Consider the following 57671-nt stretch of genomic DNA (forward strand, 5'->3'; position numbering starts at 1 on the left):
CAGGCAGCTGAGTTTCAAATCCGGGACGGGCAATTGCTCGGGGTACGCCAGATCCCTTCTCCAAATTTTAATCAGCGGCCTGAACATACCGACATCCAGTTACTGGTGATCCATAACATCAGTCTGCCGCCGTCACAGTTTGGTGGTGGTTATATTGAACAGTTTTTTCAGAATCAGCTGGACTGGTCCGTGCATCCGTATTTTCAGACTATTGAAGGCATGCAGGTGTCTGCACATCTGCTGATTTTGCGTTCTGGTGAAGTGCTACAGTTTGTGAATTTTAATGACCGGGCCTGGCATGCCGGTCGTTCCAGCTATCTGGCCAAAAAAGAATGTAATGATTATTCCATCGGGATTGAACTGGAAGGCAGTGATGACCTGCCGTTTGAACAGGCACAATATGATGCCTTGGTCAAAGTCACCGCCTGTTTGCAAGACTATTATCCCAAACTGCAGCAGCATATTGCTGGACATTCAGATATTGCACCGGGACGTAAAACCGATCCGGGACCATATTTTGACTGGTGTGCTTTTCGTGCTCAGTTACAACATTATAAGAACCCATGACCCTTCAGGAAGTCATGTGATTAAGCAATGAACTTCTTTTGCAAGTTTCATTACAATAGGCCCAAATTAATTATTAGGTGAATAGGATGGCCCTTTGGCGTTCGACCGTAATTGTCAGTGCGATGACCATGTTGTCGCGGGTTCTGGGATTGGTCCGGGATGTGGTTTTACTGAATGTATTCGGTGCCGGTAAAGATTTCGATACCTTCGTGGTGGCATTTCGTATTCCAAACTTTTTCAGACGGCTGTTTGCAGAAGGGGCATTCTCCCAAGCCTTTATTCCGGTACTGACAGAATATAAAACCAGTCGTACCCATGCAGAAGTGCAGATCCTGATCAGCCGGGTATTTGGCTGTCTGGCTACTTTCATGACCACCCTGACCATGATTGCCATCATTGCCGCACCGGTGATCATGTATATCTATGCGCCAGGGTTCCATGGCGATGAAGCAAAGTTTGCGCTGGCTACAGACATGTTCCGCTTGACCATTCCATACCTGCTATTTATGTCACTAACGGCTTTTGCCAGCAGTATTCTGAACAGTTATGGCTCTTTCAGTACGCCAGCCTTTGCTCCGGTCTTATTGAATATTGCCATGATTGCCGGTGCGCTCTGGCTCACCCCTTTTATGGCAGAGCCGATTATGGCGCTAGGCTGGGCAGTCGTAATTGCCGGGATTTTGCAGCTGGCAATCCAGATTCCAGAATTATGGCGTAAAAACCTGTTGATTCCACCGAAAGTAGACTTCAAGCATGAAGGGGTGGATCGCATCATGAAACTGATGCTACCCGCTTTGTTTGGTGTATCGGTCACCCAGATCAACCTGTTACTGAATACGGTTTGGGCTTCTTTCATGCAGGACGGTTCAGTGTCCTGGCTATATAGTGCTGAACGCATGACTGAGTTGCCATTGGGTCTGATTGGTGTGGCAATCGGTACCGTGATTCTGCCGTCTTTATCCACACAGCATACGGAAAAGAATCCGGAAAAATTCCGCGGCATGATGGACTGGGCAGCGAAAGTCATCGTACTGGTTGGTCTACCAGCCAGTATTGCCTTGTTCATGCTGTCAACACCGATTATTCAGGCATTATTTGAACGTGGACAGTTTACCTTTGAAGATACCCAGATGACGGCGCTGGCATTGCAATGTATGAGTGGCGGTGTAATTGCCTTTATGCTGATTAAAGTCTTTGCTCCCGGCTTCTATGCCCAGCAGGATACCCGTACACCGGTACGCGTCGGTTTAATGGCCGTGGCAGCCAATGCGATTCTGAACGTGATCTTTATTGGTTTCTTTAAGCTGATTCATTGGGAAGCGGAGCATATGGCACTGGCACTGGCTTCAACCGGTTCAGCCATGGTCAATGCAGGTCTACTGTATTTTTATCTGCATCAACGCAATATTTTCCGTTTTGGTGCCCACTGGAAAAAAATCTTTATGCAATTCATGTTTGCCAATGTGGTGATGATTGCAGCCTTGGCCTATGCACTGAGATGGTACAATGGTGATGTATCACAGTGGATGCGTGTACTGGAAGTGCTGATTTTATGTGTGGTCGGGGTAGTGGCATATTTGGCCGCGCTGGTCGCTGCTGGTTTCAGACCACGTCATATCAAACCGTAATCCATTTTGGGCGCATAAAAAAACAAGAGCCAAATGGCTCTTGTTTTTTCTGTAGGAAACTTTTCCTTAAGCAAAACTCAGTCGCTAGACCTTGCCGCGAGAAAGGAAACCAACAATGGCAAGAATAACGGCAATCACCAATAAGATAATCGCGAAATCCTTAGATAAACCTGCTACTCCACCGAAACCAAGTAGACTGGCAATTAAGGCAATCACAGCAAAAATAATAGCCCAGCGAAACATATCAATTCTCCATGTGTTTTTATTCTCAAATCCAGTATAGGAATATTCGATTTTGGGCACTGTTAGTGTTTTGTTGATGTACTGTCTCTGATTTAACAATAGTTTACGTGATATTAATAAGATTCACGTCCCTACATTTCCTTTGTTGAGACTTGGTATAATAAGCTGATTTTTACCATAGCCGTTTTGATTATGTCTGATGCCTTACGTCCATACTTCTGGAAAAAATATAGTCTCACTGAGCTGATGCCAGAAGAATGGGAAGCGCTTTGTGACGGTTGTGGACTTTGCTGCCTGATCAAGCTAGAAGATGAAGACAATCACGAAGTCGCCTATACCAAAGTGGCTTGCAAATTACTGGACTGCAAAACTGCCCGCTGTTCGGATTATCCGAACCGGCTGCAATATGTGCCGGATTGTATCCAGCTGACACCTGAGAAACTGGACACTATTCACTGGTTACCCTCAAGCTGTGCTTATCGCCGAGTTGCTGAAGGGAAAAGCCTGCCATCCTGGCATTATCTGAAGACGGGTTCACGACAAAGCGTAATTCAGGCCAAAAAGTCTGCTGCTGGTCGCTGCTTAAGTGAAGTCGATATTGATGAAGATGAAATTGATGAATATATCGTGCGCTGGGTGCGCTAATGATTAGCGCAATCCAGCCCCGTCAAATGATTAAATAAAAAAATTAAGCTGCCTGTTGTAGCAGTTGCTGTGCTGAGGACCCGGACATAGGACGATAAAAATAAAAGCCTTGTCCGATCTGGCAATCACAATTGATCAGCGTGTCCAGTTGTTCAGTATTTTCAATACCCTCGACCAATACATCCAGAGAAATACTGGAACCAATCTGGGTAATGGCTTTGACAATGGCCAGCGCAGACGGATCATTGTTCATGCGTTCTACAAAGTTGCGATCAATCTTGATGCAGTCGACCGGATATTCCTGCAAACGGGTCAGGGAAGAATGACCGGTACCGAAGTCATCCAGAGAAATATGAATTCCATGTTTTTTCAGCAGGTTCAGTGCCCGGATCACATAATTGGCTCCGCCTTCAGACAAGCTCTGCTCGGTAATTTCCAGCTCAACCTTATGCGCAGGAATATCGAATCGGGACAGACGAGCCAGAAATTTCTCAGCATAATCATCACGTAGGAATTCAACCGGAGCTGCATTGATTGAAATTGGTAAGATATCCAGACCTTCAGCCTGCCAGCGGCTCATATCTTCAAAGACTTTCAGCTGCATGGTTTCACTGATGCGCGAAGCTAGGTCATAGTCTTGGAAAGCTGAAAAAATATGAGAGGGTAACTGGATCTGATGCTGTTGATCCTGCCAGCGCAGTAAGGCCTCAAAACCAATCACCTCACCATCGGAGAGACGGACCTTAGGCTGATAATAAGGAATGATCTGATCCGCATGAATAATCTTGCGTGCCAGCGTCAGTTGTTTGGTCATGTTTTCCAGTGACCTGAACATCTCCTGATTAAACATGCGAATCCCGCCACGCCCACTATTTTTCAGATCATTCAGGGCAATATCGGCGCATTTCAGCAGGTTGGAACTATTCTGGGCATCACGCGGATAAACGGTACAACCAATACTCATGCCAATACTCATGCGATGGCCGACATAACTTACTGGTTGTTCTAGTTGAGCATAGGCCAGTTGTGCGGTATTAATCAGCTGGGCTTCGTTTTCCAAGTTTTTGACCAGAATGGCAAACTCATCTCCACCCAGACGGGCAACGACTATATTGTTGGAGCCAAAACAGGCCTGAAAACGCTTGCCCAAGACATGCAACAAATGATCTCCGGCAATATGACTCAGGGTGTCATTGATATGCCGGAAATAGTCCAGATCGATCAGGAGCAGGCCAACCATCATTTGCTGCTGCTTGGCTTTTAGCAGTACTTGTTTAAAGGTCTTATAAAAGGCATTACGGTTATATAGGCCGGTCAGCTCATCACGCTGAATGACAGCTTTTAAACGGCTTTCGGCTATTTTTTGCTGACTGATATTGCGCGAAACACACAAGATATTTTGAGGAATATTATTTTCGTCCAATACCGGAGTCAGTAAATGATCCCAATATTCTGGGTTCTCATTATCCGTCTGAGCTTTTTCTACAAAACGGCTATTTAAGCCTTGAGCAGCCTGTTTTAAAGCACGTTGTCCAGTTTTCTTAACTTCAGCGGGTAACAGATTTAACCATGAATGCAGGGCAGGCTGCTGTTCAGGATCAATCCCTAACTTATGGCAGGCAGACTGATTGATATGACGGATCTCGCCTTGTGGAGACATCACTTTAATACAGTCGACACTGGCATCCAGCATATTTTTCTGAGTAGAAATCACCTGAGACAGTTGTTGCTGAATCTCGAAATATTCATGAATATCGGTCAGGGATACCGACCATTGCAGCAGATGTTCCGCTGTATGCTGAAACTTAATCGCCAAGGCACACATACGATAGCTGGAATCAGCCGATTTAATCCGGCACTGAGTATTAAAACCTTGTTGCTGATTCAGGGCAGCATGCCATTGCTCAGAAAACGCTGGCTGATCATCTGGATGAATCAGGCTTTGCCATTCTTTAGGACCATATTCACTTAAATTGGTGCCTAAATAATCCGAAAGTGCCTGATTAAAATATTCAATATTATCTTTGCCCAGCACCCAGAGTGGATGTGGCACATCATTGATTAGGTCCTGTAATAATCTGAATTTTGCCTGTTGCTCATTAGAAGATTGTATCGAGGTTGAAATAAGCGACTCAGCGCATTCTGCAGTTGTTCGTCTAGATTTATTATGCTTCATGCATCCCCACCGATACCACCCAAAGAGCATCCAATCAGTTACTCAAGTCCATTCTAATTAATATGAGACAATGTGAAATTTACAAGGTTATTCACCTGTAATTAATCATGTTCTATTTATCTACTTTTCATAAGATTAATCCATTCATTGTAAAAAAAATAGAGCTTTCTTACATAAATTAAATTTTTCTCATAAATGTTTGAAATATTGGAATCAAAACTACCGGTGTTAGAATGAAAGCAGAATTTAATTTGAGCCAATAATAAGATGTCAGACAGTCATATCCCGCTTCCAGAACGCTTGCGGCCTCGCGACCTTACAGAAATTATCGGGCAGGATCACTTGCTTGGAGAGAATGCACCTCTACGTCAAATGATTGACCAAGGGCATTTACCATCGATTATCTTCTGGGGTCCACCTGGAGTAGGTAAAACCACAATTGCCTTGCTACTTGCCCAAGCGGTAGACCGGCCATTTATCAGCCTGTCTGCACTCAATACTGGTGTGAAGGAGTTGCGTGAAGTCATTGCAGAAAGTGGTGATCTGCTGACGCCCGTGGTGTTTATTGACGAGATTCACCGTTTTAATAAATCCCAGCAGGATGCACTGCTGAATGCCGTCGAAAAAGGCAAAATTACCTTGATTGGTGCGACGACGGAAAATCCATCCTTTGAAGTCAATAGTGCCTTGCTGTCACGTTGTCAGGTCTATACCTTAAATGCGCTGAGTGATGAAGCGATTCAGACTTTACTGACTCAGGCGATTCAGACTGACAAATTTCTGCAGGAACGCTATATCCAGATTGAAGAATTTGACGCCTTACTGCAGTTTGCCGCTGGGGATGCGCGTAAGGCGCTCAATCTGCTGGATCTGATTGCCAGTACCTTTGAGGCTGACCAGGAAAATATCATTACCAATGCGATTGTGGTCAAAGTCGCACAGCAGAATATTGCCCGTTATGACAAGTCTGGCGAGCAGCACTATGATCTGGTCTCGGCCTTCATCAAGTCGATTCGTGGCAGTGATCCGGATGCTGCCCTGTACTGGATGGCACGTATGCTCAAAGGTGGTGAAGATCCGGTCTTTATTGCCCGCCGTATGCTAATTGCAGCATCAGAAGATATTGGCAATTCCAATCCGAATGCCTTGTTGCTGGCGGGCGAATGCTTTCGCTCAGTTCAAGCGATTGGCATGCCGGAATGCCGGATTATTCTGGGACAATGTGCGGTTTACCTGGCGACCAGTGCCAAAAGTAACAGTACCTATCTGGCAATTAATAAGGCGATGGATCTGGCTGAAAAAACGGCCAATTTGCCAGTGCCTTTACATCTGCGTAATGCACCGACCAAAATGATGAAAGAGCAGGGTTATGGAGTGAATTATCTATATCCGCATAACTATCCGGAACATTTTGTTTTGCAAGATTACCTGCCGCCTGAGCTGAAAGGCACTAAACTGTACGAATCGGCACGTAATAAGCGTGAAGTAGAAGGCGAACGTCTGCAACAACGTCGCTGGCAGCAGGAACAACAGCAGCAGTAAACAAAAAAAAGCCCAATTCAAGGAGAATTGGGCTGAAATAGGATGTCTTGGGGGAGATACATCCTAGAGGGTAAGGGTATAAATCTGGTCAGCAACATCAGATGGATTGCATCTGCTGAGGATGTTGCCGGAATGCAGTAATATTAAGACATGCATTGAATAATGTAAAAACGATCATTTTTATTAATAAAATTCATTTTTTCGATCATAAGATTAGACAATAAAAAACCGGGTTATTAACCCGGTTCTTTGAAGCATTACTAGTGCTTAGATATCTTCAAGATTGATACCTAAACGTGCTGCAACTTCTTCGTACGCTTCAACCACGCCGCCTAGGCCTTGACGGAAACGGTCTTTATCCAGTTTTTTCTTGGTGTCTTTATCCCATAGACGGCAACCGTCTGGAGAGAATTCGTCACCCAGTACAATACGGTCGTGGAACACACCAAATTCAAGTTTAAAGTCAACCAGAAGCATATTACCCGCTTCGAATAATGCCTTAAGCACATCGTTCACTTGGTAAGTCAGTTCTTTCATTTTTGCCAGTTGTTCAGCAGTCGCCCAACCTAAAGCAATCGCTTGAGATTCGTTCACCATTGGATCGCCTAGCGCGTCATCCTTGAAGAACAATTCGAATGTTGGAGGCGTTAACTCTTTACCTTCTTCTACACCCAGACGACGGCATAAAGAACCCGCAGCATAGTTACGTACCACACATTCTACTGGAATCATTTTAAGTTTTTTCACCAGCACTTCAGTCGGTGTCAGCAGTTTCTCAAAATGAGTTTCAATACCAGCAGCAGCCAGCTTTTCCATGATGAAGGCGTTAAAACGGTTATTCACCTTACCTTTACGATCCAGTTGTTCGATTTTTTCGCCATTGAATGCGGACGCATCGTCACGGAAAACTAAAATCAGGTGGTCTTCACTGTCCGTGGTATAGACAGATTTCGCTTTACCAGTATAGAGCAAGGTTTGTTTTAACATGAGGGAACCTTCTACAAAAAAAAATGCCTAGAAAATGTCTAGGCTGGCCAATTTTGGTAAATCTGGTTTAACAGTTCTGCTGCTTTTTCGCGGTCGGCAAAACTGTTATCGGGATTAAACACAGCCAGGGTGTTACTCGAACCTGCGGGAGAGAGTCTTAAAACATAGGTTTGCTGATCGACCTGAATCGTTACTTCATAACGATCTTTATTTTGACCAACGATAGAATGGTTAAGGCTGCTAAGCGTGGCAAGAGTGTATTGCCATATTGTAGCAGCATTTCCATCAATTTTGAGCAGTGGATTTTGATTTCCGTCAGTGACTAATTGCGGCTTTCCTGAAAAATTTTCTTGAGTTTCATCTGCTTGAGTTGAATTTACCGGCTGTGCAGTAGGACGTGGCATCGCAAAGCGGTTACCACGCTGATTTTCAAGCTTTGGTGCATTTTCCAGGGCAAGCGGATCCACTGTTGGAGCAGGGTACAAAGGCGTTGCAGGACGAACCATTGACCCTTCAGGATATTGCAATGGTTGCAGCGTGGTTGTTTCTTTATAGTCCAAGGTACCGTTTTTAAAGGCCATTGAACTACAACCTGCTAAACTGAATACTGAAAGTGCCAGGGTAAGTCCTAAACGTAATTGCATAATCGTTGCTCTTTATTTAATGACGCTCGCTTCTACAAGTGCCTCATGAAGCGGAGCGCGATATTGTTCTGCAAGTGGTGTTAATGGAAGGCGAATACCTGTACCAATTAAGCCCATATCATGGAGAGCCCATTTCACAGGAATTGGGTTTGATTCGCAAAATAGAATATTGTGTAAATTTGCAACCTGAGCATTGAGCTCTTCAGCACGTGCCGCATCGCCTGCAATGGCAGCAGCACATACTTCACTCATGACCTTTGGTGCAACGTTGGCAGTCACAGAGATATTGCCTTTGGCACCATGACCCATTAACTCATAGGCAGTTGCATCATCACCTGAGTAAACAGTCATGTTTTTGCCTGCCAGACCTTCAATCAGGGCAGCACCACGGGCTACATCACCTGTTGCATCTTTAATGCCTACGATTTGTGGAATATCTGCCAGACGGATCACGGTTTCGTTGGCCATATCCACGCCAGTACGACCTGGAACGTTATAAAGAATTTGAGGCAGATCAACCGCTTCAGCAATGGCTTTATAATGCTGATATAGGCCTTCCTGAGTCGGTTTGTTGTAGTAAGGAGTAACCAGCAGGGCAGCATCAGCGCCAAGTTCTTTGGCTTCCTGAGTCAGCTCGATTGCTTCACGAGTCGAGTTTGCGCCTGTACCGGCAATGATAGGAATACGTTTGTTAGCAACACGAATGATTTCTTTGATCACTTGGGTGTGCTCGCTCATGCTGAGCGTTGATGCTTCACCAGTGGTACCAACCGCGACAATGCTGTTGGTGCCTTCTGTAATATGCCACTCAACCAGCTTCTCGAGACCCTTCCAATCTACGCTGCCATCTTCAAACATGGGGGTGACGATTGCGACAATGGAACCCTGAATGGTCTGTGCTTGCTGAGTCATTTTAAAAAACTATCCTATTTGTCCATCCGAAGAGAATGAGAAAACATATTTGGGATGGGTTTGTATTTTGATTTGTAGCAAATTCAATAGATTTGCACTGAATTGAATATTGCTTATGCAAATTATGACTGATCAAACGCATAAGAACAATATGCTTTAGTAAAAGCCACTGAATTCTTTATACAAAGCCCCCAGGCAACAATCAAGTTTTAATCGTTATAATTTTTTGCTGTCCAAATCATCCTTTATCCTCCAGCAGTATGGAGAGTAATAAATTCATTTTTTTAGGAAAAATTACAAAGAATAAGTCACTTAAGTGAATTAAATAGATTTGGAAAACATGCTTTTATGGCGTTTTAGGGGAGTATTAATATTTATATTCGATGAATTAAGAGCTAAAATATATCGAATAATAAACCTCATTTATGAGGAATAAAAAGCAAAAATGCCTGAACTAATCTTTTTTTCGTATTAGTGATCGGCCCCGAATTTTTCTCACTGTTGAATTTCCGGGTTTGATGTATAAGTCTAAATCCAAAAATACTGGGATTTTAATACTTCTCATTAATTGCTTTTTTGACTTTATCGAACAGCATCTTAAAGTCATCAATTTTCTGGATTTTTCAGTATATCCGAGCAAATTGTTCAACTTATTGGTAGTTAATTCTCTTTAGCGGCTCATAGATGATGGCCTCTCTTTTGAACGCTGATTGAACAAGGATATTCCAATGGAAAAATCAGACAATAAGCACGCGATCATCACGGTAGGGATCTGCTTCCTGATCGCTGTGATTGAAGGCCTGGATATTCAGGCTGCCGGGATTGCCGCTGCTGGTATTCGTGAGCACTTTGGTCTTGATAGCTCACAATTGGGTGTGTTTTTTAGTGCAGGGATTCTGGGCTTATTGCCTGGTGCACTGGTCGGTGGTCGATTTGCGGACCGTATTGGCCGTAAGAAAGTTTTAATCTGGTCAACCGCAATTTTTGCACTATTTACCTTATGTACCGTGTGGGTGAACAGTTTCCACAGCTTGCTGGCAGTTCGTTTTCTGGCGGGTGCGGGTCTTGGCGGTGCAATGCCGATTCTGATCACTTTAGCTTCTGAAGCCGTGGCTCCACAAAACCGTGGTCGTGCCGTAGGCCTGATGTACTGTGGTATGCCAGTGGGTGCTGCAATCTTGTCTTTAATCGCAGCAACTGAATTCGGTGCAAACTGGAAAAATGTCTTCTACCTGGGTGGTTTATTACCCATCATCGTGATTCCTCTGATGATGTTGTGTCTACCTGAATCTAAAGAATACTTAAAAGCACAAAACAAGACAGCCGCAGAACGTGCAGTATCTCCTCGGGGTTCATTCAAGGATCTGTTTAACTCTGACAACCTGCTTCGTACGCTTTGCATCTGGGTGAGCTACTTCTTCACTCTGATGGTGGTATACATCATGTTGAGCTGGTTGCCATCATTGTTTATGGAACTGGGCTTCACCCGTAAAGATGGTTCGACTGCACAGTTCTACTTCATGGTGACTGCAACGATTGGTACTGTGATTCTGGGTATGCTGACGGATCGTCTGAAAAAAGCGTATGTCATTCTGTTGATGTACGGCGGTATCCTGGCGGGTCTATTGGCACTCAACGGTGCAAGCTCACTTGAGCAAATGTACATGGCAGCAGCACTGGCAGGTGCCTTCGTGATTGGTTGTCAGGGCGTACTCTATGCCTTCGGTAGTATCGTTTACCCGACTGAAGTACGTGGTACAGGTGTGGGTGTTGCTTCTGCAGTTGGTCGTATCGGCGCCATGCTTGGCCCTGCAATTGCGGGTCAGCTACTGACAGCAGGCTTCGGTGCAGCAGGGGTGATCTCGGCAGCGATTCCATGTATCGTAATCTCTGCGGTATGTATGCTATTCCTGATCAGCCGTACTAAAGTTTAAAAATAAAAAGATGAATATCCGAAAAGCCTGCACTGATGCAGGCTTTTTATTTTCCAGTATCAGTTCAGCTTAAGACAAATTCTTTCTATGTTTTGCAGAGCAATAGCTTTTACAGTTAACTCATCATGAGTTTTATCAGAATGCAGAGTCATTCTATTTTTACCTAAAGGACTAAAAATTTTCTTTAGTTTTAAGCTATGCTTGGATGCAAACTCAGATTTCAAGGGATGAAAATGATGCAGAATGCGGCGCTGATTGTAGTGGATGTACAAAAAGGATTTACCCCAGGTGGAAATCTGGCTGTTACCAATGCCGATCAGATTATTCCGAATATCAACCGATTGGGGCAGTACTTTCAGAATATTGTGCTGACTCAGGATTGGCATCCGGCAGAGCATATTTCCTTTGCAGACAATCATCCTGATCAAGCAGCCTACGACACGATTCAGCTGGATTATGGTTCTCAAGTCCTCTGGCCGAGTCATTGTGTACAAGGGACTGAGGATGCTGAATTCCATCCGGAGTTGAACCTTCCGCAAGCCCAACTGATTATCCGCAAAGGCTTTCATCAAAATATCGACAGTTACTCCGCCTTTATGGAAGCTGATCAGAAAACCAGTACCGGTCTGGCTGGTTATTTAAGGGAGCGCGGTATTGATACCGTGTTTATCGTGGGTATCGCGACTGATTTCTGTGTAGCCTGGACCGCGATGGATGCCTGCAAACTCGGCTTTAAGGCCTATGTCATTGCGGATGCCACCAAAGGCATAGACCTGAATGGTTCGCTACAACATGCCTGGCAGGACATGTTGGCACAGGGTGTAAAACGGATTTATCTGAAAGATATTATTAATGCTGCCTAAGCGCTGGTTTAAGGCGATTAGGGCTATTTGCCATTATGCAATGGTTTGTTTACTTTGAGGCATCCACAGATGCCTTGATTTCTTTTTCATGACCACTGGATTTCCCCATGTCAGCACTTCTTCAATTTAGCCAGTTTGTCCAAAGGACCTTTGCTCTGTGGGTCATTCTATTTTCAGCCATTGCTCTGATGCTGCCGGACCTGTTTGTCTGGTTACGTGCCTATATTCCCTGGATGTTGGGTCTGATCATGTTTGGCATGGGTATGACCATGACGCCAGGTGACTTTAAAAGTATCTTGCAAAGTCCTAAGGCCGTCGCGATTGGGGTCGTGGCTCAGTTTATGGTGATGCCAGGGTTAGCCTTTTTGCTCTGTCAGCTATTCCAGCTTCCGGCTGAAATTGCGATTGGTGTAATTCTGGTGGGCTGCTGTCCAGGCGGCACCGCATCCAATGTGATTACCTATATGGCCAAAGGTAATACGGCCTTGTCTGTGGCGTGTACTTCGGTATCAACTTTATTGGCACCGCTTTTGACTCCGGCAATTTTTTATCTGCTGGCCAGCCAATGGATTGAAATTAATGCCTTGTCCATGCTGATTTCGATTCTGCAAGTGGTGCTGTTTCCAATCATTTTAGGTTTGATTGTCCGTGCCCTTCTAAAAACCAGGGTAGAAGGCTATATCCAGGTAATGCCAGTAATTTCGGTGATTGCCATTGTCGCAATTGTGGCGGCAATTATTGCCGGCAGTAAAACCCAGATTCTGGAATCTGGTTTAATGATTTTAGGTCTTGTGGCTTTACACAATGGGATGGGCTATTTACTGGGTTATTGGGCCAGCCGAATATTTAAACTGGCAGAAATCGATTGTCGCGCGGTTTCGATTGAAGTGGGAATGCAGAATTCCGGTTTAGGGGTAGCTTTGGCTGCGACCCATTTTGCCGCGTCTCCTATTACTGCTGTTCCGAGTGCTATTTTCAGCCTATGGCATAATATTTCTGGACCCGCCTTGGCGACGTACTGGGCCGCCAAAAGTAAGACAGTTGAACCTGTATCCCAAGATACTTCCGTGGATAGATAGCATCCTGACTGCTGAAGATTATATTTCTCTCATATAAAAAAGCCCGATGTTCAATCGGGCTTTTTGCTTTCTGTGACTTAGGATGCTTTAGACTGTTTCGATTTGAGAATCTCGGTTCTGAAGCTTTGCGCCAGTTCAGCACTTTCTGCATCCATTCCATTGACCACAAAGGCATGACGAGTCAGAACATTGGTCGGATTTGGCATGCTGACCAACTCAAAGTGGTCTGCGATTTGTTTTAACAGGGCATTAGGAACATGCAGTGCACTTTCTTTAGCGACCAGTTGCTGAACCAAACGTTCTGCAGCCTGAACGGAATTAAGCTGCATTTCTTCAACGGCTGAAGAAATTGCACTACGTGTTTGCAGCACAAAACGTTTTTCTTCACGATAACGTTTATACAGAACTTCTGAAAGTAACTGAAATACTGAACTGATCATGGTCAGACAGGCGAGGGCATCTGGCTTGTCTGCTGCAATACTGATACTGGCACCTTTCTCATCAAACTTGTGTACGGTACAAATATCCGTGCTGTTCAGTTTGTAATGCTGGATGCACAGTTCAGTGGCTTTGTTCAGGAAAATCTGGCACAGGTTGAAATAAGGAACCGATACCGTCTTATTCACGCTATCCAGCAACTGTTTTGGATCATAGAACTGAATGTTCAAGCTCAGGCTATCGGTATCTAGGACCACCGGTTTGCTGTCTTTTTCTTTCGGTTTGTTTTTCAGGGCTTGCTGTGCCTGGGCAATGGCGAGGGCGGCATTATGCTTTTCCTGTTCGAGTGCCTGAGTCAAAGTCTGAATCTCGAATTTAAGTCGTGATTCATTATTGATACGTGCCAGATACTCGGTACGGCTTGGACGCGCTACTGCGCGATAACCGACCCAAAGCAAACCATGAATAATGAAAGAGAACAGAATGGCGAGCCATTGAGTCCGCAGAATTTCACCAATACTTGGCTCAATCAGGGTGATTTCGATCACACCGACTTTTTTCTCGTTTTGCAGGGCATCACGGACAAAAACTTCCCCATCACGGGTCTTGGTCAGCCCACCAGTGGCTAAAACCTGACCATTCGCATCCAGGATACGAATTGAAGCAACGCTTGGGTTAGTCGCATAACGGTTGGCCAGAAGTGCCAGAGAAACGCGGTTCGCCGGTTCAAGCTCCGCCAGGCTGTCTGTGACCAGTTGGCTCGTCATGAGCTGTCCCTGGTTGGCACGGTTATCATTCAGTTGGTGAGTCGTTGCCAATACCAGTAAAAAGGTATGCAGAGCAAAACTTACAATCAGTAGGCTAGCAAATAGCCCTTGTCTAGGCGCATTCAACGTAAACTTCCAAGGCAATTCTGTTCAATTTCGATTATGATTCTAACAATAGTTGTAGCTCAGACCCGAGTCAATTCATGCGAGAAATCATTCTTATATCATTCTTAGGACCCGACCAGCCTAATCAATTTACACGATTAATGCAGGTTTTGTCCGCTCATTCCTTACAGATTCTAGATGTGGGGCAAGCGGTCATTCATAATCAACTGACCTTAGGTATTGTTGTATCGTCTGATGACCAAACTGCAACAGCATTAGCCATGAAGGAAATCCTGATTCTAGCACATGATATCGGGTTAACAGTGCGCTTTAAACCAATCTCTGCTGCTGAATATGAGCAGTGGGTAAGAGAGGGTGGTCGCACGCGTTATATCGTAACGGCATTGGCCCCGGAATTAAATGCCTCTCATCTGCAAGCCGTGACCCAGATTGTGTCTAGTCAGGGCTTCAATATTGAAACCGTAACCCGTCTTTCTGGCCGTCCTGAGCTGGATGGTTCAAATACTGGCCCTAAACGTGCCTGTGTACAGTTTGGTCTGAAAGGCCAGATGCTGGATGCAGCAGCCATGCGTGCAGCCTGCTTAAGCCTGTCGAATAATCTGAATGTCGATGTCGCGGTACAGGAAGATAATGCTTACCGCCGTAATCGCCGTCTGGTCTGCTTTGACATGGACTCGACCCTGATCGAGCAGGAAGTCATTGATGAGCTGGCAATTGAAGCTGGAGTCGGTATCCAAGTCTCTGAAATTACTGAACGCGCGATGCAGGGCGAGCTGGACTTCCAGCAAAGTTTCCGTGCCCGTGTTGCTTTATTAAAAGGCATGGATGCATCGGTATTGCCAAAAATTGCAGAACGTCTAACTGTGACTGAAGGTGCAGAACGCCTGATTTCAACTTTGAAAGCACTGGGCTACCGTACCGCGATTCTGTCTGGCGGATTCCAGTATTTTGCAGAATATCTGCAAGCCAAGCTGGGAATTGATGAAGTTCATGCCAACGTTCTGGATGTGCAGGATGGCGTGGTGACGGGGGAAGTCAAAGGTCATATCGTAGATGGCGCACGCAAGGCTTTATTGCTCCGCGAAATTGCCGACAATATGGGAATTTCTTTGGAACAGACCATTGCTGTGGGTGATGGCGCCAACGACCTGCCAATGCTTTCAATTGCGGGTCTGGGTGTCGCTTTCCGTGCCAAACCTTTAGTTCGCCAGAATGCCAATCAGGCCATTTCCAGCGTGGGTCTAGATGGTGTGTTATACCTGCTCGGTGTCCATGATAAAGATCTGAGCCGCGCGTAACACATAGCTTTGCGATGAAATCCAACGCGGCCTTAGGGTCGCGTTTTTTTATATTTTTAGCTTAACTTTTATCGAGGGACGGCATAGCTTGTCTATAAATACCCCGATCATCTTAAACGGAAAATATTTTTTTTAAGTCGATGAAAGGGCATATGATTTTGTAATGACACGCCAACATTGACGCAGCAATTGATCCACAAATACTGTGAAAATAAAAAATGTAATGACAAAATAATATCGCGACAGAGTATGTCGTAAGGGGAGAAAACAGGACTTTTTTTATGTAAAAAACTCAGCATAATGCATGCATAGAGATACAAATCAACACATTCCATTTTTATTGATTTAACGAAATTCAATAGGTAGGACGGTTGCAATATCAAGCATACACACTATCCTTTTGGATGGAGGGGTTTATATGGTAACAGCGAATCTAGCAACTCTCGTAGGCTTTAGTTTAGTCGCCGCGGCTGTGCTTGCTGTTTTCTTCTCGCCTTATCGTCGCTGGTTAAGTTTTATGGCTGCGGGAATGCTGGCCTGGGGCCTGATCGAAGTGATTCGAGTAGGTACTCAAGCCTTGTTTGAGCTCCCGATGACATATAGCTATCTGACAGCTTTAACGGCCGTGATGGTCGTAGTGACCTTACTGTTATTGCGTGAAGATCGACGTGCAGAGCGTGCTTTGGCTAAACGCCGTTATATCGAACATACACCTGTGTATGAAGATGATCAGCAGCAGCTATCTAGCCGTTAAGTTCTCTTATATCAGCGAAATAATGCACCTGCGGGTGCATTTTTCGTTTAGAAATATGATACAAAGTCCTGCATCTGCCTGGCTTTGATCTATGCTAGGATATTTGTCAATTTTCGTACAATTAGAATAGGCATAATTCCATGAAACTGTCCTCCATTCCTGTGCTCAAACTTCCTCTGGTTGACCTCAGTACCGATCCACTTGATTTGCTGGTCGCAGGTCTTGCATTACGTATGAAGCAGTTAGCACGCACCAGCCCGAAATTTATTGAATTGGTACATGAACGCCAGTTCCGTATCCAGATCGGAACAGATGAAGGAATGGCACGTCAGATCGTTGTGAATAATGGTCATATCGATACTGTTTCAGGTGATGCAGAAAAAGCTGATTTTGTGCTGCAATTTGCTGACAGCGAACAGGGTGTAAAAACGTTGCTCAAAGGTGATCCGACTGCATTCATGACCGGTATGCAAAGTGGCACGATTAAAATGGAAGGTGATTTTGGTCTGCTGGTCTGGTTTAACCAGGTTGCGAAAATGATTCCGCCTAAACTGCCAAAACCGGTCAAAGAAAAAGTGAAAATGGCACGCCAGTTTATTAAAGAGAAAACTGGTAAATAACTCCTAATCCCCCTGCTTTAATTAAAGGAGGGGCTAGGGAAGGATTATCATAAAAAAGCCCTCATCAAGAGGGCTTTTTTCATTTTGGAACAATGACGGTTTATTCAACTTCCAGATTAAACGTTACCGGCCCATCATTGACCAGATGCACTTTCATATCGGCCGCAAAAATACCGGTTTGTACATTTTCGAACTGGCTCTGCGCATATTCAACCAGCTGTTCATACAAGACCTTGGCATCGCTTGGCGGCATGGCGGGACCAAAGTCCGGGCGTAAGCCTTTTTGAGTTTGCGCCATCAAGGTAAATTGGGACACTAGCAGTAAACCGCCACCGGCCTGACTGACATTCCAGCCCATCTTGCCCTGCTCATCATCAAAGAAACGGTATTTCAATATCTTATCAATCAGTTTTTTGCCTTTTTCCAGATTATCTTCTTTACCGAGGCCCAGAAAAACCAGAATACCTTTGCCAATTTCTCCGGTGGTTTCACCATCGACCACGACTTTGGCTTCCAGTACCCGTTGTAATAATGCACGCATAATCAATTTTAGTCAGATTCAAAATTGCCGCCATTGTAGCAAGATCAGACTCATCTATTATTAAGTTAATGTCTAAAAAATGGGCTTAATTGATTGATTAGCATTGATAATATTTTAAACTATCTAAAAACACGATCATAATTATAAAAATTATCTGTTTTATCTATTTTATACTCTCACGTATCTTAGCTGCATGCAGGAAAGGTATTAAATTGAGAGAGTTAGAAATGTTTAAGCGTTCATTACTTGTTGCAATGCTTGCAACGGTGACAGCTGTACAAGCTGCGCCATTAACCAAAGATAACGGGGCACCAGTCGGTGACAATCAGAACTCGATCACTGCGGGTCCACAAGGTCCAACTTTGCTACAAGATGTGCAACTGGTTCAAAAACTGCAACGTTTTGGCCGTGAGCGCATTCCTGAACGTGTGGTTCACGCACGTGGTACAGGGGCTTATGGTGAATTCGTTACGACGAAAGATCTGTCTGATTTAACAATTGCTTCTTTATTCAAGGCCGGTACTAAAACTCCAGTTTTTGTGCGCATGTCTACTGTCATTCATGGTAAAGGTTCACCAGAAACCCTACGTGATCCGCACGGTTTTGCCATCAAATTCTATACTCAGGAAGGTAACTGGGATTTGGTCGGTAACCAGACACCAGTCTTCTTTATCCGTGATGCGATCAAATTCCCGGACTTCATCCACGCGATGAAACCAAGCCCCGTCACCAACGTACAAGATGCCAACCGTGTGTTTGACTTTCTGTCTAGCCAGCCTTGGGCAACCAACATGCTGACTTATGTTTATGGCAAGCAAGGTGTCCCAACCAGCTACCGCGAACAGGACGGTTTTGGTGTACATGCCTACAAACTGTATAACGACAAAGGCGAATACAAGTACGTGAAATTCAACTTCCGCTCTAAACAAGGCGTGAAGGGCTTAAATGTCAAAGAAGCGGCTGCGCAACAAGGTAAAGATTTCAATCACTTGACCAATGATCTTTATAACAACATCTATGCAGGTAATTTCCCGAAATGGGATCTGTATATTCAGGTGCTTGATCCTAAAGATCTGAACAGCTTTGATTTCGATCCGCTAGACCCAACCAAAATCTGGCCAACCAAACTGGTTCCAGAAGTGAAAGTCGGTACATTGACACTCAACCGTATGCCGAAGAACTTCTTCAATGAAACTGAACAGGCTGCATTTGCACCAGGTAATCTGGTCCCAGGTATCGAACCATCTGAAGACCGTTTGCTTCAAGGCCGTATCTTCTCTTATTCAGATACACAAATGTATCGTCTAGGTGCGAACCATCAGCAAATTCCGGTAAACCGTCCTGTGGTGAATGTGAACAACAATAACCAGGAAGGTCACATGAATGTGTCTGAACGTGACTCTGATGTGAACTACGAGCCAAGCCGTAAAGAGCCAAAACCGGCGACTGAAAAAGCGCGTGCAGTTGAAACGCCATTGACTGGTCATGTGCAACAGATCAGTACTAAAGAGCAAAACTTCAAGCAAGCAGGTGACTTGTACCGTTCATATACTGCCAAAGAGAAAGATGACCTGATCATGAACCTGGCGGCTGATCTGGGCAATGTCAAAGATTCAGAAACCAAGCACATCATGTTGTCTTACTTCTATAAGGCAGATGCGGACTACGGTATGCGTATGACCAAAGCTGTAAATGGTGACATCGCCATCGTTAAAGCCAAAGCTGCAAAATTAAAAGACTAATTCCGATTGGTCTTGAGGAACTGGTGACTAGGGCCTAGCGCATCACCTCCAAAAAGTCCTGTAATACTCCAAACCTTTCCTGCACCCTAGGGGGAGTTTTACAGGCACTCTGTTTTTTATTCCATCTCAGGTCAATTAAGTCTTTAGAGACTTAAATTTTCCTTTCGATTTCTGTTGGAGTTCATCATGAAAGTTCTGCCATATGCATTTTTAGCCAGTATTCTTGCCTTTAGCTCTGCATTCGCAACTGCTGCTGAAGTGAAGAATGTCTCCCCTGCAAAAACTGCGGCAAGCGTTCAGATGACCTCACAACAGGAATTGATCGATCTGTTTTTTGCTGCGGCTAAAATTGGCAATAGCGAAGTGATCAATGAATTTTTAAAACACGGCTTTCCAGTCGATATACGCAATCAAGATGGTTATACCCCGTTGATGATGGCGACCTATTATGGCCATCAGGATATCGTGACCACCTTACTGGCCAAAGGGGCAGACCGCTGCGCCCGGGACAAGCGTGGCAATACGGCATTGATGGGTGCCTTGTTCAAAATGGAATTTGCCATTGCCAAACAGCTGCGTCAGGTCGACTGTGATGCTCAAGCCAAGAAAACCGGGCAAAAAACCACAGCTGAATTTGCCAAGGTGATCGGTCAGGAAAAGCAGCTACAGAAAATTATCAAGGAACAGGAAAACGGGCTGAAAGCAGTCAAATAACCGAGCAGGAAGCAGTTTATTTTCTTGAACTTTTGTCGATAATTCAGCTAGCTGTACGTAAATCCTGCAATATTGCCTAAACTTTTATGCTTTAATGCGGGATAAGCACAGCGATATTTTCCTTAGTTATGGCTCCAATTATCCACTCTTTGTTAGATACTGACTTGTATAAATTCACCATGCTACAAGTGGTATTACACAAGTTTCCGCAAACGCATAGTGTCTATCATTTCCGTTGTCGCAATCTGGAAGACACGGAATATCCGCTGACGGATATTCTGGATGATTTGAATCATCAACTGGATTTGCTGTGTCAGCTCAAATTTAAAGAAGACGAATTACAATATTTACGCAGCCTGCGTTTTATCAAAAGCGATTTTGTGGATTATCTGGAACTATTCCAGCTCAAACGCCGTTTTATTAAGGCCACCATCGATAATGAAGGCCGCTTGGATATTACTATTGAAGGCCCCATGGTTCAGGCAATGATGTTTGAAATCTTTGTACTGGCCATTGTCAATGAACTGTATTTCAGCCGCATTCGTACACCTGAAGTGCTAGCCGAAGGTGAACGCCGTTTAAAAGCTAAAATTGAACTTTTAAAACAGTATGATGCCGCGCAGAACCCGAATGATCCACCGTTCCTGGTGTCAGACTTTGGTACCCGCCGTCGTTATAGTTTTGACTGGCAAAAGCATGTTGTCGAAGAATTCAATAAAGCTGCACCGCACGTGTTCCGTGGGACCAGTAATGTGTATTTAGCCAAAGAGTTGGGCATTACCCCGATTGGCACCATGGCGCATGAATTTCTGCAAGCCTTTCAGGCGTTAGATGTGCGTTTGCGTAATTTCCAGAAAGCAGCCCTGGAAACCTGGGTACAGGAATATCGCGGTGACCTCGGAATTGCCTTGACCGATGTAGTCGGTATGGATGCTTTCCTGCGTGACTTTGACCTGTACTTTGCCAAACTGTTTGATGGCTTGCGTCATGATAGTGGCGATCCCTATGAATGGGGTGACAAAGCTTATGCTCACTATAAAAAGCTGAAAATTGACAGCAAAACCAAAATGCTGACTTTTAGTGATGGTCTTAATCTGGAAAAAGCCTGGAAATTGCATCAATACTTCAAAGACCGCTTTCAGGTCAGTTTCGGGATCGGCACCAATCTGACCAATGATATGGGGCAGACGCCGCTAAATATCGTATTGAAACTGGTGGAATGTAACCGTCAATCCGTGGCGAAAATCTCCGATAGTCCAGGAAAAACCATGACGGATAATGATACCTTCCTGGCGTATTTGCGTCAGGTGTTCAATATCTCAGAACCTGCCTAAAAATCTCTGCTTTATTCAAAAAACCGCTTCAATCATGAGGCGGTTTTTTCTTAAATGATGGCCTTTCTTAAATTAGCTTTAGCTAAAATTATGCTAAGGATCTAGATAAAAACAACATAATTGAAAAAATGAGCTGTGCTAAGATCAAAAGGATTTGACCGCAATGACAACTACTAAGATGACCGCTTCCGCCTTTGACTTTGGTCTGCTGATTGAAGCAGAAGATTTGGTTCCGCATTTGGGACACGAAAAACTTCGAATTGTTGATTTAAGCCGGGCGTCGGTTTATGAACAATTGCATATTCCACATGCCTTACATCTGCAACCCAAGCTGCTGGTTCGTCAGGAAGAAACAGCCATGGGCCTGTTACCGGACGTAGAAGGGCTGAAAGCTTTAATTCGTTATCTGAATATTTCTCCTGAACATCATGTCGTGGCTTATGATGATGAAGGCGGTGCGTGGGCAGGGCGCCTGCTCTGGAACCTGCATTGCATGGGCTTTGAAAATACCAGTTTACTCAATGGCGGCATCCATGCCTGGCTGGGTGCGGGACTACCGACTTCATCAGATCAGGAAACGTTTACACCTGTCGATCATCTCGTTCCTGTTAATCTTGAAAGAAAGGCCGAGTTTCAGATTGATTATGATGAATTAAAACAACTCATTCAAAATGAAAAAATTCAGGTATGGGATTGTCGTACAGAAGATGAATATACTGGCCTGCGTCTGGCCGCGCGACGCGGTGGTCACATACCAGGCGCACGTCATTTTGAGTGGAGTACTGCCCTTAACCGGCAAAATCATTTAAAATTACATCCTTTACCACGTACTCAGCAGCGTCTGGAACAACTGGGATTTGATCTGGATCAGCCGGTTGTGGTGTATTGTCAGTCCCATCACCGTTCAGGTCTGGCTTATATTCTGGGTCGCTTATTCGGCTGGAATATTCGAGCCTATGATGGTGCGTGGAGTGAATGGGGCAACCGCCTCGATAGTCCAATCGCTACAGGAGAGGTGCCATCTTGAGCATCACATCGCGTCTAAAACAACAACTGTTTATCCAGGCCCAAAAAGTGGTGCCACAGCATCGCCTGTCCCGTGTGGTGGGAAAAATTGCAGCCAGCGAAAATCCGATTGTAAAAACAGCCGTGATCGCAGCATTCAAGACCAAATACGGGATTGATATGTCGATTGCTGAGCAAACCAATGCCCTGAAATTCAAATCATTTAATGATTTCTTTACCCGTGGATTAAGAACCGGGGTGCGTGCGGTCGATGCTGATTCAACTGCGATTGTATCTCCGGCAGATGGCGCGATTTCCCAACTGGGTAAAATTGAAAATGGCGATGTGTTTCAGGCCAAAGGCCAGAAGTTTACGGTTGAAAACCTGATTGCTGATCCGCAACTTGCAGAACCATTCAAGAATGGTGAGTTTGCGACCGTGTATCTGTCACCACGTGACTATCACCGTGTCCATATGCCATTCGCCGGGACTCTGACCGAAACTTTATATGTACCGGGTGAATTGTTCTCAGTCAACCAGACCACAGCCGAAAATATTCCGGGCCTGTTTGCCCGTAATGAACGTATGGTATGTCTGTTTGATACTGAACTGGGTCGTATGGCAGTGGTTCTAGTTGGCGCGATGATTGTGGCTGGTATTGAAACTGTAGCGACTGGCAAAGTAAAACCCTCTGGCCGTATCGAGCTGAATCAACATAATCTTTTCTTAGAAAAAGGTGCTGAGCTGGGTCGTTTCTACTTAGGTTCAACCGCTGTTATTCTGTTTGAAGAAAACAAGATGCAATGGGATGAGAAGTTTAAAGCCAATTCAACCGTGTTGATGGGTGAGGCGTTGGGGCATACCCTATAAAAAGCTTTTAATCTCCTGTTGTGTTGCTTCCCCCTGTGAAAAAGGGGGATTGAGGGGGATTAAATATTCTAATTTCCTCCTCTTGCACTTCAATTCAAAGCATTGCTTCAAAGCTTGCTCAGGAGGGAATCTCATGATAACAAATATCCTTTAGATTCTTTCCCTTTGAAAAAGGTAAGAAGCCTTGCTTCGCAAGAGGGAGTTAAAAAATTAAAATCCCTCCCAACCTCCCTTTAAAAAAGGGAGGAGATAAAAGATCCAAAAAAAGCGCCATCTGGCGCTTTTTATATTTAAACCTTATCGTTTGACTACGATCGAATCGATACCACTGTGCTGTAAGGTTTGCTGTGCAATAATGGCAGATTCCGCTGAGTCATAAGGTCCAGATACTACACGATACCAAACCTTGCCATTTTCCACACTGCGGACTACATCTGCAGATAAACCGTTGAGAATGATTTCTGCACGGCGGGCATCTGCCTGATCCGGGTCATCAAAACTACGGACTTGTAAAATATAGCTTGCAGAAGCAGGAGTTGGGGCTTCGGTTGCATCCAGACCCGGCTCAGTTGCTGTTTCTGATTCATCAACTTCTGGTCTTGGTGCCTCTACAATCACCACTGCTTCCTGATTTTTTGCTTCAGGAACCGCCTCTTCAGGAATCGGTGTTACTTGCTGTTGTGGCAACAGATCATAAAAACGGTAGTCTTTATTGGTATCTTCTTCTTGAGAATGCTCAGCCGTAGCCTGGTTTTTAGGTTTAACAGGTTCCCATGGCTTCCACAGCATGAGTGCCATTAAAAAACTTAACACGATTAAAATGATCACGAGTGTGCCAAGCCAGGTAGGAATAAGTGGCTTTTTAGGCTTATTCGGTCTTTCAGATACACCGCGCTGCGTTTTTCCAAACACTTGGGATTTCCTCTTATTTATCGGGGCAAATAGAAAAGGCATAACAGCAGTTATGCCCCTACTATGACTTCATCCTATGTGATCATGATAGAAAAGTCATTATCTAGATCACAAATCACACAGAATTTTAATTTATCTGCATCTTCAAACACATAGCCGAAGTTACAAAATGTTTATTCAACAGATAAACGGCAATGACTAGCATGCTGACTTCGAGCAGAGCTCTTCGTCTTGCGTCAATGTAAAAGCAGTGCTTTACATTGACTCAGGTGCAGATACACCAAGTAGTTCTAGACCGTTACGCAGCACTTGGCGAATATTTACAGATAACAGTAAACGTGCCTGAGTTAATTCTGCATCATCCCCTAGAACCTTGTTGTCGTTGTACCAGCCATGGAACAGCGCAGCCAGCTCTTTCAGGTAGTTACCAATCTGATGTGGTTCATAGCTATTTGCAGCACGAACGACAATCTCTGGATAAGCTGCCAGTTTTGCCAGAATTTCGGTTTCCGCTTCCAGCTCAAGTTTAGCTGCCAGACCACGTGCAGTGGTGACGTCAAAGTTCACGCCTGTAGACGCTGCCTTTTCTAACATACGACAGATCCGCGCATGCGCATACTGGATGTAATATACGGCGTTGTCTTTGCTTTGAGATACGGCAAGGTCAAGGTCGAAGTCAATATGCTGTTCAGATTTACGCATAACATAGTAGAAACGCGCTGCATCATTCCCGACCTCTTTGCGCAGGTCACGCAAAGTCACGAACTGGCCTGAACGAGATGACATCTGTACCATCTCGCCACCACGCCACAGGCTGACAAACTGAACCAGAAGTACAGTCAGTTTTTTCGAGTCATAGCCCAGAGCATCAATCGCGGCTTTTACACGTGCGATATAACCGTGGTGGTCTGAACCCCAGATATCAATGATATCGGTATAGCCACGTTGTAATTTGTTCAGGTGATACGCAATATCAGAGGCAAAATAAGTGGTTTGACCATTACGGCGTTTAACCACGCGGTCTTTTTCATCACCAAATTCAGTCGACTTGAACCAGATGTTGCCATCTTTTTCATACAGGAAGCCACGCTGATCTAGAGTTTGTAGCGCTTCATCAATTTTTTCAGTCAAAGTCGCTTCACTGAACCATTGATTGAAAGTCACCCCGAATTCACCAAGGTCATCTTTAATATCATCAAGGATGGCTTTTAACGCAGCTTGATGGAATACGCGGTAACCTTCATTTAATAAAGTTTGTGAGTTAAAGATCAGGCCATCAATGTGCTTTTCTTTATCGCCTGAAACCACCACCTTATTGCCTTCAGCATCCGGTTCGGCAGCGTACTGTACATCTTCAGGGACATCTTTATAAACGTCTGCAACAGGGCGAACATAGATATCGCCGTCTTTATCAATAATGCTTTGTGCGATTTCTTTGACGTAGTCACCTTGATAGGCATTTTTCGGGAACACCAGTTCCTGACCCGTCAATTCTAAATAACGTAAGTAAGTTGAAGTCGCCAGAATATCCATCTGACGGCCAGCATCGTTGACGTAATATTCGCGATCAACTTTGGCACCTGTCGCTTCAAGCAGATTTGCAACAGTCATACCATAAGCAGCGCCACGACCATGACCTACGTGCAGGCTAGAAGTCGGGTTCGCAGAAACAAATTCAACCTGAACGCGTTTTTCCGCATTGGCCTGGGTACGACCATACGTTGCCTGTTGAGCCTGAATCTGATCCAGCACAGCAAAACGCTGGTCTGCATTTAAAAAGAAGTTAATAAAGCCTGGGCCTGCAATTTCTGCCTTGCTGATATCCGCCACTTCAGGTAGGGCAGCAAGAATTTTTTCTGCTAAATCACGCGGTTTCATCCCCGCAGCTTTAGACGCGATCATGGCAATATTTGATGCAAAGTCACCGTGGCTGCGGTCTTTGGTACGCGTCAAATTACTTGTATTGTTCCAGTCAGATGGGAGTACGTTTTGTGCCTGTAAAGTTTGCACTGCATGATCGAGAGCTGCTTGGATTGCCGTATTCATAATCAGTCGAAAATAGATATCGCAGAAAAACAGCAAATATAGCAAATTTCCGACTCTTTAGGTAAAACCATTTATGGGGAATAAAAAATATACGATTAGCAGCCTATGGTTTCTATCCATCGGTCGGTCATCAATGAAGGATCACATGAGAAAGAGGGGAATAAATAAGTTGCAAACTTTACTATAAAAAATGAATCATCCAGCAATCAAAATGGCCTATATTAGCCTGATTGAAACTATAAAAAGAGTCAGCATGGATTCAAAACAGCGTCCGACCATCATCGGCAATATTCCCAAACTTCCAGCCAAATGGGCCTTGGTCATTGTGCCTTTTATCTTGTCCTGCCTGATGAGTGGAATTATTTCCATGATTAACATGCTGCGCAATCTGGGCTGGATTGAGGGCTTTATGGCCCTCTGGTTTCATAACTGGATGATTTCCTGGGCGATTGCTTTTCCGATTGTGGTGACGCTTTTACCTTTTGTACGCAAATTTGCCGGCTTGCTGGTCGATATGTCAGGAAATCAGCCACCCAAATAATTGTTTTCTATCAATGAGAATTAAGAAAGAAGTTCTAGAAGGTAAAAAGCATTCACTAACAGATAGGCTCTCTAACTAAAAATCAATTAAATCAGATGCTCGACTGCAGCACGGATGATTCCAAGGATCAGACCAATACAGGCCCCGACCACGACACCATTAACCCGGATCATATGCAGGTCACCACCGACTTCATTTTCAATCTTGTCGATCATCTCGGTCGAATCCCATTCATGAATACGTTCACTGATAAAACGAATCACTTTCTCACTGTACTGGTCACTTAGGTCTACAGCGATACCACTGAGACGGTTATTCAGTAACTCACGCACTGAGGTATTTGAAATAATATTCTCACCGACTTGCTGAATGGCGACTCGCAGATTCTCCGCAATCCCCGAATCTGGCTTTTGCAAATCCGCCTTGATGGCATCGCATAAAATGACCACTGCACCACTGATAAAATTTAGCACTTGCGGGCTGTCGAGTAGAGCATCTTTGGTTTCATTCAGTCGCTGACTGGCCATACTTTCAGAGTCTGCCAATTGCTGCATCAGTTCTTGAGCAGTTTCTTCAATTTTAAGCCGCCATGGATGATCGGGATCTGCCAGCATGGCTTCCACCCGCTGAATCACCGAATCGATACTGCGTTGCTGCACATCAATGCCGATCCAGCTCGCGCCTTTGGCCAGACGCCAGACCCCCATTTCCTTGAATAAAGTGCGGGTCAGCTCACGGGTCTGTTCCGGATGTGAAGTCATCCAGGCATGCACCACATCCAGGCCGCGTTGCAGCACATCCTGATGGAAATCATTTTCTAAAACAGCGCGTAACATTTCGCTGGCCAAGGTATTGATCTGGGTATTTTTGACCCATTGCACACTGTTGCTCTGAATAAATCCGGCGATCTGTTCCTGCCCGACAAATTCAAATACTTTAGGTACAGTCTGCTGAATCACTTGTGTGACCTGAGCATTATTCTGTGGATTGGCCAGCCAGCGGCCGGCAGCCAGACTTAAATCGGTACTGGCCAGACTGCGCTGCACAATTTGCGGGGAAAGGAAATTTTCCTGCACAAAGCGACCCATAGATTCGGCAATCCGGGCTTTATTGCGTGGAATAATTTCAGTATGGTCACGTAAAAATTTCGGGATCGGCAGCCGACCAAAAGGATTGCGGAACAGCACGGTAATCGCATACCAGTCCGCCAGACCACCGACTACACCTGCTTCGGCAGAGAGCATCAGGATATGAATCAGCCAGACATATTCAGGCAGCAGTTTTGCAGTAATCATCAGCGCCAGCCAAGCCAGTACTGCGACGACCAGTGCAATGGTCGCAAAACGTTTACTGCGTTGTAAGCTAGGTGACGGCTGCTCTTTCTGCATAAATCATCCTGTTATTGGGGCGTGGCCGGCTGCGGTTGGAGTACTTGGCCGGATGGACTTACTCCATATTTAGCGCCAAGTGATTGTAAAATCAAGCGCGCATCAAAAGCATCTTTCGGCTCCTGACCGGCTTTAAAGCACTCAATGGTATAAGCCACTTGAGCAGGATCTAAAGTGACAGTATAGGGCTGGTCATAGAATGGATCGGGCCAGAATCCCGGATAGCGGCGGGAATAACCATAAGGACGATAATAGCCGTATGGATAGACGCTAGGCGCCGGATAGACAATCGCCTGACGCGGTGGTTGCTGGGTACGGTTACTAGGATCGTTCAGTACCCGGAAAAACTGGAAGCCATTTTGTACCGTAGTTTGAGCAGCTTTCAGCAGGGTGATTTCTTCGGCCGTACCGAAACTCATATTAGGTCGCGCCTGAAAGCTGATGCGGTAGGTGTTGGCGTTCAGTGGGGTGGTGCTGTACTGGCCGAGCTGGTCAAAGGTAAGCGGCTTGGACGGTGTCGTTGCACAGCCGGAAAGCAGGGCAGTCGTCGCAAGGGTCAGGGCAATGACGGTTTTTTTCATCTTCGTTCTCCTGATAGGATGATCCAGCGAGTTACAGACCTCTAGAAGCTGCTATCTGGCTGGGTCAGGAAACTCAATTCTTCCTCGGTGGATTCACGGCCCAGAATCTGGTTGCGATGTGGGTAGCGTCCGAAACGGTCAATAATGATTTTATGCTTGATTTCATATTCGAGGTTTTCTGGATTGCCGAGGCGCTGAAATAATTTTAGCGCAAATTCATGGATTAATTTAGATTCGCTATGCATGAAAGGCATATAAAGGAAGGAACGTTGCTCCGGGCTCAGCTGCTTGTCCAGATCCTGGCTGATGGCTTCCTGAGCCAGTGCCAAAGCCAGACTGTCCTGAGCAAAAGCACGCGGCGTATCCCGAAAAATATTGCGTGAAAACTGGTCCAGAACAAGGATTTCTGCCAGACGGCCGTCAGCATTCTTGCGCCATGACCACAGTTCAGCTTTACTCGCCTGTTCCAGAATATCGCCAAATTTTTCCTTCAAACTTTGGTCGAACTGGTCACTTTTGGCAAACCAGTTGGGTTGTGTTTCAGGACTAAACCAGAAGTCTAAAATATCTTGATAATTCATAATGTTTACAATTTATTAGCATTTATTTGTCAATAAAATCACAAATTTCACATGTCTTATAGAGAAACTTTGTGTTAAAAATTTGCCCAACTAAAAATCAATGGTTTGCTTGAAAACTAGGCAGGGCAGCATGTGCTGTCTGGAAATCGCGGTATACTAAGCTAAACCGATGATTCTATTTTAATAGTTACCCCCATTAAGCGAGATTGTAATGAGTCAACCTGAATCGACTGCCCATGATGTATTACCGGAATGGGTAGATTCGTCGCTCATCAAAGGAATGCTGCGCGGTATCGAGCGTGAGAGCTTGCGTATGCAAAGCAATGGTTTTCTGTCGCAGGAACCGCATCCTCATGCCTTAGGTTCAGCTCTGACACATCCGCATATTACGACTGATTATTCTGAAGCCTTAATGGAGTTTATTACTCCGCCGAAAGAGAGTATTAATGAAGCTCTCAACTACCTGACTGATATTCATGCCTTTGTACACCGTCATCTGAAAAATGATGAAAAGCTCTGGCCGATGTCCATGCCGTGCATGCTCGACAGCAAGGATGAAAATATCCCGTTAGCACAATATGGCAGTTCCAATATTGGCTTATTTAAAACGCTGTATCGTCATGGTTTAGGCGTGCGTTATGGTCGCCGTATGCAGACCATTTCCGGGGTTCACTATAATCTGTCTTTCCCGGATCATTTCTTTACAGCGCTACAAGAACAGGAAGCCGATGAAGAGCTACGCGCTTTAAGCCTGCAAGATTATCGCAGCCATCGTTATATGGGGCTGATCCGTAACTTTATTCGTTTGACGCCACTGGTAATTTTTCTGGTTGGTGCCAGTCCAGCAGTTTGTCAGTGTTTTATGACTGGACGTGATCACCACTTATTCCCGCTGGTGCGCGGTACTTTATATACGCCTTATTCGACTGCATTACGGATGGGACGTTTTGGCTACCAGAATTCGGCACAGAAACAGCTGGGTATTCACTACAATAATCTGCAGGATTATCTGGCAGGTCTGCAAAAAGCGGTCAGAACACCGTATAAACAGTTTACCCGTCTGGGTCTGGATGATGCCAATGGTCAGCCAATTCAGATCAATGACCATGTGCTACAGATTGAAAATGAATACTACAGTCTGGTGCGTCCGAAGCAGGTACCTCAAGAAGGTGAAACTCCATCGCAAGCCTTGCAAAATCGCGGGATCGGCTATGTCGAGCTGCGTGCTGTAGATGTCAATCCGTATAGCGCGATCGGGATCAATGAAGATACTGCCGGCTTCCTGGAAGTAGTGGCACTGTACTGCTTATTGCAAGACAGCCCGGCATTGCTGGATGCAGAACAGGAAATCATTGACCAGAATCAGGCAGAAGTGGTGAATCGTGGTCGCGCCTATAACGCTGCAATTATGGAAAATGGTCAGCGTTATATGATTGAAGACTGGTGTAATCTGCATTTGCAACGTATGCAGCCACTGGCTCAATTGCTCGATCAGGCTTATGACACTGATTTATATAGTAGCGCCATGCAAGCGATGCAGATCCGTGTCGATGAAGTCGATGCGACCTTGTCAGCCCTGATTGTCGGAGATATCCGTAGCCACAGCAGCATGTGGCAATTTGGCCAGCATTTGGCCCATCAGCATAGCAATCTCTATGAATCACATCGATTAAGCAAAGAAACACTTAAATATTTCAATGAATTGTCACAAAAGTCATTGCAGCAACAACACCAGCTCGAGCAAGATAATACGATCAGTTTTACTGAATATTTAGCCCAATATCGATAATAAATAAGAGGATTAACCATGCAATGGGGTTATCGCTTCGTGAGTGGTGTGTTGTTTTTGGCATCTATTGCCGGGATGGCATTTGCTTTATATCTTGAGCATGGACAGGGCCTGAACCCTTGCCCATTGTGTGTGTTTCAACGAATCGGATTGATCGGACTAGGGATTATTTCCCTGATTGCGTTGCTGCATAATCCGAAATCCAATGCCATGAAGCGCGTATATGCTTTCTTAGGCTCGCTCAGTATCTTATGGTCAGTCGGTGTAGCTGCACGGCATGTCTGGCTACAGAACCTGCCACCGGATCGAGTGCCGAGCTGCGGCCCAGGTCTGGATTACTGGTTGGAAACTTTGCCGATGAAATCGGTATTACAGCAGGTATTAAATGGTTCAGGTGAATGTGCCGCAATTGACTGGACGTTCTTGGGGCAATCTTTACCGGTCTGGTCATTGGTGTTCTTCAGTATCTTATTGCTGATCAGCCTGTGGCAGTTATTTCGCAAATATCAGACTGCGCCCGTCAAACGTTTAAGAGATAAATACTGATTTTCAAAATTGGAATCAAAAAGCCAGTCTACAGACTGGCTTTTTTTATCACTCTCTTAGAGGCGAACCAAATTTTTTATCTTCAATCAGGTCAGGGCAATGCCTTCAATACTATCTAGATCGGTCACGTATTCATGAATTTGTGTATAGGCTTCATCTTCCACACTTGGATAGAACCAGCGCACAATCTGTTCAGCCACCAACGGATGATACTGAATTTCAAAGTGGTTCAAGCCATAGAAAATCGCCTTATGTGCGTCGGGTACTTTCAGGTCAAAACGCGGGTGGGGATGTTCGCCCAAGGCACTTTTGACACTGACCAGATAATCGCCGATCACATTAAGCGTTTTGTTGGTATGGTGTTCAAACTCGATTGTACCTGCCACCAGATAGGCATCGATATGCGCAGGAATCGGGGCTGGTTTACGGTTGTCGTCCATAAAGCCAATCCGTACCGGATTATGTTCCCAGTCATCATCCCGGACACTGCCATGACGTAAGTCCAGAATCCCGTTACTGCGAATATTCACCACATGCCCTACAATTTTCACTAAAGGAAAATGTCCAAGTTTTTCCTGCAAGCTAAAACCAAAACGTTCCAGTACCGCACCATGATGCGGTGAACCCAGACAGACCAGATTTTCCACCATCGGAATCCAGTCATAGACATTCTGTTTGCCATAGAATAGGGCACTGCGTGACACCAGACCGCCCATACTGTGTCCGATCAGATCAATACTGGTAATTCCTGGATTACGTTTGACCAGATCCTGCAAGGCATTGGCCAGACTGCGGCCATTGGCTGAAATGCGGCGTCCGGTATTGTAGTTCAGGTACAGCATGGTGTTATGGTCACGCTGAGCCAGCAATTTTTCCCCAATACCCGGATATTTGCGGGTTGACCAGTCCAAATGGTTCATGCACAGACCATGCACAAATAGGGTAATGCGTCCGGTTAGCTCACCTTGTTGCAGAGAACCATAATGATCGTAAATGAGCATCGGCAGGGCGAGAGGATTCTGATATTTCAGCAGATAATCGCCAATAATCCCGTTCAGGGCACTGACCATAAAATGCATGGTCGGGGTCAGAGGTTTATTATGTAATTTTGGAAATCTTTCAATAATACGGCGCAGTCCAGGCGCAATCAGGGTATTGCCATAATGAAAGATCATGTCATAAGACATTTGATACAGACGTACGATATAAGGAATATTCTGGAAAGTTTTGGAATTTTTTTCACTCAGCCCGAATACGCTCATTAAAATTTCACGCTGAATCGATTTAATCAGCTCCTGTACTACATCACTAAAGCGCATGGTGACCAATTGTGCCAGGCCTTCCAGGACATCTGCCTGGCTAAGCGGAGTTCGATCCCATCGACAATAGGTTTCATGCAATGGCGTTAAACTTGGCATTTGATCCTATCCTTTATATGACCCGTAGACATCTTTCTTTTTTGAGCACTTCGCGGTATAAATTCTTTTTTCAGTATTCTTGATTCTCAATTTATTCGGAATACTCTTAAAATAGCGAGAATTGCATAACATTAAAGGCTTTTTTGTCAGACAATTTAAGCAATTAAGTGGTTATAAAATGAAGTGTATTTCACACTTTTAAATTAAATTTTGACATTTTGTTTGTTTTTTATTGATTGCCGATGAATATCATTTACCTGCATGGGTTCAAGAGTAGTAGCAGCTCGATTAAAGGCCAGTTATTGGAACAATACTGTGCCAAGTACCCGGATATTCAGGTGCATTTACCCGATTTGAACATGCCGCCCATGGCTGCAATTCAGAAGATTTCTAAATTGATCCAGTCGATGGACCAGGTGGCATTGGTCGGCAGTAGCCTCGGGGGATTCTATGCGACATATCTGGTCGCTCAAGCGCATGTGCCGGCTGTACTGATCAATCCGGCAATGCGACCATGGCAGCTGTTTCGTGAACTGTTTGATGATGAATTGCCTCTGCAGGTTCATCCGAACTGGTGCCTGAATGACGCAGATCTTGGCCAGCTCGAAGCCATGGCGCTACCAACTGCACAAGATGCAGACAAAATATTAGTGCTGTTACAACAAGGCGATGAAGTTTTGGATTATCGTGCAGCACATCGCTATTATAGTTCAGCTCGTCCACCTGCACTGCTGATGACCGAGGCCAATGGCAGCCATGGCATGGATGATTTTGCGGAGAAAATTCCGCTGCTCTTACAGTTTTTATCCGACTGCATAAAAAAGGAAACCGAATAACGTGTCTCAATATACGGCTCAATCTCTTGAAGTTTTATCTGGTCTAGATCCGGTGCGTCGTCGTCCGGGCATGTATACCGATACCTCTCGTCCAAACCACTTGGCGCAGGAAGTGATTGATAATGCGGTCGATGAGGCACTGGCGGGACATGCCAATAAAGTCACGGTCACGGTGTATAAGGATGGTTCATTATCGGTCGAAGATAATGGCCGTGGTATGCCGGTTGATATTCATCCGGAATATGGTCAGAGCGGGATTGAAATTATCCTGACCAAACTGCATGCCGGTGGTAAGTTCAGTACCGATAACTATCAATTTTCTGGCGGTCTGCACGGGGTGGGGATCTCGGTCGTCAACGCGCTTTCTAGCCGCGTAGAAGTTGAAGTTCAGCGTCACGGCAATTTGTATAAAATGGCCTTTGAAAATGGTGAACCGACTGCACCACTAGAAGTGCTGGAAGGCAAGGCACCGAAACGTGCCACAGGGACAACTGTTCATTTCTGGCCAGAAACCAAATATTTCGATTCGCCCAAATTTGCCCTTAAAGCCTTAAAACATAATTTAAAAGCCAAAGCGGTATTGGCCGCTGGTCTGCAAATTAACTATATCGACCAGATTAATGATGAAAAGATCATCTGGCAGTTTGAAAATGGTCTGGTCGACTATTTGATGGATGAGCTGGAAGACCGTGAAATTATTCCGGCCCCTGCTTTTGTGGCGACAGGTGATGCTGAGCGTGCCAGTGCAGAATTTGCCATCTGCTGGAATGTAGAAGGTGGAGAAAGTATTCAGGAATCTTATGTCAACCTGATTCCAACCGCACAGGGTGGTACTCACGTGAATGGCTTACGTTCGGGTGTGACCGATGCCATGCGTGAGTTCTGTGAGCTGCGTAACCTGTTGCCACGGAATATGAAACTGTCTGCAGAAGATGTCTGGGATGGGGTGAACTATATCCTGTCGCTGAAATTCCAAGAGCCACAATTCTCTGGTCAGACCAAGGAACGTTTATCTAGCCGTGAAGCCTCAGGCATTGTGCAGAATATTGCCAAAGATGCGTTTGCACTGTGGCTGAACCAGAATTCAGACATCGCTATGCAACTGGCAGAAATGGCCATTTCCAAAGCGGGTCGCCGTTTAAAAGCAGCTAAGAAAGTTGAGCGTAAGAAAATTGTCGCTGGTCCGACTTTACCTGGGAAACTGTCAGATTGTGTTGGACATGATCTGGATCAGTCTGAACTGTTTATTGTGGAAGGAGACTCTGCGGGTGGCTCGGCCAAGCAGGCACGTGACAAAAATTTCCAGGCGATCATGCCGATTCGCGGGAAAATTTTAAATACCTGGGAAGTCTCTTCGGATGAAGTGCTGGCCTCTCAGGAAGTACATAACATTGCAATCGCGATTGGGGTCGATCCAGGTTCAGATGATCTGTCTGAACTGCGTTATGGCAAGATATGTATTCTTGCCGATGCCGACTCGGATGGTTTGCATATTGCGACTTTGTTATGTGCGCTGTTCGTAAAACACTTTCCGATTCTGGTCGAGGAAGGGCATCTGTTTGTAGCGATGCCACCACTATTCCGTATTGATGATGCTAAAGATGTGCACTATGCGCTGGATGAAGATGAACTGGAAGGCATCCTGAAAAAATGTAAAACCAAGAATCCGCAAATCACCCGATTCAAAGGTTTAGGCGAGATGAATGCCAGCCAGCTCCGTGAAACTACTTTGGATCCAAATACTCGTCGTCTGGTGCAGCTAGATCTGGATGATGTGCACCTGACTTCAGGCTTACTGGATAAACTGTTGGCCAAAAAACGCGCCAGTGATCGCAAAGACTGGTTGGAACAGAAAGGTAATCTGGCGGATATCGTTGTTTAAAATGATTTGCTGCTAATACCTATTAAAAAGCCCGCAATCGCGGGCTTTTTTAACAACTCAATTTAAGACTCAACTTTTAAATAGTGTCCATCTGCATAGACATTATGTCCAAAGCCACAACCTGAACTGCCATTGTCCTGTTTTAAAATCACCTGCTGCCCCTGTTTAGGATCAAAAGCAAAATTGAGATTAATTTTGCAGTCATCTGATCGATAGGTCATTTGATTTTTATTAACAGGCATTGTGGTTTCAAATTCACCTATATTTGGACCATAAATCATGCTATTTAGTCCCATATATAAGCCATTAAAATGAATCTGATAAGAATTTTTAATCCGTTTGACTTGAATGGTATTCCAGTGACCGAAGCCAGCATGCCGTATATAAATGCCTGCCAAGTTTTGAGTTTTTTGCGGAGGAGGAAGCTGTTTTAAATTAAATTGACTGCTTTTGGCCTGAGGAAAGACTGAAAACCAGGCCCGTGCCCATTGTGGCTTTCCTGATTTAAAATAGCTTAACCCGACATTATTAAAAGCAGTGGTAATGGCATTCTCGGAAAAAGATACACCGCTATTTTCACTATGCATTGCACAAAAGGCAGACCAGGAAGCTTGCTGTTGAAATTGTCCTAGCGCATTTTGATACTGTTTCTGATCATAAAATTTTCTTCCCGAGTTGGCATAGCTTTTCACCTTGGCACATTCGGATCGGAGTTCAGTTTCAAAGTCTGAATTGGCGAAACTGAAATTACTCAGAGGGAGAATACTGATAAAGATAAGCAACTTATTCATAATTTTACTCAACTGACATTATTCTGGTTTTAATAGAAAATTTTATCTATCAGTAATTTTTCTAACAGATTATTGATCCAATTAGATTAAGTTTTACATAAAAAATAAAATATTTTGGTTTAATTCAGGTTGAGTTGCATCAATACCAGATCGCGCCATTGTCCAAATTTCTGTCCAACTTCCGGCATATAACCGGTTTGTTTAAAACCTAATTTCTCATGTAAGGCAATCGATGCATGATTTTCATGGTCAATGGCACCGACCATGACATGGATAGCATTTTGTCGGGCATGTTCAATCAGCTTGAGCATCAAAGCTTTACCCAGACCTTGCCCAATAAAGTCTGCATGAATAAAGACAGAATGTTCAACAGTGTGTTTAAAGCCCTGAATGGGTCGAAATATAGAATAATCCGCATAACCTGCAATTTGCCTGAATGCTGAATGCTCAGCTACTAATAAAGGAAATTGCTGAGCATTTAATTCATTCAGCATGTTCTGGAAATCCTGGATCGTTTTTGGCGTGCTATTCCAGGTTGAGGTTCCGTATAAGATTTCAGCATTGTAGATCGGGAGTAGATGTTCCAAATCTTGAATTTGAGCAGGACGAATAACAAAGCTCATAAGCAGATGCCAAAAAAGAAAGAGAATATCTAACCATAACCTGAATTTAGGCAATAAAAAAGCAGAACCGAAGTCCTGCTTTATTCATTCTAAAAACTTAGAAGTGGTATTTAACCAATGCGCTGACATCGTGTTGATCAACGTCAGTACCGAATTTGTTATTCCAAACAGAATGTTCAATACCAAGGTAAAGTTTAGTCTCAGGAGAGATATGCTTACCAACGTTCCATTTATATTGTGAAGTCCAGTTCAATTCGCTTTTGTGATCAGGACCTTCAGCGGTTGACCAGTCCAGGAAAGCATCTGCCAGGAACTCTTCGCCACCAATTTTAAATGGAACTGCATAAGTGATCGTCATTTGATAATCGTCTTTTTGCAGGTCATTGTCAGCTTTGTAGAAGTTAATATTCGCATAGCTAGTATATGGAATATCAAGTGCAAAACCGATCCCGTATAGGTAGTTATTAAAGTCACTCGCACCGCTATTGCCTTCCCAAGTAGTCGCAATAAGCACGTCTTTAATTGGGCCAAGCTCAAGCTTTTGACCAGTGACTGCACCTAAACTTAAACGCGGTGCAACTTCGAAGTAAGTTTCATTACCGAAATCATTATTGGTACGGTCAGCAAAGGCGAAGATATCACCATATTTTAAACCAGCTGCATATTCAGCAGTAATGGTTGATTGATCAATTTTTTCATTACCAGCTGCAAATGGTGCTTTATAGTTTTCACCATATAAAGCTGACAGACTAAAATCTTGCCAAACTGCTGCCTGAGTGAAAGCTGCTGTTGAAGCCAATGCACAAAGTGCCGCGATTTGTGTAAATTTCATTTAAATATCTCCCCCGAGAAAGCAGCTTAAGGATACAGATTAATAAGTAAAAATAAAGTCAAAATTGATCGCTGACAGAAATATTTCATCGTCTTGAGCTGATGATAATTTGAGATATGGGGAGAAGAAGGTTTATAGGATTTTTAAAGCGAGTTAAATTTTTATATTTAAATTAATTTTAAGAATAGAGACTCAATTTTGAAGCTGATTAAAGTAAAGACATAGATCTTCTATGAACAGGGCAAAGACTGCTTTAATTTTGGGAAGGTCATGTGAATAGTATTTCGATTGTTCTAAATCTGGAAGGTCAATCACGATCCGGTAAGCAGTTGTCACGAACGGTTGTCCTTTTGCTAAAAAAATCAAAATATCACTTGCATATTTTCAATAGAGGACCGATATTCGAAGTATAGGAACACGGTTCTGCAGACTCAAAAATGTGTTCATCATTCAATCTGGAGGGTTTTATCCAAAGCGATTTGAAGATGTGAAATGCAATATAAAACAGCAAGCTATACACGTGCCAAGATAAAAATTCTGCACTAAAAAGTTAAAATGATTTGAGGATGGTATTTTATGAACATTGAACTCCGTACCGATAAAAACATTCGCAATAGTGATCGTCTAATTACTTACGTTCGTACCGAATTAAATCAGGAATTCCAGCGCCACAGTGAGCGTATAACCCATTTCTCAGTGCATCTTAGCGATGAAAATGCCGCCAAAGGAGGCGATGACGATATTCGCTGCATGATCGAAGCACGTCCTGCCGGCTTGAAGCCAATTGTCGTGAACCATCATGGTCATAATGTTGATACTGCGATTCATGGAGCCATTGACCGTTTAAAACGCAGTCTGGAACATGTGATTGAGAAAAAAGATAACGTACGTAGCACTCCGCTAAAACTTGCGGAAGAAGATACAGGTACAGATCTAGAACAATAAATAATCCGCAGATGAAAAAGGCCCTACGGGGCTTTTTTCAATTTTAGATAAAATAAACGAATGAGAACAAAACAAATCCCGCTTTATTCGGCATAATAGTGAAAAACGAATTTGAAGTGAGCTCCATCATGTTAACTGCGCAACAACAGCTTTTTGTGCAAGCACTCGAAGAACTTAATCTGGGTCAGGTCAAACAGCTTTTGGCAGATGGACTTAACCCGAATTTTATTGATCTGGAAAAAGGCCCAGTTATTTCCATCTGGTCAGATGGCCTGTTCAAATGGTGGGAAGAAGTCTGCGAAGCTTATGAAGCGGGTAGTCCCTTAACTGCTGAAGAAAAACAGCAACGTCTAGACGTACATTTACAGATTCTGGAAGCGCTGATCCAGGCCAAAGTGAATTTGCATCTTTGGGATGCTGAAGAAGTTTATGGCCCGCTTTGGGATGCGGCCAGTGCAGCCTGTGTACCTGCAGTGCAGCGCCTATTAGAAGAAAAAGTCAATCCAAACAGTAAGGATGAAGAAGGTTTAACCATCCTGTCATCGATTAGTGATTTATTCTTTGATTGTGATTTTGATGAAATTAACTGGGCAGAAGCACTGGAAGAAGAAAAACAGACCCTAGAATTATTGCGTAGTCATGGCGCAAAAATGACCAAGGAATTACATTAAATTTTAAGAAAGAGCTCCAGCAAGATGAAGACAACTTTAAGAATATTGGGTTTGATGGCACTGACGGGTGTCAGTGCACAGCTTTGTGCAGCGGTAGAGTTTGACCGACCAGGTGAAGGTCTGGGCACCAGTACAGTTCCAGTGGGTCAGTTAGCTTGGGAACAGGGTTTACCGAGTTTCTCTTATAGCGAAGCGACTGTGGATGGAAGCAAGCTGAAACAAACCACTTTAAATGCCGACGTCTTGTTGCGTACCGGTTTGACTGATGATCTGGAATTACGTTTAGGCTGGGCCGGTCCGGCTTGGTCACAAACCAAGTTCAATGGTCAGACTGAAGAGGATGACGGTCTAGGCGATGTCAGTATTGGCCTGAAAAAAGCCATTGATCTGGATGATGAAAAACTCAGTATGGCGCTGATGGCTGAAGCCATTATTGCCACAGGTAATGCTAATTTTAGCAATGAAGAAGATATTTATAGCCTGAGCTCAGCAGTTGCTTATCAATATAATGATTTAGTGAATACTGCACTGACCATGCGTTACGAATGGCAAGATAGCAACTGGGCGATTACTGCAATTCCAGCTTTAAGCTATCAGATTGCTGATCGCTGGTCAGGTTATTCGGAACTGATTTATCGTAAAGCTGAAAGTCAGGATAATGAATATGCGCTAGGCACTGGTGTCATGTATGCATTGAATGATCAGGTACAGCTTGATGCCAGTGTTGGGGTGGATCTAGAAGGTCAGAATAAAGGTTACTTCTCAGGCTTGGGCGTATCGTTCCTGTTCTAAGCTGCTCTTATTTCGATATGACCAAAGCACTACAGTTTAAGATCGGGAGAAAAGTATTTTCTCCAGTCTTATTGGGCACAGTGTTGCTTAGCAATATTGCTCAGGCAGAAGCGCCTTTGCTTTCGCCTGAGCAGGCTTTTCCTCTGAGTATTAGTTCAGTCACTCAGCAACAGGCTGAACTTAGCTGGGAAATTCCGCAAAACTATTATCTTTATCAGCATAAGGTAGAGCTAAAGCAGGGAAGTCAGCCGATGACCTTGCAATTGCCACCTGCTGAAGATCTATATGATGAAAACTATGGTCATACCCAGGTTTATTATCAGCAATTAAAAGTTCAGATTCCGACACAGGCGGGTCAAACTTATCAGGTCAGCTGGCAAGGCTGTGCCAAAGATCGGCTTTGTTACCCACCCCAAACCATTGAATTCAAGACTGACTTATCCGGTCTGGTGCAATATGAATCTACTGGCTCGGGTAATAAACGGTTACTGGATCTAAGTAGCTCTTCCTCACAGCACAACCGGATTCTGGCAAACTCTGCTGATGATCTAGAATCAGGAAATACAGACAGCAAAATCGTCGAAGTCATTTCTACACGATCCAACAGCGACTCGGCACAAGACCAGCAATGGTCTACACGTCTAGCTGGAAGTTCGCTGGCTTATGGATTACTGTTATTTTTCGGCTTGGGCATTTTGCTGGCATTTACGCCATGCTCTTTGCCGATGCTGCCAATTCTGACTTCACTGATTGTTCGTGATAGCAAAGGCATCAAGGCTTGGATGATTGCCCTAAGCTTTGTAAGCAGTATGGCCGCAGTCTATGCGGTACTGGGCTTGATCGCATCTTCAGCCGGACTCAACTTTCAACGCTGGTTACAGCAACCTGCCACCCTGATGGCATTTAGTGCATTATTTGTGGTATTTGCCCTCAACCTGTTTGGCCTGTTTGAAATTAAAATGCCACAGCGTCTGACGCAGCGTCTGGATCGGGTTCAGGCGATGCAGCAAGGAGGAACTCTAGTTAGCGCTGCGGTCATGGGATCTGTTTCTGCCTTATTGGTCGGGCCTTGTATGACGGCACCATTAGCTGGTGCATTACTGTTTATTTCCCAGACCCAGAACCAATGGCAAGGCGCAGTGCTGCTGTTTACTTTAGGTTTCGGTATGGGTACCCCGTTGCTGCTGGCCAGTATTATGGGGGCACGCATCCTACCTCGAGCCGGGCACTGGATGAATCAGGTAAAAGTACTCTTTGCTTTCATCATGCTGGCTTTGGCCTTGTATTTTATTCGTCCGCTGATTTCAGAAGCTGCATTGCAGTGGCTGTCGCTAGGGTTGGGCTTAAGCTTTGTTGCTTATGTTCTGGCACGATTATTCTGGAAAAATACCGGACTGCGCTGGCTTTATATCATCTGTTTGGCTATCGCTGTGCCTTATATTACATATAGTCAATATCAGCATAGTCAGCGCTTTTTTATTGAAAATGCCCAACAACAGGCGAGTTGGCATATAGCAAAAACAGCCACTGAATTTGAACAATTACTGGCTACAGTACCGAAAGGGCAGAAGGTCATTGTGGATGTCTATGCTGATTGGTGTGTGGCCTGTCAGCCGATTGAACATAAAGTATTAAAGGCAGCTGTTGTCCAGCAGGCCTTAGTCCCTTATTTTCTGATCAAGCTGGATCTTAGTCAGTATGATGCTACGCATCAGACCCTGCTTAACCGATGGGAAATTCTGGGACCACCGACCTATTTATTTCTCGATACTCAGCAGCAGGAGATTCGCAGCTTACGTTTGACAGGTGCATTTAGTGAAGCAGAATTATTGGCACAACTACAGCTTTTAGAGCAGCTCTAACATTCACTTTAAAGCTTTTCGGGTACGCGCTTTAAAGTGAATAAGACTGATGAAAATATCAGGCTGGTTGAACTTTTAGAGGTTCCAGATAAGATTTCACCTGATTCCGTCCACCGGCTTTGGCCTGATAAAGGGCCTGATCGGCTTGGCTCAGAAGTTGCTGCGGGCGTAATTCAGGTTTTGAAATAGCAATGCCAAAGCTGGCAGTCACTGGGATCAATTGTCCTTCATCACTAAAAATCTGTAGCTGCTGGATCGCGCTTCGGCAACGCTCTGCAACCTGCTGAGCTTTTTCCAGGCTGGAATTATTCAGGACCAGAATAAATTCCTCACCGCCGAACCGTCCCACCACATCACTTTCACGCAGTTGCTGGTTCAGTACCGCACTGACTTGTACCAGTGTTTCATCGCCCTTGTGATGTCCATAGTAATCATTGATCTTTTTGAAATGATCCAGATCCAGCAGCACCAGTGCATAGTTAAAAGTCGCAGTACTATTTAACTGATCCAGACATTGATTAATGCTACGGCGGTTAAACAGATTGGTCAGAGGATCAATCTGGCTGAGATGGTTGATTAGCTGTTCGCGATAACGCCATTGACTGAGTAAAATCTCAAATAAAATCATGCAGACAGCAAGAATTGGCAGGATAAAATACAGCATTGATAATAGCCAGAAGCTATTATGGAAAAACTGGTCCTGAATATTAAAGAGTGGCGAATAAGGCAGTTGCTGGTTAAAACTTAGATAGGCGCAAGTTACCAGAAACAGTGAGGCTGGAATCAGCATGCTATAGACCAGCCTCCGGTGAAACAGGACCAGTCCTACCGTCATCAGGCAAACATAGGCAATTGTGGCTACCGGACTGATCACGCCTACGATATACGCATCCCGACACAGGGACACCACAAAGATACCCACTGCCAGATAGGGAAAATATCGTTCTATCAGCGCATTACCCTGAAATTTATAACAGGGATAAATCAGAAGAACCAGCGCCAGTAAAAATAGGCCATTCATGTGAACTTGTGAACGAACGACGTCAATATGGACATGCTGCCAGTATTGCGGATGTGACAGGACAAAAAGATCCCAACTTAGCCAGCTGATATGTATGCCACAGCCAAGTGCCAGCATCAGGATACACTTTTTCAAAATCCCCCAGTTCATCACTACTTCATCTTCGATCAGATATTTCTTGAGTCGATGATTCTGGAATTTTTGTAATACTGCTGACATTCGCTTCATACAACAGGTCTGACCTTTATTGTTATTGCTAAGTTTTTAAAAGATGGAAAAATATTGCTTTAATTATTTACAGAAATATAACATACAATTAATTCATTGATAATCAGTAATATTTATCAAAAATTAAAAAAAAGGAGAAAAATTAAGCTGGAAATTTATTGTTCTAAATACGCAATGAAGTGTTTTATTTAAACCCATTATTTCATGATTTAAAATTTATTAAGCTATGTCCATTCCCGAACAATGAACGGACCAGATTAAGCAATGAAAATTTTACAGATTGATTCCAGTATTTTAGGCGATGCCTCTATTTCCCGTCAGTTGACTCAAGCTATTGTGGGACAGCTTCAACAGAAACATGGTGAGGCAGTTGAGCTTGAATATCTGGACTTGGCTGCACAGCCGATTCCACATTTAACTGCCGAAATTTTGATGGGTCAAAATCTTGAGCAGGCGGCTTTAGGAGAACAGATTTTACAGCAGTACTTACAGGCGGATATCGTGGTGGTTGGGGCCGCTATGTATAACTTCGGTCTACCTTCTACCTTCTACCTTAAAAGCCTGGATTGACCGCATTAGTGTGGCAGGGCGTACTTTTAAATATACAGAAAATGGCCCAGTGGGTCTGGCAGGTGAAAAGAAAGTCTATATTGCCAGTAGCCGCGGTGGTGTTTATGGCGAACAAAGCCCAGTCGATTTCCAGGAAGCTTTCCTGAAAACTGTGTTTAACTTTACTGGCGTAACTGATGTGCACGTAATTCGCGCTGAAGGCGTCAATATGGGTGATGTAGCGAAACAGCAGGCAATTGAAACTGCGATGGCGCAGGTAAGCCAGATCTAAAATTCGATAGAAAATGAATGAACAAAAAAAGGTCAGCAATCGCTGATCTTTTTTATGGCTTCTTTTAAATTTCTAGTCTTGATCCAGACGATGAGCAAATTCTGAAAGATCCGCCAGCGCTTGTCGGGCCTCTTCAAACCAGGCACTAAACATCTGAAAATTATGCCACATGCCGGTATATATCTTGAATTCAACCTCGACACCAGCCTGTTCCGCTTTTTCCTTGAAGCGTGTGGCATCATCCAGCAGAATTTCTTTAGATCCCACCTGTATATGCATCGGTGGCAAACCACTGAGATCGGCAAAAAATGGGGAAATTTCCGGATCGCCACGATCCATTGCACTCGGTACATAATACTGAATCCCGGTTTTCAGGGTTTCAATCGAAAGCAGGGCATCATGTTTCTGATTATAGCGTAGTGATTCACTGGTCAGGGTCAGATCAAGGAAAGGGGAAAGTAGAATCAGTCCACTCACCTGTGGCAGACCTTCCTGCTGTAATTTGAGTGCCAATGCCAATGCCAGATTAGCACCACACGAATCTCCGGACAGAATAATATCCTTGGCCTGAATGCCCTGATCTAATAACAGGTTATAGACATCAAAAACAGCTTCCAAAGGTTCAGGATAAGCAGATTCAGGTGCCAGAGGATAATCAATATGCAGTACCTGCATCTGGGTGCGAGCGGCAATCTGGGTCATAAAGGCACGATGGGTATTTAAGGAACCGAGATAAAAAGCACCGCCATGAATATGGAAAATCAGCTGGCTGGATTCCTGCTGTGGTTTGATTTCCTCGGCATGTACACCCGCCAGTCGGAGCGAACGGATTTGTACAGACTTATCTTGCGGAAAGATCTTGCACATCTGCTCCAGTGCGACCCGTAAGGAGCTTGGAGGAAGATTGAACCGACTAGGCGCGCGGATGGTCGCTTTTAAAAGACTTTCTGTAATTAATTGTTTCGTCACGGGGCTCATCTTCATCTTCTTTCCATCTTTTTCTGCTTTTATTGATTATGTGGATTATTTACCAACAATATTTACAAGGTTACACTAAATAGTCACAGGTAAAAATTGCAAAAATGTTGTGACTTTTTAATACTACATCGGTCTATCTCAGACTAGGGAAATGAAGAAAAATGAAAAAAATTACGCTAATGTTAGGACTACTCGGCTTATCTGCGCTGGCCAATGCTGCAGATCCTTTAAATGGTACCGTTTGGAAAACGATTGACGACGAAACCAAACAACCAAAGGCTATAGTAAAATTTACTGAGCAAAAAAATGGGACATTATCTGCAAGCATCCAATCAGTATTAACACCGGGTGAAGAAAATGCTTGTACAAAATGTGAAGGTCCGTATCACAATAAATCGCTGAAAGGTTTAACGATTGTGAAAGGCCTGAAAAATACAGGCGGAACCAGCTATGACAGTGGTTCGATCCTAGATCCAAAATCTGGTAAAACTTATAAGCTGAAAGGCAACCTGACAGATGGCGGCAAGAAGCTTGAGCTGCGCGGTTATATCGGTGTATCTGCTTTAGGTCGTAACCAGACCTGGATTCGCGCCAAATAATGGATCATGACCGTTCTCTAAAAACTACCATAAAAAGAGCCTGACCTCTGTCAGGCTTTTTTTATTCTTCCAGCTCACCTGGAATGATCAGTCTTTTAGCTTCCGATAAGTGGCTTCGTCAAAACCAGCGATGAAACCAGTTGCAGTCTTTAATACCGGACGTTTGATTAAGCTAGTATGAGTAGTTAAGGCAGTAATCAGATTATCTTCACTGGCCAGCGCATTTTCCTGCTCTTCTGCAGTAAGTTTACGCCAGGTAGTGCCTTTCTTATTCAGCACCACATCTTGACCTAAAGCATCCAGCCAGGTTTTAACCGTATCCGCATCAATCCCCTGTTTTTTATAATCATGAAATTCGTAAGTTAATCCCAGTTCATCAAGTAAATCAAAAGCTTTTTTCATTGAATTGCAGTTTTTAATGCCATAAATCTTGAGCATGCTCGCTGTATCCCCAACAGTTTATTTATTGATGGCTTAGCTTAGCTGAATTTATGCCGATCGCCTATGTGCTTTCAAGAGGCTTGTTTTTAAGCAATATTTAAAAGACATATCATCCGATTGACATCGTTTAAGATCAGAAGGGGTATTAAAAAGTAAGTGGTGAAGTTTAAGAATAAGAAAAAATGAAGGTACTAAAATGAGAAAACCCGCATCTAATCATCCTGATTATGCGGGTCTCAATACAACGTCCGTTGTCACATCCATGAAAAACAAGCTAAATCTGATAGTTTGTTTTATTTTCTTCCTACGGCGTCCTGTCCTTATAGTGTCATCCTGACATATCCCTGTGCCGTGTGAGTATCATGCGCTGTTCGGACTGGAAGATAAACCTGAAAATACGTCATGTAGTGTAGGTAATAAACCTTAATTGAGTGAACATTTGTTCACTCAATCTTTAGGGCGGTTTTAGATTTTATAGTCAATAATCACGGGTGCATGGTCACTAAACCATTCATCTTTATAGACCCAGGCATTTACAGTACGGTCTTTCCAGTCCGGTGAGCAAGCCTGATAGTCAATCCGCCAGCCCACGTTCTTGGCGCGGGCTTGACCACGATTTGACCACCAGGAATACAGTTCGGCTTCTTTACGGACTTCACGGAATGTGTCGACATAACCCAGCTCATCATAAATATGATCTAACCAGGCACGTTCATGCGGCAAGCAGCCCGATGCTTTCTTGTTACCGGACCAGTTTTTAATATCGATACGTTTATGCACGATATTGTAATCACCACAGACAATGATGGATTTGTCTTCATCGCGCCATTGTTTCAGGATCTTTTTATACTCTTCCAGAAAGTGATCTTTACGTGCCTGCGCTTCATCGCCCGAAGAACCTGAAGGTAAATACAGGGAACAGATATGTGCTGTTTTTTCCAGACCCAAGTCAAATTCTGCCGAGATAAAGCGGCCTTGAGAATCAGCCAGTTCAAAACCCAGACCATCGGTAATGGAAACAAATGGCAGGCGGCTGTAAATCGCTGTGCCCGCATAACCTGGGCGCTCGGCAGGGAACAGGTGGGTATACCAGCCTTTAGGCTTGAATTTGTCAGTCCACTGCGCATGGGTAATCCGGCTTTCCTGCATGCAGATCACATCGGCATCAGACTGTTCGATCCACTCTAGCAAGCCCTTGCTGACAGAGGAACGTAAACCGTTGACATTAATTGAAACGACACGAAGAATTTTTTGATCACCTGGATAGCTACTCTTTGGTATCATGCGCAAGTCTTACCCTTAATTAATGGATTTAGGAGCACCTCATGTCAACGCCAGCTCAGTTTAACCCGCAAGCTTTTATCGAACTCGCATTATCACGTGGTGTGCTTAAATTTGGTGAGTTTACTTTAAAATCAGGACGTGTGAGTCCTTATTTTTTTAATGCTGGCTTGCTCAATGATGGTGAAGCCTTGTCACTACTGGCTTCTGGCTATGCTGCAAAATTAACTGAATGTGACAATGTTGAAGTGATTTTTGGACCAGCTTACAAAGGTATTCCTTTTGTGGCGGCTACAGCAGTGGCGCTGTCTCAAAATCATGGCGTCAGCGTGCCATGGGGTTTTAACCGTAAAGAAGCCAAAGATCACGGTGAAGGTGGTGTGCTGGTAGGTGCTTCAGTGGAAGGGAAAAAAGTCTGGATTATTGATGATGTGATCACCGCCGGTACTGCCATTCGTGAAGTAGTCACCATCCTGAAAAATGCCGGTGCGCAAATTGCAGGTGTACTGGTTGCTCTTGATCGTCAGGAAAAAGGCCAAGGTGAATTATCTGCTATTCAGGAAGTACAAAAAGAACTGGAAATTCCAGTACATGCACTAATTACCATGAAAGATTTAATGAATTACCTAGATGCAAAAGGCGATAGCGAAGCATTGGCGAAAATGGAAGCTTATCGTGTGAAATACGGAATCTAAAACCTGATTCACCAGATAAAAAGTAAAGCCTTAGTAATCTAAGGCTTTACTTTTTATGGGAAGAAAGATTCTGTTCAGGCGACTGTATTTAAAAGAAATATAAATAATAAGATAGAAATTCTGATCTGGATAAACTTTAAATTTGATAAGTTATATTATCTTCTTCAAAATTAAATTTTATATAAATATTCTTCTCAATATATAAATCTTGATCAAAATTATTTTATCTAAAAAGAAAAATATTTTTAAAAGAAACTCATTAAAGAATGAATTACCCCCCCCATAAAGTCCCTTTACAAATAAAATGAATAAGGTAGTTATGGTCATTGTTTACAAATTGTAATCTGCCTATATTAAAATAAACATTACGTAATTAATTATAAGAATTTCATAATTTTAATTGATTTAAAATAAGAGTACTAGGAATGGATTACTGGAACAGTGTTTTATTTATATCGATTATAACGGTGGTAGGTTTAGCCATTATTGTCATGCTGGTAGGCTACAAGATGTGGAAAAACTTGGTGGTGACTTTACTGATCTCTACAACGATTGGCTTTCTGATTATATGTACTATTAACTTTATCTTTGGGGAAAATCTGAATTTGCCCTGGATTCCTGATCAGAGCTGGCATCATAAGATCACTTTGGAAATTGCTCTGATGAGCTTACTGATTGGCGGGGTCAGTACCTTTATTATTATGCTGGGAACCATGATTTCGAAAAATAATCGTTAAATCATAAAATTAGATGTATTTAGTTGAAAGATAATGCATTTATAAGCCAGGTATTATTATTTTTATTCAGGTTTTAATCAATTTTCTAAACGAGATAAAATACTCAGGGTGAGTATATATACTGATTTGATTTAGAAGATATTAATCCTCGTGTATTTCACATTTTTTGCAGTCCAATAAGACGCCCAGTTTTTCTTTACGGCCTTGTTCGGTCATGACCCAAGGACGGTTTTGCCAAGGGGGATTATGCCGCACATGCTGACCATGACCACAGGCCAGTTCAGCGACCCAATGATTTTCTTCATCCAGATGAAAGCCGACAATTGCCTGCTGCATGATAAATGCTCTTGTTGATTAAAGTATTTAAGCATTTATACAAAATTAGTCATGCAAAATCACCATAAACAAAAGAAACTGCACAGGCTATACTCCTTGCTAATGTATTTTTAAGAAAGAGCACAGAGACATGCGCGTACTTGTTGTGATGGATCCCATCGAAAATGTAAACCTGAAAAAAGATTCAACCATGGCCATGTTATGGGCAGCTGCACGCCGTGGACATGAACTGGGTTATGCATTACAGCAAGATTTATATATCGATCAAGGGAAGGCCTTTGGTCTGATCTCGCCTTTGCAGGTATTTGAAGACTATAACCATTACTACGAACTGGGTGAAAAGAAAAAAGAATCGGTTGCAGCTTATGATGTGGTGCTGATGCGTAAAGATCCGCCATTCGACATGAACTTTGTCTATACCACTTATATTCTGGAACAGGCAGAACGGGAAGGGGCATGGATTATTAACAAACCGCAAAGTCTGCGTGACTGCAATGAAAAGCTGTTTGCTACTCAGTTCCCGCATCTGCAAGTTCCGACTTTGGTAACGTCGCAACAAAGCCTGATCCGTGAATTTTTAAAAGAGCATGTCGATGTCATTGTAAAACCATTGGATGGTATGGGCGGCACCGGAATTTTCCGTCTCTATCAGGATGGTATCAATATTGGCTCAACCATTGAAATTCTGACCAACAATGGTAACCAGCCGATTATGGCACAGCGTTATATTCCTGAAATTGTAGAAGGGGATAAGCGTATCCTGATGATCAATGGCGAACCCGTGCCGTATTGTCTGGCTCGTATTCCGCAAAATGGTGAAGTGCGTGGCAATCTGGCGGCAGGCGGTTTAGGTCAAGCACGTCCATTAACTGAGAATGATAGAGCCATTGCAGCGCAAGTAGGTCCTTATCTCAGAGAAAAAGGTCTGGTATTTGTTGGTCTGGATGTGATTGGCAACTATGTCACTGAAATTAACGTCACCAGTCCAACCTGTATCCGTGAAATTGATACCCAGTTTGGTACCTCCATTGCAGATGATCTGTTTGATGTACTGGAAGCCGGTCTGGATCAAGCCTAAGCTTTCAATAATAAAAAGAGCCTCGTCTGAGGCTCTTTTTATTGGGCATAACGCTTGAATAAAAGCAAGGTCATTAAGATTCCTAATATAGAAAGGCTGGCGGTAACTGCCGCGATATAAGCCCAATTCTGTGTGGTCGAAACCAGTGCTGCGCTCAAAGGCGGTAAAAGAAACTGAGCACAGGCTGAAAGCTGTAAAACCAGACCCACACTGGCTGCTGCGGCATTGGCGCGCGGGGCATACTGCAAAGTAATGGCAAAAATGGTGGTCGGGATAATTCCACCAATCAGTGAAAACAGTACAGCACTTATAAACTGTAATTCGAACATGAGCCATGAACTGGCTGTAAAAGCCAAAAAGCTGCTACACAGCATGGTTATAAATCCGGTGTTGAATAGCGTCTTGGGTTTCCAGCCACGTTGTAACAACATACCTGCACCAAAAGTGCCGCCCAGATTAGCAAGTACCACGATTGAAACCAGAACGCCTGCAACTTTTAAATCAATGCCGTGTTCGACGTACATGCTGGGCAGGAACCCGGTCACGGTAATCCACTGACTGGTATAACAGGCAAAAATAATAGCTAAACACAGGATGGGAGGATGGGTAAGGGTGACTTTGATAATCTGCCAGAATGAAGTATTTGACGGTACTGGTTGAGTCGTCCTGTTGGGTGCACATGCCGCTGAATCTATTTGTAGATATCGTTTAATGATGCCTGCAATAATCAAGCATAGACTGCCGAGAATGGCCCAAATATTTTGCCAGTTCAGGTATTCGAGTAAAACAGGAATACTAAAAACAGCAACACTGACACCCACGCCCATATAGGAACTCCAGAGTCCCATTTTAAAATTCAGTGTTTCAGGCCGACTGATCCGTTTTAAAATTGCAGGCGCACACAAGGAAATAGTTAAAAATCCAATCCCTTCGGTAAAGCGGAAGAAATATAAGGCTGTGGCATGCTGAATCCAGAGGCCAGCTATACTGCTTAGTCCTAAAATGATTAATGCCAAAATCAGGCAGCGCTTTAAACCCACTTTTTCCGAAAAAGCACCAATACAAAGGGCAAATAGCATCCCGGCTCCTTGTACTAAAGACAGGGAAAACCCGGCTTGTGTAAAACTTAAGCCTAAATCCTGTTGCAGAATGGGAATAACAGCAGATAGTTTACCGACATGCATGGCAGCCAGATAACCGGCTAAAATAATCCATAGATCACGTATTGATATTTTTGACATCTATAATGCTTGAGTCCATTTAAGGAATATGCAGATCAATTTGAAAAAAATTATATAGATATAGGGATAACATAAAATTTTATTCAGATTTATATGATTTAGGCATAAGTTAATAGGATGAATTAAATGGAAAAATAGCCAGTAATTAGTGAAAAATGTATAGATTTAGCAAGTAGGTATAAAAAGATTAAATGAAAAATATTCAAAAATTATGCTTATATTTCACTTAAGTCTAAGGAAAAATGCAGACCTTATAATAAAACTAGTTTAAACTTCAAATTAGTATGAAAAAAACAATGAAACGCTTGTTGAAATAAGGTAAATAAACTTTCAAGGCTAAGCGTTTGTGATTACAATTGATGACTTAAATTAGACCTCCTGTTTCATTTTTTAAATTGAAGAATTAGACCGTGACCGACGCTCAGCAAAAACAGCCTAAACATGTCATGATGATGGCCGCAGGTACGGGTGGACATGTGTTTCCAGCGTTAGCCGTTGCAAAAGATTTACAACAACAAGGAATTGAAGTGTCTTGGTTGGCAACGCCAGCCGGCATGGAAAACCGATTATTAAAAAACCATAATATTCCAATTTATCAAATCGATATTCAAGGTGTGCGTGGCAATGGTTTTGTGCGTAAAGCCTTGGCACCCTTTAAAATTTTAAAAGCTACTCTTAGTGCCATGAAGCATATGAAACAGCTCAAAGTCGAAGCTGTTGCAGGCTTTGGCGGTTATGTGGCAGGGCCGGGTGGTCTGGCAGCGCGGATCCTGGGTATTCCTGTGATTATTCACGAACAGAATGCAGTTGCGGGTTTTACTAATACCCAATTGTCACGGGTCGCTAAAACGGTATGTCAGGCTTTTCCTAATACTTTCCCAGCACAAGATAAAGTGGTGACCACCGGTAATCCGGTACGTAAAGAAATTACAGAAATTTTAAATCCGTCCTGGCGTTATCAGGAGCGGGAAAAAGCTGGCCAGCCGTTACGAATTCTGATTGTTGGCGGTTCACTTGGGGCCCAGGCTTTAAATGAACGTGTGCCGGAAGCCTTGAAACAGTTGAATGTGCCGTTAAATGTTTATCACCAGTGTGGTCAAAATCATGCTGAAGCAACGCGCGCACGTTATGCAGACAAACCAGCCTCTTTGCAGGTTGAAGTTCAGCCTTTCATTGAAAATATGGCTCAAGCTTATAGCGATGCCGATCTGGTCATTTGCCGTGCCGGTGCACTGACGGTTACTGAAATTGCAACTGCCGGTGTAGCCGCGATTTTTGTACCGCTACCAAGTGCAGTTGATGACCACCAAACTGCGAATGCCAAATTCCTGGCCAATCAGCAGGCAGCCAAAATCTGCCCGCAGGCTACTTTGACGCCAGACAGTTTAAAAGCCTTATTAGAGCCGATGCTTGACCGTCAGGTGTTGATGGAAATGGCGGTAAAAGCACGCCGTCAGGCTCAACCCGATGCGACCCAGCATGTGGTCCGTTTAATTCAAGAATTGTAATCCGAGTAAATTATGTCTCCAGTAACCCCAGCAGACCAAGCAAAGAAATTAATTAAAGTCCCGGAAATGCGCCGGATCAAGCATATCCATTTTGTAGGGATTGGTGGTGCAGGGATGTGCGGGATCGCTGAAGTACTGAAAAACCAGGGGTATAAAGTTTCTGGTTCAGACATCAAAGCCTCTAAAACCACGGCTCAATTAGAAGAAAATGGCATCAAGGTCTATATCGGCCATGCAGCCAGCAACATCAAGGGTGCCAATGTCATCGTGGTATCTACCGCGATTGATAAGGAAAACCCGGAAATCAAGGCAGCCCTTGAAACCCGTACACCTGTGGTCCGCCGTGCAGAAATGCTGGGTGAGCTGATGCGTTACCGTCACGGGATCGCGGTTGCAGGCACTCACGGTAAAACCACAACCACCAGTCTGATCACCTGTATGCTGGCAGAAGAAAATCTGGATCCGACTTATGTGATCGGCGGTTTGCTGAACCGTACTGGTGTGAATGCCGCTTTGGGTGCGAGCCGTTATATCGTGGCAGAAGCCGATGAATCAGATGCGTCATTCCTGTATCTGGAACCAATGGCTGCCGTTGTCACTAATATTGATGCTGACCATATGGATACTTATGGCGGTAGCTTCGATGTCTTGAAAGACACCTTTATCCAGTTCCTGCAAAAACTGCCATTCTATGGTTTAGCAGTGGTGTGTGGTGACGATGCCAATATCCGTGAAATCATGCCGCGTATTGGTCGTCCATTACTGACTTATGGTTTTAACGAAGACAATGACATTCGTGCTGTCGATGTTGTACAGGAAGGTATGCGCAGTCACTTTACCGTATTACGTAAAGATCGTGAGCCGCTACGCGTGACTGTGAATCAGCCGGGTCTGCACAATGTACTCAACGCCCTGGCTGCGATTGGGATTGCAACGGATGAAGGTGTATCTGATGCGGCTATTTGCCGTGCACTGGAAGGCTTTAGTGGCGTGGGTCGTCGCTTCCAGGTACAAGGTCAATTCGAACTTGAAGGCGGTGATGTGAAACTGGTCGATGACTATGGCCACCATCCAAAAGAAGTAGAAGCCACTATTAAAGCGGCTCGTGCCAGCCATCCAGATCGCCGTCTGGTGATGATGTTCCAGCCGCACCGTTTTAGCCGCACCCGTGACTGTTTTGATGACTTCGTAGAAGTGCTTTCACAAGTCGATCAACTGCTCTTACTTGAAGTGTATCCGGCAGGGGAAAAGCCAATTGTAGGTGCAGATAGTCGCGCATTGGCACGTAGTATCCGTTTACGTGGGGAAGTTGAACCAATCCTAATTGATCCGGTCGAGGGGAACCTGAGCCAGGTGATGAAAAAGGTATTGCAAGCAAATGACTTGTTATTAACCCAAGGCGCAGGTAATGTTGGAGCAATCTCAATCGAACTTGCTCAAAATCATTTATATGTAAAGTAAAATAGTCATGTTATGACTGATTGAACAGATTCAAAAAGTTTAAGGATATAAACGTGTCAAATGCTTCAAAATTCGGAAAAGTTGCCGTATTGCTGGGTGGTAAATCTGCAGAGCGTGAGGTTTCGCTAGATAGTGGAACCGCCGTACTTGAGGCATTAGTGCGTTCTGGGGTCAATGCAGAAGCGTTTGATCCACAAGAGCGTAGTGTTACCGAGCTAGTAAATTATGATCGTGCGTTTGTGGTATTGCATGGTCGTGGCGGTGAAGACGGCCAGATTCAGGGTGCGCTGGAATGGTTGAATATTCCATATACCGGTACAGGCGTACAGGGTTCTGCCATTGGTATGGATAAAGTCAAAACCAAACAGGTTTGGCAGGGTTCAGAATTACCTACTGCGCCATACCGTATCGTGACCAAGAACTCGAATGCGCAAGAAATTGTATCTGCTTTAGATTTGCCGCTGATCATTAAGCCTGTACATGAAGGTTCGAGTATTGGCATGAGTAAAGTTGAAAAAGTAGAAGACTTTGCCGATGCGATTGCCAAAGCGACTGAACATGATGCCGTTGTTATGGCAGAGAAATGGATCACAGGCCGTGAATTTACCATTGTGATTCTGAATGGTCAGGCTTTACCCGTTATTCGCCTGCAACCGCCAGAAGATGTGGCTTTCTATGACTACGAAGCTAAATATCAACGTAATGATGTGGAGTATGGCATTCCATGTGGCTTGAGCGAGTCTGAAGAGAAAGAATTGCAAGCTTTGGCTCTACGTGCTTTCCAGGCAGTGGGTGCAAGTGGCTGGGGTCGTATTGATGCAATGCAGGATGAACAGGGTAATTTCTGGTTGCTGGAAGTGAATACAGTTCCAGGTATGACCAGTCATTCTCTGGTACCAAAAGCGGCTGCAGCCGTTGGCTATAGTTTTGACGCGCTCTGTGTAGCGATTCTGGAACAAACATTAAACGGTGCGGCACACTAAGTTATGGCTCAACTCCCAGCAACCATGCGCCGTAAACGTGCTGCGATTACCTCAATTCACGACAAGCCGCCGACACGCAAAGAAAAACTGACCAACCTGGGTGGTTGGGTCTTGTTGTGTGTCGCGCTGGTGGTGCTGGCTTTTGGGATTTTTGGCCTATACAAGGTGATGACTGATGCTCAGGTAGCAGAGCTGAAAGTGGCAGGAACGCGTTCAGCAGCTGAAGAGCACCAGGTCATGCAGTACGTTTCACCGATTGTGACTGAAAACTATTTTACTTCGGACCTGGAATCAATTCGTGACCGCGCACTGGAACTGTCTTGGGTGGACCGTGTGGTTGTATCTCGTGCCTGGCCAGACAAGATTCATGTCCGGGTAATGCCGCATCATGCTATTGCCCGATGGGGTACAGGACGACTGCTAAGTGATAGCGGCATTATTTTCACTGAAGTCAGTCCTAAAGATTATTCAGCTTTACCGTTGCTGCATGGACCCTCTACTCATGCAAATACCATGATGCGACGTTATAATGAAATCAATCAGTTATTTTTACCACAAGGTATTCGTTTAAAAGAATTATATTTAACTGAACGAATGACATGGTTTATGCAGTTTGATTCAGGTTTGCGTGTAATTGTCGATAAAGACCAGACCATGAGCAAGTTGCAACGTTTGAGTCATCTGTCCTATAGCGAACTAAAACCGGTATGGTCGAAAATTTCAGCGATCGACCTGCGTTATCGCAATGGATTGGCGATTCAATGGAAAAATTCAATTCCGCCTAAAATTGTAAATGGTCAATTTATTGTAACCATTAATGACACGGGCGTTGAGAATAATGTAACAGTAAAGCCATAATGACCGGCTTTAAAAACTAGAGGCCTTATAAAGCCATAAATCTAACAAACACGTAATGGTAGTAGTTAATAATGAGTGAAGCTGTTCCCTCGGTTGTGGCGATTGACATTGGGACACACAAAGTTTCAGTTTTGATTGGTAAGGTACACGCGCCAGACAATATCCAAGTGATTGGGATGGCGACCGCTCGTAACCGAGGCATGAATAAAGGAAAAATTGTCAGTCTCGATAAAGTCATTACCGCCATTAAAAACGCCGTACAAGAAGCGGAAGATATGGCTGAATGTCGTGTGCATTCTGCGTGGATTTCGATTCCAAGTGCTGAATTAAAAAGCTTTTATGCCTCGGGTCGTACCACCATTGATAATAGTGAACATTCAATTACGACCAGTGAAGTGGTGCGGGCACTTGAGCTGGCCAAAGCCAGTCATGTCACCTCAGATCATTATCTGGTGAGTGCGGTACCTTTGGGCTTCGAGCTAGATGATGCACCGGAATGGGTACTCAACCCGATCCGTATGTCGGCACATAGCATGACCGGGCATTATCACTTGATGATGTTACCGATCAGCACCATGCAGAATATTGACCGCGCTTTAAAAGGAGCCAATATCGGTGTGGAGAAAATGGTGGTGTCCTGTCTGGCTACCGCTGAAGCCAGCCTGCTCAAAGATGAAAAAGAATACGGCGTGTGTCTGGTAGATATCGGTGCGGGAACCACCAATGTCGCTGTTTATCTGGATGGACGTTTGGCGTTAACCCATACTATTCAGCGTGGCGGTGAACATGTCACCCGTGATATCGCAGCAGTTCTACAGACCACAACAGAAGAAGCAGAACGTCTGAAATTACTCTACGGCTGTGTTGACCTGAAAGTGGTTAAACCAGAGCATATGATTCAGTTCCAGGGCATTGACGGA

56 protein-coding genes and 1 pseudogene (2 of these 57 cut by a window edge) are annotated in these 57671 nt (G+C 44.1%); 34 read left to right on the top strand and 23 right to left on the bottom strand.

Features of this window, described 5'->3' with window-relative positions:
* A protein-coding gene (gene ampD / locus AC4MBN_RS00275) for a 1,6-anhydro-N-acetylmuramyl-L-alanine amidase AmpD (protein WP_180025294.1) crosses the window boundary here: on the top strand, positions 1 to 567 show its 3' portion. It extends 6 nt beyond the left edge of the window; the window shows 567 of its 573 coding nt (coding positions 7-573); its start codon lies beyond the left edge, outside the window; it ends in the stop codon at positions 565 to 567.
* A 77-nt stretch (positions 568 to 644) separates the two neighbouring features.
* Complete coding sequence (gene murJ / locus AC4MBN_RS00280) at positions 645 to 2195, top strand: murein biosynthesis integral membrane protein MurJ (protein ID WP_491880460.1); 1551 nt, start codon at positions 645 to 647, stop codon at positions 2193 to 2195.
* A gap of 84 nt (positions 2196 to 2279) precedes the next feature.
* Here the strand turns inward: murJ and AC4MBN_RS00285 are convergent, their stop codons facing one another.
* Entirely contained in the window at positions 2280 to 2438 is a 159-nt protein-coding gene (locus AC4MBN_RS00285; protein ID WP_004647174.1) for a DUF1328 domain-containing protein, read from the bottom strand.
* 192 nt (positions 2439 to 2630) lie between these two features.
* Between AC4MBN_RS00285 and AC4MBN_RS00290 the strand changes: the two genes are divergently transcribed.
* Complete coding sequence (locus AC4MBN_RS00290) at positions 2631 to 3083, top strand: YcgN family cysteine cluster protein (protein ID WP_491880461.1); 453 nt, start codon at positions 2631 to 2633, stop codon at positions 3081 to 3083.
* 43 nt (positions 3084 to 3126) lie between these two features.
* On the opposite strand, the gene AC4MBN_RS00295 is transcribed toward AC4MBN_RS00290, so the two are convergent.
* Positions 3127 to 5259, bottom strand: a complete 2133-nt coding sequence (locus AC4MBN_RS00295) for a putative bifunctional diguanylate cyclase/phosphodiesterase (RefSeq protein ID WP_491880462.1) — start codon at positions 5257 to 5259, stop codon at positions 3127 to 3129.
* Between the two features lie 267 nt (positions 5260 to 5526).
* Here AC4MBN_RS00295 and AC4MBN_RS00300 point away from each other — a divergent pair, with 267 nt between their 5' ends.
* Positions 5527 to 6801, top strand: coding sequence for a replication-associated recombination protein A (locus AC4MBN_RS00300; RefSeq protein WP_166137552.1), 1275 nt, complete (start codon positions 5527 to 5529; stop codon positions 6799 to 6801).
* A gap of 267 nt (positions 6802 to 7068) precedes the next feature.
* On the opposite strand, the gene purC is transcribed toward AC4MBN_RS00300, so the two are convergent.
* The 3 genes from purC to dapA are packed head-to-tail and all read right to left on the bottom strand — an operon-like array spanning position 7069 to position 9344.
* The gene (purC, locus tag AC4MBN_RS00305; protein ID WP_004781395.1) at positions 7069 to 7788 is read right to left on the bottom strand and encodes a phosphoribosylaminoimidazolesuccinocarboxamide synthase; all 720 of its coding nucleotides are present in this window, start codon (positions 7786 to 7788) and stop codon (positions 7069 to 7071) included.
* 38 nt (positions 7789 to 7826) lie between these two features.
* On the bottom strand, positions 7827 to 8432 hold the full coding sequence (locus AC4MBN_RS00310; protein ID WP_034703997.1) for a lipoprotein-34 precursor (NlpB): 606 nt from the start codon (positions 8430 to 8432) through the stop codon (positions 7827 to 7829).
* A 12-nt stretch (positions 8433 to 8444) separates the two neighbouring features.
* Positions 8445 to 9344 carry a 4-hydroxy-tetrahydrodipicolinate synthase gene (dapA, locus tag AC4MBN_RS00315; protein ID WP_491876300.1) on the bottom strand — a complete coding sequence of 300 codons (900 nt, stop codon included), beginning with the start codon at positions 9342 to 9344 and terminating at the stop codon, positions 8445 to 8447.
* Between the two features lie 728 nt (positions 9345 to 10072).
* On the opposite strand from dapA, the gene mhpT reads away from it, so the two are divergent.
* The 3 genes from mhpT to AC4MBN_RS00330 all read left to right on the top strand — a co-directional run bounded on the left by mhpT (position 10073) and on the right by AC4MBN_RS00330 (position 13220).
* Positions 10073 to 11278, top strand: a complete 1206-nt coding sequence (gene mhpT / locus AC4MBN_RS00320) for a 3-(3-hydroxy-phenyl)propionate transporter MhpT (RefSeq protein WP_491880463.1) — start codon at positions 10073 to 10075, stop codon at positions 11276 to 11278.
* A gap of 233 nt (positions 11279 to 11511) precedes the next feature.
* The gene (pncA, locus tag AC4MBN_RS00325; protein WP_491876298.1) at positions 11512 to 12141 is read left to right on the top strand and encodes a bifunctional nicotinamidase/pyrazinamidase; all 630 of its coding nucleotides are present in this window, start codon (positions 11512 to 11514) and stop codon (positions 12139 to 12141) included.
* A 107-nt stretch (positions 12142 to 12248) separates the two neighbouring features.
* Positions 12249 to 13220: a bile acid:sodium symporter family protein gene (locus AC4MBN_RS00330; protein ID WP_491880464.1), complete on the top strand. Its 972-nt coding sequence runs from the start codon at positions 12249 to 12251 to the stop codon at positions 13218 to 13220.
* Between the two features lie 77 nt (positions 13221 to 13297).
* Here AC4MBN_RS00330 and AC4MBN_RS00335 read toward each other — a convergent pair whose 3' ends face one another.
* Positions 13298 to 14551, bottom strand: a complete 1254-nt coding sequence (locus tag AC4MBN_RS00335) for a hypothetical protein (RefSeq protein WP_180014874.1) — start codon at positions 14549 to 14551, stop codon at positions 13298 to 13300.
* 77 nt (positions 14552 to 14628) lie between these two features.
* Between AC4MBN_RS00335 and serB the strand changes: the two genes are divergently transcribed.
* From serB to AC4MBN_RS00350, 3 genes are all read left to right on the top strand, one after another.
* The gene (gene serB, locus AC4MBN_RS00340; protein ID WP_180002568.1) at positions 14629 to 15849 is read left to right on the top strand and encodes a phosphoserine phosphatase SerB; all 1221 of its coding nucleotides are present in this window, start codon (positions 14629 to 14631) and stop codon (positions 15847 to 15849) included.
* A 418-nt stretch (positions 15850 to 16267) separates the two neighbouring features.
* Complete coding sequence (gene aciT / locus AC4MBN_RS00345; RefSeq protein WP_034703185.1) at positions 16268 to 16603, top strand: ciprofloxacin tolerance protein AciT; 336 nt, start codon at positions 16268 to 16270, stop codon at positions 16601 to 16603.
* Positions 16604 to 16743: 140 nt separating this feature from the next.
* On the top strand, positions 16744 to 17223 hold the full coding sequence (locus AC4MBN_RS00350; protein ID WP_004281258.1) for an SCP2 sterol-binding domain-containing protein: 480 nt from the start codon (positions 16744 to 16746) through the stop codon (positions 17221 to 17223).
* A gap of 100 nt (positions 17224 to 17323) precedes the next feature.
* On the opposite strand, the gene dtd is transcribed toward AC4MBN_RS00350, so the two are convergent.
* A complete protein-coding gene (gene dtd / locus AC4MBN_RS00355; protein WP_004281259.1) occupies positions 17324 to 17764 on the bottom strand; it encodes a D-aminoacyl-tRNA deacylase in 441 nt (146 codons plus the stop codon).
* Positions 17765 to 17991: 227 nt separating this feature from the next.
* On the opposite strand from dtd, the gene AC4MBN_RS00360 reads away from it, so the two are divergent.
* The 5 genes from AC4MBN_RS00360 to asd all read left to right on the top strand — a co-directional run bounded on the left by AC4MBN_RS00360 (position 17992) and on the right by asd (position 23429).
* A complete protein-coding gene (locus tag AC4MBN_RS00360) occupies positions 17992 to 19506 on the top strand; it encodes a catalase (RefSeq protein ID WP_491880465.1) in 1515 nt (504 codons plus the stop codon).
* A 186-nt stretch (positions 19507 to 19692) separates the two neighbouring features.
* Positions 19693 to 20220: an ankyrin repeat domain-containing protein gene (locus AC4MBN_RS00365; protein WP_168382674.1), complete on the top strand. Its 528-nt coding sequence runs from the start codon at positions 19693 to 19695 to the stop codon at positions 20218 to 20220.
* A 128-nt stretch (positions 20221 to 20348) separates the two neighbouring features.
* Entirely contained in the window at positions 20349 to 21554 is a 1206-nt protein-coding gene (gene pncB, locus AC4MBN_RS00370) for a nicotinate phosphoribosyltransferase (protein WP_312211139.1), read from the top strand.
* 178 nt (positions 21555 to 21732) lie between these two features.
* Positions 21733 to 22581 (top strand): sulfurtransferase, encoded by an 849-nt coding sequence (locus tag AC4MBN_RS00375; protein WP_491880929.1) that lies wholly within the window; start codon positions 21733 to 21735, stop codon positions 22579 to 22581.
* Positions 22578 to 23429: an archaetidylserine decarboxylase gene (gene asd, locus AC4MBN_RS00380; RefSeq protein ID WP_166137528.1), complete on the top strand. Its 852-nt coding sequence runs from the start codon at positions 22578 to 22580 to the stop codon at positions 23427 to 23429. The genes AC4MBN_RS00375 and asd overlap by 4 nt, the downstream gene beginning before the upstream one ends.
* Before the next feature lie 297 nt (positions 23430 to 23726).
* Here the strand turns inward: asd and AC4MBN_RS00385 are convergent, their stop codons facing one another.
* Complete coding sequence (locus AC4MBN_RS00385; RefSeq protein ID WP_159124212.1) at positions 23727 to 24341, bottom strand: SPOR domain-containing protein; 615 nt, start codon at positions 24339 to 24341, stop codon at positions 23727 to 23729.
* A 255-nt stretch (positions 24342 to 24596) separates the two neighbouring features.
* Entirely contained in the window at positions 24597 to 26387 is a 1791-nt protein-coding gene (argS, locus tag AC4MBN_RS00390; protein ID WP_491880466.1) for an arginine--tRNA ligase, read from the bottom strand.
* Positions 26388 to 26640: 253 nt separating this feature from the next.
* Here argS and AC4MBN_RS00395 point away from each other — a divergent pair, with 253 nt between their 5' ends.
* Entirely contained in the window at positions 26641 to 26928 is a 288-nt protein-coding gene (locus tag AC4MBN_RS00395; protein WP_125278848.1) for a DUF2798 domain-containing protein, read from the top strand.
* Between the two features lie 86 nt (positions 26929 to 27014).
* On the opposite strand, the gene AC4MBN_RS00400 is transcribed toward AC4MBN_RS00395, so the two are convergent.
* From AC4MBN_RS00400 to AC4MBN_RS00410, 3 genes are read right to left on the bottom strand one after another with little or no spacing between them, the layout of a single operon-like run.
* Positions 27015 to 28316, bottom strand: coding sequence for a DUF445 domain-containing protein (locus AC4MBN_RS00400; protein ID WP_419365453.1), 1302 nt, complete (start codon positions 28314 to 28316; stop codon positions 27015 to 27017).
* An 11-nt stretch (positions 28317 to 28327) separates the two neighbouring features.
* Complete coding sequence (locus tag AC4MBN_RS00405) at positions 28328 to 28897, bottom strand: CC0125/CC1285 family lipoprotein (protein WP_291359150.1); 570 nt, start codon at positions 28895 to 28897, stop codon at positions 28328 to 28330.
* A 41-nt stretch (positions 28898 to 28938) separates the two neighbouring features.
* Entirely contained in the window at positions 28939 to 29478 is a 540-nt protein-coding gene (locus tag AC4MBN_RS00410) for a DUF924 family protein (RefSeq protein WP_034703170.1), read from the bottom strand.
* A 211-nt stretch (positions 29479 to 29689) separates the two neighbouring features.
* Here AC4MBN_RS00410 and gshA point away from each other — a divergent pair, with 211 nt between their 5' ends.
* Positions 29690 to 31267 carry a glutamate--cysteine ligase gene (gshA, locus tag AC4MBN_RS00415; protein WP_491880467.1) on the top strand — a complete coding sequence of 526 codons (1578 nt, stop codon included), beginning with the start codon at positions 29690 to 29692 and terminating at the stop codon, positions 31265 to 31267.
* A gap of 18 nt (positions 31268 to 31285) precedes the next feature.
* Entirely contained in the window at positions 31286 to 31813 is a 528-nt protein-coding gene (locus AC4MBN_RS00420) for a disulfide bond formation protein B (protein ID WP_419365455.1), read from the top strand.
* A gap of 86 nt (positions 31814 to 31899) precedes the next feature.
* Here the strand turns inward: AC4MBN_RS00420 and AC4MBN_RS00425 are convergent, their stop codons facing one another.
* Entirely contained in the window at positions 31900 to 33231 is a 1332-nt protein-coding gene (locus AC4MBN_RS00425) for a PGAP1-like alpha/beta domain-containing protein (protein WP_395526682.1), read from the bottom strand.
* A gap of 242 nt (positions 33232 to 33473) precedes the next feature.
* Here AC4MBN_RS00425 and AC4MBN_RS00430 point away from each other — a divergent pair, with 242 nt between their 5' ends.
* Together AC4MBN_RS00430 and parE are read left to right on the top strand one after the other, a co-directional pair.
* Positions 33474 to 34067 carry a YqiA/YcfP family alpha/beta fold hydrolase gene (locus tag AC4MBN_RS00430; protein ID WP_491880468.1) on the top strand — a complete coding sequence of 198 codons (594 nt, stop codon included), beginning with the start codon at positions 33474 to 33476 and terminating at the stop codon, positions 34065 to 34067.
* 1 nt (position 34068) lies between these two features.
* Positions 34069 to 35949, top strand: coding sequence for a DNA topoisomerase IV subunit B (parE, locus tag AC4MBN_RS00435; RefSeq protein ID WP_419365457.1), 1881 nt, complete (start codon positions 34069 to 34071; stop codon positions 35947 to 35949).
* Between the two features lie 62 nt (positions 35950 to 36011).
* Here the strand turns inward: parE and AC4MBN_RS00440 are convergent, their stop codons facing one another.
* From AC4MBN_RS00440 to AC4MBN_RS00455, 4 genes are all read right to left on the bottom strand, one after another.
* A complete protein-coding gene (locus tag AC4MBN_RS00440) occupies positions 36012 to 36740 on the bottom strand; it encodes a hypothetical protein (protein WP_491880469.1) in 729 nt (242 codons plus the stop codon).
* A 119-nt stretch (positions 36741 to 36859) separates the two neighbouring features.
* Positions 36860 to 37363 carry a GNAT family N-acetyltransferase gene (locus AC4MBN_RS00445; protein WP_159124201.1) on the bottom strand — a complete coding sequence of 168 codons (504 nt, stop codon included), beginning with the start codon at positions 37361 to 37363 and terminating at the stop codon, positions 36860 to 36862.
* Between the two features lie 97 nt (positions 37364 to 37460).
* Complete coding sequence (locus AC4MBN_RS00450) at positions 37461 to 38195, bottom strand: outer membrane protein OmpK (RefSeq protein ID WP_180017282.1); 735 nt, start codon at positions 38193 to 38195, stop codon at positions 37461 to 37463.
* 192 nt (positions 38196 to 38387) lie between these two features.
* On the bottom strand, positions 38388 to 38531 hold the full coding sequence (locus tag AC4MBN_RS00455; RefSeq protein ID WP_419365460.1) for a hypothetical protein: 144 nt from the start codon (positions 38529 to 38531) through the stop codon (positions 38388 to 38390).
* 240 nt (positions 38532 to 38771) lie between these two features.
* Between AC4MBN_RS00455 and AC4MBN_RS00460 the strand changes: the two genes are divergently transcribed.
* From AC4MBN_RS00460 to dsbD, 4 genes are all read left to right on the top strand, one after another.
* Positions 38772 to 39140 (top strand): HPF/RaiA family ribosome-associated protein, encoded by a 369-nt coding sequence (locus AC4MBN_RS00460; protein WP_005232722.1) that lies wholly within the window; start codon positions 38772 to 38774, stop codon positions 39138 to 39140.
* A gap of 128 nt (positions 39141 to 39268) precedes the next feature.
* Positions 39269 to 39811 (top strand): ankyrin repeat domain-containing protein, encoded by a 543-nt coding sequence (locus tag AC4MBN_RS00465; RefSeq protein WP_004781453.1) that lies wholly within the window; start codon positions 39269 to 39271, stop codon positions 39809 to 39811.
* A 24-nt stretch (positions 39812 to 39835) separates the two neighbouring features.
* A complete protein-coding gene (locus tag AC4MBN_RS00470; protein WP_419374877.1) occupies positions 39836 to 40603 on the top strand; it encodes a transporter in 768 nt (255 codons plus the stop codon).
* A 17-nt stretch (positions 40604 to 40620) separates the two neighbouring features.
* Positions 40621 to 42465: a protein-disulfide reductase DsbD gene (gene dsbD, locus AC4MBN_RS00475; RefSeq protein WP_491880470.1), complete on the top strand. Its 1845-nt coding sequence runs from the start codon at positions 40621 to 40623 to the stop codon at positions 42463 to 42465.
* Between the two features lie 58 nt (positions 42466 to 42523).
* On the opposite strand, the gene AC4MBN_RS00480 is transcribed toward dsbD, so the two are convergent.
* Positions 42524 to 43714, bottom strand: coding sequence for a GGDEF domain-containing protein (locus AC4MBN_RS00480; RefSeq protein ID WP_159124196.1), 1191 nt, complete (start codon positions 43712 to 43714; stop codon positions 42524 to 42526).
* Between the two features lie 264 nt (positions 43715 to 43978).
* Between AC4MBN_RS00480 and AC4MBN_RS00485 the strand changes: the two are divergent.
* Positions 43979 to 44555, top strand: a pseudogene (locus AC4MBN_RS00485) (FMN-dependent NADH-azoreductase).
* Positions 44556 to 44627: 72 nt separating this feature from the next.
* Here AC4MBN_RS00485 and AC4MBN_RS00490 read toward each other — a convergent pair.
* The gene (locus AC4MBN_RS00490) at positions 44628 to 45539 is read right to left on the bottom strand and encodes an alpha/beta hydrolase (protein ID WP_491880471.1); all 912 of its coding nucleotides are present in this window, start codon (positions 45537 to 45539) and stop codon (positions 44628 to 44630) included.
* Between the two features lie 155 nt (positions 45540 to 45694).
* On the opposite strand from AC4MBN_RS00490, the gene AC4MBN_RS00495 reads away from it, so the two are divergent.
* Positions 45695 to 46132, top strand: a complete 438-nt coding sequence (locus AC4MBN_RS00495) for a DUF2147 domain-containing protein (protein WP_004781465.1) — start codon at positions 45695 to 45697, stop codon at positions 46130 to 46132.
* An 87-nt stretch (positions 46133 to 46219) separates the two neighbouring features.
* Here the strand turns inward: AC4MBN_RS00495 and AC4MBN_RS00500 are convergent, their stop codons facing one another.
* Positions 46220 to 46570 (bottom strand): Spx/MgsR family RNA polymerase-binding regulatory protein, encoded by a 351-nt coding sequence (locus AC4MBN_RS00500; protein WP_491880472.1) that lies wholly within the window; start codon positions 46568 to 46570, stop codon positions 46220 to 46222.
* Between the two features lie 468 nt (positions 46571 to 47038).
* Positions 47039 to 47857: an exodeoxyribonuclease III gene (locus AC4MBN_RS00505; protein WP_491880930.1), complete on the bottom strand. Its 819-nt coding sequence runs from the start codon at positions 47855 to 47857 to the stop codon at positions 47039 to 47041.
* 41 nt (positions 47858 to 47898) lie between these two features.
* Here AC4MBN_RS00505 and pyrE point away from each other — a divergent pair, with 41 nt between their 5' ends.
* Together pyrE and AC4MBN_RS00515 are read left to right on the top strand one after the other, a co-directional pair.
* Positions 47899 to 48549, top strand: a complete 651-nt coding sequence (pyrE, locus tag AC4MBN_RS00510; RefSeq protein ID WP_125279724.1) for an orotate phosphoribosyltransferase — start codon at positions 47899 to 47901, stop codon at positions 48547 to 48549.
* Between the two features lie 425 nt (positions 48550 to 48974).
* Positions 48975 to 49286, top strand: a complete 312-nt coding sequence (locus AC4MBN_RS00515; protein WP_159124191.1) for a hypothetical protein — start codon at positions 48975 to 48977, stop codon at positions 49284 to 49286.
* A gap of 141 nt (positions 49287 to 49427) precedes the next feature.
* On the opposite strand, the gene AC4MBN_RS00520 is transcribed toward AC4MBN_RS00515, so the two are convergent.
* Positions 49428 to 49622 carry a DUF3565 domain-containing protein gene (locus AC4MBN_RS00520; RefSeq protein ID WP_286740185.1) on the bottom strand — a complete coding sequence of 65 codons (195 nt, stop codon included), beginning with the start codon at positions 49620 to 49622 and terminating at the stop codon, positions 49428 to 49430.
* A 130-nt stretch (positions 49623 to 49752) separates the two neighbouring features.
* On the opposite strand from AC4MBN_RS00520, the gene gshB reads away from it, so the two are divergent.
* Positions 49753 to 50700 carry a glutathione synthase gene (gene gshB / locus AC4MBN_RS00525; RefSeq protein WP_419365468.1) on the top strand — a complete coding sequence of 316 codons (948 nt, stop codon included), beginning with the start codon at positions 49753 to 49755 and terminating at the stop codon, positions 50698 to 50700.
* Positions 50701 to 50738: 38 nt separating this feature from the next.
* Here the strand turns inward: gshB and AC4MBN_RS00530 are convergent, their stop codons facing one another.
* Positions 50739 to 51941 carry an MFS transporter gene (locus tag AC4MBN_RS00530; protein WP_491880473.1) on the bottom strand — a complete coding sequence of 401 codons (1203 nt, stop codon included), beginning with the start codon at positions 51939 to 51941 and terminating at the stop codon, positions 50739 to 50741.
* Positions 51942 to 52351: 410 nt separating this feature from the next.
* Here AC4MBN_RS00530 and murG point away from each other — a divergent pair, with 410 nt between their 5' ends.
* The 5 genes from murG to ftsA all read left to right on the top strand — a co-directional run.
* Complete coding sequence (gene murG / locus AC4MBN_RS00535) at positions 52352 to 53449, top strand: undecaprenyldiphospho-muramoylpentapeptide beta-N-acetylglucosaminyltransferase (protein ID WP_484459761.1); 1098 nt, start codon at positions 52352 to 52354, stop codon at positions 53447 to 53449.
* Between the two features lie 12 nt (positions 53450 to 53461).
* On the top strand, positions 53462 to 54910 hold the full coding sequence (murC, locus tag AC4MBN_RS00540; RefSeq protein WP_005232692.1) for a UDP-N-acetylmuramate--L-alanine ligase: 1449 nt from the start codon (positions 53462 to 53464) through the stop codon (positions 54908 to 54910).
* A 53-nt stretch (positions 54911 to 54963) separates the two neighbouring features.
* Complete coding sequence (locus AC4MBN_RS00545) at positions 54964 to 55893, top strand: D-alanine--D-alanine ligase (protein WP_179991918.1); 930 nt, start codon at positions 54964 to 54966, stop codon at positions 55891 to 55893.
* Between the two features lie 3 nt (positions 55894 to 55896).
* The gene (locus AC4MBN_RS00550; protein WP_491880474.1) at positions 55897 to 56751 is read left to right on the top strand and encodes a cell division protein FtsQ/DivIB; all 855 of its coding nucleotides are present in this window, start codon (positions 55897 to 55899) and stop codon (positions 56749 to 56751) included.
* Positions 56752 to 56822: 71 nt separating this feature from the next.
* A protein-coding gene (gene ftsA / locus AC4MBN_RS00555) for a cell division protein FtsA (RefSeq protein WP_034170249.1) crosses the window boundary here: on the top strand, positions 56823 to 57671 show its 5' portion. 414 nt of this gene lie beyond the right edge of the window; only the first 849 of its 1263 coding nucleotides appear in the window; its start codon is at positions 56823 to 56825; the stop codon falls past the right edge of the window.

The sequence above is a fragment of the Acinetobacter sp. CAU_H_60 genome (genome assembly GCF_058599385.1).

Coding starts and splice junctions, on each gene's coding strand:
- AC4MBN_RS00285 (WP_004647174.1), bottom strand. CDS start 2,438: ATGTTTCGCTGGGCTATTATTTTTGCTGTGATTGCCTTAATTGCCAGT.
- AC4MBN_RS00290 (WP_491880461.1), top strand. CDS start 2,631: ATGTCTGATGCCTTACGTCCATACTTCTGGAAAAAATATAGTCTCACT.
- AC4MBN_RS00295 (WP_491880462.1), bottom strand. CDS start 5,259: ATGAAGCATAATAAATCTAGACGAACAACTGCAGAATGCGCTGAGTCG.
- AC4MBN_RS00300 (WP_166137552.1), top strand. CDS start 5,527: ATGTCAGACAGTCATATCCCGCTTCCAGAACGCTTGCGGCCTCGCGAC.
- purC (WP_004781395.1), bottom strand. CDS start 7,788: ATGTTAAAACAAACCTTGCTCTATACTGGTAAAGCGAAATCTGTCTAT.
- AC4MBN_RS00310 (WP_034703997.1), bottom strand. CDS start 8,432: ATGCAATTACGTTTAGGACTTACCCTGGCACTTTCAGTATTCAGTTTA.
- dapA (WP_491876300.1), bottom strand. CDS start 9,344: ATGACTCAGCAAGCACAGACCATTCAGGGTTCCATTGTCGCAATCGTC.
- mhpT (WP_491880463.1), top strand. CDS start 10,073: ATGGAAAAATCAGACAATAAGCACGCGATCATCACGGTAGGGATCTGC.
- pncA (WP_491876298.1), top strand. CDS start 11,512: ATGATGCAGAATGCGGCGCTGATTGTAGTGGATGTACAAAAAGGATTT.
- AC4MBN_RS00330 (WP_491880464.1), top strand. CDS start 12,249: ATGTCAGCACTTCTTCAATTTAGCCAGTTTGTCCAAAGGACCTTTGCT.
- serB (WP_180002568.1), top strand. CDS start 14,629: ATGCGAGAAATCATTCTTATATCATTCTTAGGACCCGACCAGCCTAAT.
- aciT (WP_034703185.1), top strand. CDS start 16,268: ATGGTAACAGCGAATCTAGCAACTCTCGTAGGCTTTAGTTTAGTCGCC.
- AC4MBN_RS00350 (WP_004281258.1), top strand. CDS start 16,744: ATGAAACTGTCCTCCATTCCTGTGCTCAAACTTCCTCTGGTTGACCTC.
- dtd (WP_004281259.1), bottom strand. CDS start 17,764: ATGCGTGCATTATTACAACGGGTACTGGAAGCCAAAGTCGTGGTCGAT.
- AC4MBN_RS00360 (WP_491880465.1), top strand. CDS start 17,992: ATGTTTAAGCGTTCATTACTTGTTGCAATGCTTGCAACGGTGACAGCT.
- AC4MBN_RS00365 (WP_168382674.1), top strand. CDS start 19,693: ATGAAAGTTCTGCCATATGCATTTTTAGCCAGTATTCTTGCCTTTAGC.
- pncB (WP_312211139.1), top strand. CDS start 20,349: ATGGCTCCAATTATCCACTCTTTGTTAGATACTGACTTGTATAAATTC.
- AC4MBN_RS00375 (WP_491880929.1), top strand. CDS start 21,733: ATGACCGCTTCCGCCTTTGACTTTGGTCTGCTGATTGAAGCAGAAGAT.
- argS (WP_491880466.1), bottom strand. CDS start 26,387: ATGAATACGGCAATCCAAGCAGCTCTCGATCATGCAGTGCAAACTTTA.
- AC4MBN_RS00395 (WP_125278848.1), top strand. CDS start 26,641: ATGGATTCAAAACAGCGTCCGACCATCATCGGCAATATTCCCAAACTT.
- AC4MBN_RS00400 (WP_419365453.1), bottom strand. CDS start 28,316: ATGCAGAAAGAGCAGCCGTCACCTAGCTTACAACGCAGTAAACGTTTT.
- AC4MBN_RS00405 (WP_291359150.1), bottom strand. CDS start 28,897: ATGAAAAAAACCGTCATTGCCCTGACCCTTGCGACGACTGCCCTGCTT.
- AC4MBN_RS00410 (WP_034703170.1), bottom strand. CDS start 29,478: ATGAATTATCAAGATATTTTAGACTTCTGGTTTAGTCCTGAAACACAA.
- gshA (WP_491880467.1), top strand. CDS start 29,690: ATGAGTCAACCTGAATCGACTGCCCATGATGTATTACCGGAATGGGTA.
- AC4MBN_RS00420 (WP_419365455.1), top strand. CDS start 31,286: ATGCAATGGGGTTATCGCTTCGTGAGTGGTGTGTTGTTTTTGGCATCT.
- AC4MBN_RS00425 (WP_395526682.1), bottom strand. CDS start 33,231: ATGCCAAGTTTAACGCCATTGCATGAAACCTATTGTCGATGGGATCGA.
- AC4MBN_RS00430 (WP_491880468.1), top strand. CDS start 33,474: ATGAATATCATTTACCTGCATGGGTTCAAGAGTAGTAGCAGCTCGATT.
- AC4MBN_RS00440 (WP_491880469.1), bottom strand. CDS start 36,740: ATGAATAAGTTGCTTATCTTTATCAGTATTCTCCCTCTGAGTAATTTC.
- AC4MBN_RS00445 (WP_159124201.1), bottom strand. CDS start 37,363: ATGAGCTTTGTTATTCGTCCTGCTCAAATTCAAGATTTGGAACATCTA.
- AC4MBN_RS00450 (WP_180017282.1), bottom strand. CDS start 38,195: ATGAAATTTACACAAATCGCGGCACTTTGTGCATTGGCTTCAACAGCA.
- AC4MBN_RS00460 (WP_005232722.1), top strand. CDS start 38,772: ATGAACATTGAACTCCGTACCGATAAAAACATTCGCAATAGTGATCGT.
- AC4MBN_RS00465 (WP_004781453.1), top strand. CDS start 39,269: ATGTTAACTGCGCAACAACAGCTTTTTGTGCAAGCACTCGAAGAACTT.
- AC4MBN_RS00470 (WP_419374877.1), top strand. CDS start 39,836: ATGAAGACAACTTTAAGAATATTGGGTTTGATGGCACTGACGGGTGTC.
- dsbD (WP_491880470.1), top strand. CDS start 40,621: ATGACCAAAGCACTACAGTTTAAGATCGGGAGAAAAGTATTTTCTCCA.
- AC4MBN_RS00480 (WP_159124196.1), bottom strand. CDS start 43,714: ATGAAGCGAATGTCAGCAGTATTACAAAAATTCCAGAATCATCGACTC.
- AC4MBN_RS00490 (WP_491880471.1), bottom strand. CDS start 45,539: ATGAAGATGAGCCCCGTGACGAAACAATTAATTACAGAAAGTCTTTTA.
- AC4MBN_RS00495 (WP_004781465.1), top strand. CDS start 45,695: ATGAAAAAAATTACGCTAATGTTAGGACTACTCGGCTTATCTGCGCTG.
- AC4MBN_RS00500 (WP_491880472.1), bottom strand. CDS start 46,570: ATGCTCAAGATTTATGGCATTAAAAACTGCAATTCAATGAAAAAAGCT.
- AC4MBN_RS00505 (WP_491880930.1), bottom strand. CDS start 47,857: ATGATACCAAAGAGTAGCTATCCAGGTGATCAAAAAATTCTTCGTGTC.
- pyrE (WP_125279724.1), top strand. CDS start 47,899: ATGTCAACGCCAGCTCAGTTTAACCCGCAAGCTTTTATCGAACTCGCA.
- AC4MBN_RS00515 (WP_159124191.1), top strand. CDS start 48,975: ATGGATTACTGGAACAGTGTTTTATTTATATCGATTATAACGGTGGTA.
- AC4MBN_RS00520 (WP_286740185.1), bottom strand. CDS start 49,622: ATGCAGCAGGCAATTGTCGGCTTTCATCTGGATGAAGAAAATCATTGG.
- gshB (WP_419365468.1), top strand. CDS start 49,753: ATGCGCGTACTTGTTGTGATGGATCCCATCGAAAATGTAAACCTGAAA.
- AC4MBN_RS00530 (WP_491880473.1), bottom strand. CDS start 51,941: ATGTCAAAAATATCAATACGTGATCTATGGATTATTTTAGCCGGTTAT.
- murC (WP_005232692.1), top strand. CDS start 53,462: ATGTCTCCAGTAACCCCAGCAGACCAAGCAAAGAAATTAATTAAAGTC.
- AC4MBN_RS00550 (WP_491880474.1), top strand. CDS start 55,897: ATGGCTCAACTCCCAGCAACCATGCGCCGTAAACGTGCTGCGATTACC.